At 57.5% G+C, this 51,820-nt stretch carries 47 protein-coding genes and 2 pseudogenes; 31 read left to right on the top strand and 18 right to left on the bottom strand.

What is annotated here, in order from left to right:
- Positions 1–302: pseudogene (locus BR48_RS0101450) on the bottom strand (arylsulfatase); the annotation flags it as partial.
- A 733-nt stretch (positions 303–1,035) separates the two neighbouring features.
- On the opposite strand from BR48_RS0101450, the gene BR48_RS0101440 reads away from it, so the two are divergent.
- From BR48_RS0101440 to BR48_RS0101430, 3 genes are all read left to right on the top strand, one after another.
- A complete protein-coding gene (locus BR48_RS0101440) occupies positions 1,036–2,691 on the top strand; it encodes an arylsulfatase (protein WP_027229694.1) in 1,656 nt (551 codons plus the stop codon).
- An 80-nt stretch (positions 2,692–2,771) separates the two neighbouring features.
- Positions 2,772–3,743, top strand: coding sequence for an HAD family hydrolase (locus BR48_RS0101435; protein ID WP_245273337.1), 972 nt, complete (start codon positions 2,772–2,774; stop codon positions 3,741–3,743).
- Between the two features lie 24 nt (positions 3,744–3,767).
- The gene (locus BR48_RS0101430) at positions 3,768–4,736 is read left to right on the top strand and encodes a formylglycine-generating enzyme family protein (protein ID WP_027229692.1); all 969 of its coding nucleotides are present in this window, start codon (positions 3,768–3,770) and stop codon (positions 4,734–4,736) included.
- A gap of 1 nt (position 4,737) precedes the next feature.
- Here BR48_RS0101430 and BR48_RS0101425 read toward each other — a convergent pair whose 3' ends face one another.
- Positions 4,738–6,525, bottom strand: coding sequence for a hypothetical protein (locus BR48_RS0101425; protein WP_051614436.1), 1,788 nt, complete (start codon positions 6,523–6,525; stop codon positions 4,738–4,740).
- Between the two features lie 317 nt (positions 6,526–6,842).
- On the opposite strand from BR48_RS0101425, the gene BR48_RS0101415 reads away from it, so the two are divergent.
- The 3 genes from BR48_RS0101415 to BR48_RS26060 all read left to right on the top strand — a co-directional run bounded on the left by BR48_RS0101415 (position 6,843) and on the right by BR48_RS26060 (position 7,738).
- Entirely contained in the window at positions 6,843–7,163 is a 321-nt protein-coding gene (locus BR48_RS0101415) for a hypothetical protein (protein ID WP_027229690.1), read from the top strand.
- 73 nt (positions 7,164–7,236) lie between these two features.
- Positions 7,237–7,548: a hypothetical protein gene (locus tag BR48_RS0101410; RefSeq protein WP_027229689.1), complete on the top strand. Its 312-nt coding sequence runs from the start codon at positions 7,237–7,239 to the stop codon at positions 7,546–7,548.
- Positions 7,549–7,573: 25 nt separating this feature from the next.
- Positions 7,574–7,738 (top strand): hypothetical protein, encoded by a 165-nt coding sequence (locus BR48_RS26060; RefSeq protein ID WP_155810783.1) that lies wholly within the window; start codon positions 7,574–7,576, stop codon positions 7,736–7,738.
- Positions 7,739–7,752: 14 nt separating this feature from the next.
- Here the strand turns inward: BR48_RS26060 and BR48_RS0101400 are convergent, their stop codons facing one another.
- On the bottom strand, positions 7,753–7,983 hold the full coding sequence (locus BR48_RS0101400) for a hypothetical protein (RefSeq protein ID WP_027229688.1): 231 nt from the start codon (positions 7,981–7,983) through the stop codon (positions 7,753–7,755).
- Positions 7,984–8,163: 180 nt separating this feature from the next.
- Between BR48_RS0101400 and BR48_RS0101395 the strand changes: the two genes are divergently transcribed.
- The 5 genes from BR48_RS0101395 to BR48_RS25345 all read left to right on the top strand — a co-directional run bounded on the left by BR48_RS0101395 (position 8,164) and on the right by BR48_RS25345 (position 13,376).
- Positions 8,164–9,357: an SH3 domain-containing protein gene (locus tag BR48_RS0101395; protein ID WP_027229687.1), complete on the top strand. Its 1,194-nt coding sequence runs from the start codon at positions 8,164–8,166 to the stop codon at positions 9,355–9,357.
- 335 nt (positions 9,358–9,692) lie between these two features.
- Entirely contained in the window at positions 9,693–10,127 is a 435-nt protein-coding gene (locus BR48_RS23475) for a thermonuclease family protein (protein WP_051614432.1), read from the top strand.
- 107 nt (positions 10,128–10,234) lie between these two features.
- Positions 10,235–11,293, top strand: a complete 1,059-nt coding sequence (gene ligD / locus BR48_RS0101380; protein WP_027229686.1) for a non-homologous end-joining DNA ligase — start codon at positions 10,235–10,237, stop codon at positions 11,291–11,293.
- Positions 11,294–11,801: 508 nt separating this feature from the next.
- A complete protein-coding gene (locus tag BR48_RS0101375; protein WP_155810782.1) occupies positions 11,802–12,776 on the top strand; it encodes a hypothetical protein in 975 nt (324 codons plus the stop codon).
- Between the two features lie 171 nt (positions 12,777–12,947).
- A complete protein-coding gene (locus tag BR48_RS25345) occupies positions 12,948–13,376 on the top strand; it encodes a hypothetical protein (RefSeq protein WP_155810781.1) in 429 nt (142 codons plus the stop codon).
- 32 nt (positions 13,377–13,408) lie between these two features.
- On the opposite strand, the gene BR48_RS0101365 is transcribed toward BR48_RS25345, so the two are convergent.
- Positions 13,409–13,879 carry a hypothetical protein gene (locus BR48_RS0101365; protein WP_027229683.1) on the bottom strand — a complete coding sequence of 157 codons (471 nt, stop codon included), beginning with the start codon at positions 13,877–13,879 and terminating at the stop codon, positions 13,409–13,411.
- Positions 13,880–14,796: 917 nt separating this feature from the next.
- Between BR48_RS0101365 and BR48_RS0101355 the strand changes: the two genes are divergently transcribed.
- Positions 14,797–15,267 carry a BA14K family protein gene (locus BR48_RS0101355; RefSeq protein ID WP_027229681.1) on the top strand — a complete coding sequence of 157 codons (471 nt, stop codon included), beginning with the start codon at positions 14,797–14,799 and terminating at the stop codon, positions 15,265–15,267.
- A 166-nt stretch (positions 15,268–15,433) separates the two neighbouring features.
- Here BR48_RS0101355 and BR48_RS25665 read toward each other — a convergent pair whose 3' ends face one another.
- Positions 15,434–15,853: a YkvA family protein gene (locus tag BR48_RS25665; RefSeq protein WP_081815719.1), complete on the bottom strand. Its 420-nt coding sequence runs from the start codon at positions 15,851–15,853 to the stop codon at positions 15,434–15,436.
- A 12-nt stretch (positions 15,854–15,865) separates the two neighbouring features.
- Positions 15,866–16,291, bottom strand: coding sequence for a helix-turn-helix domain-containing protein (locus BR48_RS25660; protein WP_081815718.1), 426 nt, complete (start codon positions 16,289–16,291; stop codon positions 15,866–15,868).
- 67 nt (positions 16,292–16,358) lie between these two features.
- Here BR48_RS25660 and BR48_RS0101335 point away from each other — a divergent pair, with 67 nt between their 5' ends.
- The gene (locus BR48_RS0101335; protein ID WP_027229680.1) at positions 16,359–18,590 is read left to right on the top strand and encodes a heavy metal translocating P-type ATPase; all 2,232 of its coding nucleotides are present in this window, start codon (positions 16,359–16,361) and stop codon (positions 18,588–18,590) included.
- 237 nt (positions 18,591–18,827) lie between these two features.
- Here BR48_RS0101335 and BR48_RS26055 read toward each other — a convergent pair whose 3' ends face one another.
- The 4 genes and pseudogenes from BR48_RS26055 to BR48_RS0101320 form a co-directional block, all read right to left on the bottom strand.
- Positions 18,828–18,986, bottom strand: coding sequence for a hypothetical protein (locus BR48_RS26055; RefSeq protein ID WP_155810780.1), 159 nt, complete (start codon positions 18,984–18,986; stop codon positions 18,828–18,830).
- A 19-nt stretch (positions 18,987–19,005) separates the two neighbouring features.
- A pseudogene (locus tag BR48_RS23455) lies at positions 19,006–19,479 on the bottom strand (transporter); the annotation flags it as partial.
- Positions 19,480–19,576: 97 nt separating this feature from the next.
- Positions 19,577–20,389: a hypothetical protein gene (locus BR48_RS0101325; protein ID WP_027229679.1), complete on the bottom strand. Its 813-nt coding sequence runs from the start codon at positions 20,387–20,389 to the stop codon at positions 19,577–19,579.
- Between the two features lie 84 nt (positions 20,390–20,473).
- Positions 20,474–21,430 (bottom strand): GlxA family transcriptional regulator, encoded by a 957-nt coding sequence (locus tag BR48_RS0101320; RefSeq protein ID WP_081815717.1) that lies wholly within the window; start codon positions 21,428–21,430, stop codon positions 20,474–20,476.
- Between the two features lie 74 nt (positions 21,431–21,504).
- Between BR48_RS0101320 and BR48_RS0101315 the strand changes: the two genes are divergently transcribed.
- Entirely contained in the window at positions 21,505–22,182 is a 678-nt protein-coding gene (locus BR48_RS0101315; RefSeq protein WP_027229677.1) for a DJ-1/PfpI family protein, read from the top strand.
- A gap of 3 nt (positions 22,183–22,185) precedes the next feature.
- On the opposite strand, the gene BR48_RS0101310 is transcribed toward BR48_RS0101315, so the two are convergent.
- The 3 genes from BR48_RS0101310 to secA form a co-directional block, all read right to left on the bottom strand.
- Positions 22,186–23,472 carry a GNAT family N-acetyltransferase gene (locus BR48_RS0101310; RefSeq protein WP_027229676.1) on the bottom strand — a complete coding sequence of 429 codons (1,287 nt, stop codon included), beginning with the start codon at positions 23,470–23,472 and terminating at the stop codon, positions 22,186–22,188.
- Positions 23,472–24,893: a lipopolysaccharide biosynthesis protein gene (locus BR48_RS23450; protein ID WP_036813046.1), complete on the bottom strand. Its 1,422-nt coding sequence runs from the start codon at positions 24,891–24,893 to the stop codon at positions 23,472–23,474. Before BR48_RS23450 ends, BR48_RS0101310 begins: the two co-directional genes overlap by 1 nt.
- Before the next feature lie 149 nt (positions 24,894–25,042).
- The gene (secA, locus tag BR48_RS0101300; protein ID WP_027229675.1) at positions 25,043–27,769 is read right to left on the bottom strand and encodes a preprotein translocase subunit SecA; all 2,727 of its coding nucleotides are present in this window, start codon (positions 27,767–27,769) and stop codon (positions 25,043–25,045) included.
- A gap of 338 nt (positions 27,770–28,107) precedes the next feature.
- On the opposite strand from secA, the gene BR48_RS23445 reads away from it, so the two are divergent.
- The 5 genes from BR48_RS23445 (at position 28,108) to BR48_RS0101275 (ending at position 31,895) form a co-directional block, all read left to right on the top strand.
- The gene (locus tag BR48_RS23445; RefSeq protein ID WP_228019360.1) at positions 28,108–28,959 is read left to right on the top strand and encodes a peptidylprolyl isomerase; all 852 of its coding nucleotides are present in this window, start codon (positions 28,108–28,110) and stop codon (positions 28,957–28,959) included.
- Positions 28,960–29,036: 77 nt separating this feature from the next.
- Positions 29,037–30,278: a bifunctional glutamate N-acetyltransferase/amino-acid acetyltransferase ArgJ gene (gene argJ / locus BR48_RS0101290; protein WP_027229674.1), complete on the top strand. Its 1,242-nt coding sequence runs from the start codon at positions 29,037–29,039 to the stop codon at positions 30,276–30,278.
- 27 nt (positions 30,279–30,305) lie between these two features.
- Positions 30,306–31,061: a GNAT family N-acetyltransferase gene (locus tag BR48_RS0101285; RefSeq protein WP_027229673.1), complete on the top strand. Its 756-nt coding sequence runs from the start codon at positions 30,306–30,308 to the stop codon at positions 31,059–31,061.
- On the top strand, positions 31,054–31,470 hold the full coding sequence (locus tag BR48_RS0101280; protein WP_027229672.1) for a (deoxy)nucleoside triphosphate pyrophosphohydrolase: 417 nt from the start codon (positions 31,054–31,056) through the stop codon (positions 31,468–31,470). Before BR48_RS0101285 ends, BR48_RS0101280 begins: the two co-directional genes overlap by 8 nt.
- Before the next feature lie 80 nt (positions 31,471–31,550).
- The gene (locus BR48_RS0101275) at positions 31,551–31,895 is read left to right on the top strand and encodes a hypothetical protein (protein ID WP_343051230.1); all 345 of its coding nucleotides are present in this window, start codon (positions 31,551–31,553) and stop codon (positions 31,893–31,895) included.
- Positions 31,896–31,898: 3 nt separating this feature from the next.
- Here the strand turns inward: BR48_RS0101275 and BR48_RS0101270 are convergent, their stop codons facing one another.
- A complete protein-coding gene (locus tag BR48_RS0101270; RefSeq protein ID WP_027229670.1) occupies positions 31,899–32,789 on the bottom strand; it encodes a methyltransferase domain-containing protein in 891 nt (296 codons plus the stop codon).
- Positions 32,790–32,851: 62 nt separating this feature from the next.
- Here BR48_RS0101270 and BR48_RS0101265 point away from each other — a divergent pair, with 62 nt between their 5' ends.
- The 5 genes from BR48_RS0101265 (at position 32,852) to BR48_RS0101245 (ending at position 36,240) form a co-directional block, all read left to right on the top strand.
- Positions 32,852–33,631, top strand: a complete 780-nt coding sequence (locus BR48_RS0101265) for a ComF family protein (protein ID WP_027229669.1) — start codon at positions 32,852–32,854, stop codon at positions 33,629–33,631.
- Positions 33,632–33,708: 77 nt separating this feature from the next.
- Entirely contained in the window at positions 33,709–33,978 is a 270-nt protein-coding gene (gene grxC, locus BR48_RS0101260; RefSeq protein ID WP_027229668.1) for a glutaredoxin 3, read from the top strand.
- A 10-nt stretch (positions 33,979–33,988) separates the two neighbouring features.
- Complete coding sequence (locus tag BR48_RS0101255; protein WP_027229667.1) at positions 33,989–34,855, top strand: carbon-nitrogen hydrolase family protein; 867 nt, start codon at positions 33,989–33,991, stop codon at positions 34,853–34,855.
- Positions 34,852–35,265 (top strand): DUF1178 family protein, encoded by a 414-nt coding sequence (locus BR48_RS0101250; protein ID WP_027229666.1) that lies wholly within the window; start codon positions 34,852–34,854, stop codon positions 35,263–35,265. Before BR48_RS0101255 ends, BR48_RS0101250 begins: the two co-directional genes overlap by 4 nt.
- A 60-nt stretch (positions 35,266–35,325) precedes the next feature.
- Complete coding sequence (locus BR48_RS0101245; protein WP_027229665.1) at positions 35,326–36,240, top strand: DMT family transporter; 915 nt, start codon at positions 35,326–35,328, stop codon at positions 36,238–36,240.
- On the opposite strand, the gene ubiG is transcribed toward BR48_RS0101245, so the two are convergent.
- The 3 genes from ubiG to BR48_RS0101230 form a co-directional block, all read right to left on the bottom strand.
- The gene (ubiG, locus tag BR48_RS0101240; protein ID WP_027229664.1) at positions 36,227–36,970 is read right to left on the bottom strand and encodes a bifunctional 2-polyprenyl-6-hydroxyphenol methylase/3-demethylubiquinol 3-O-methyltransferase UbiG; all 744 of its coding nucleotides are present in this window, start codon (positions 36,968–36,970) and stop codon (positions 36,227–36,229) included. The genes BR48_RS0101245 and ubiG overlap by 14 nt on opposite strands.
- Positions 36,971–37,038: 68 nt before the next feature.
- Entirely contained in the window at positions 37,039–37,452 is a 414-nt protein-coding gene (locus tag BR48_RS0101235) for a type II toxin-antitoxin system VapC family toxin (RefSeq protein WP_027229663.1), read from the bottom strand.
- Positions 37,453–37,490: 38 nt separating this feature from the next.
- The gene (locus BR48_RS0101230; protein ID WP_027229662.1) at positions 37,491–37,760 is read right to left on the bottom strand and encodes an AbrB/MazE/SpoVT family DNA-binding domain-containing protein; all 270 of its coding nucleotides are present in this window, start codon (positions 37,758–37,760) and stop codon (positions 37,491–37,493) included.
- A gap of 223 nt (positions 37,761–37,983) precedes the next feature.
- On the opposite strand from BR48_RS0101230, the gene BR48_RS0101225 reads away from it, so the two are divergent.
- From BR48_RS0101225 to BR48_RS0101190, 7 genes are all read left to right on the top strand, one after another.
- A complete protein-coding gene (locus BR48_RS0101225; protein ID WP_027229661.1) occupies positions 37,984–39,237 on the top strand; it encodes an aspartate kinase in 1,254 nt (417 codons plus the stop codon).
- A gap of 91 nt (positions 39,238–39,328) precedes the next feature.
- Positions 39,329–41,623 (top strand): phosphoenolpyruvate--protein phosphotransferase, encoded by a 2,295-nt coding sequence (gene ptsP / locus BR48_RS0101220; RefSeq protein ID WP_036813038.1) that lies wholly within the window; start codon positions 39,329–39,331, stop codon positions 41,621–41,623.
- A 9-nt stretch (positions 41,624–41,632) separates the two neighbouring features.
- Entirely contained in the window at positions 41,633–42,712 is a 1,080-nt protein-coding gene (gene prfA, locus BR48_RS0101215; RefSeq protein ID WP_027229659.1) for a peptide chain release factor 1, read from the top strand.
- Positions 42,709–43,572 carry a peptide chain release factor N(5)-glutamine methyltransferase gene (prmC, locus tag BR48_RS0101210; protein WP_027229658.1) on the top strand — a complete coding sequence of 288 codons (864 nt, stop codon included), beginning with the start codon at positions 42,709–42,711 and terminating at the stop codon, positions 43,570–43,572. Before prfA ends, prmC begins: the two co-directional genes overlap by 4 nt.
- Positions 43,573–43,867: 295 nt before the next feature.
- Positions 43,868–44,548 carry a DUF4167 domain-containing protein gene (locus tag BR48_RS23440; RefSeq protein WP_081815716.1) on the top strand — a complete coding sequence of 227 codons (681 nt, stop codon included), beginning with the start codon at positions 43,868–43,870 and terminating at the stop codon, positions 44,546–44,548.
- Positions 44,549–44,979: 431 nt separating this feature from the next.
- Complete coding sequence (gene clpB / locus BR48_RS0101195; protein ID WP_027229657.1) at positions 44,980–47,592, top strand: ATP-dependent chaperone ClpB; 2,613 nt, start codon at positions 44,980–44,982, stop codon at positions 47,590–47,592.
- 214 nt (positions 47,593–47,806) lie between these two features.
- Positions 47,807–49,180 carry a L,D-transpeptidase gene (locus BR48_RS0101190; protein WP_197030316.1) on the top strand — a complete coding sequence of 458 codons (1,374 nt, stop codon included), beginning with the start codon at positions 47,807–47,809 and terminating at the stop codon, positions 49,178–49,180.
- 8 nt (positions 49,181–49,188) lie between these two features.
- Here BR48_RS0101190 and BR48_RS0101185 read toward each other — a convergent pair whose 3' ends face one another.
- Positions 49,189–51,141, bottom strand: coding sequence for a M23 family metallopeptidase (locus BR48_RS0101185; protein ID WP_027229655.1), 1,953 nt, complete (start codon positions 51,139–51,141; stop codon positions 49,189–49,191).
- Positions 51,142–51,820: the final 679 nt, after the last annotated feature.

Here is a 51,820-nt window from a genome sequence, read left to right as displayed (position 1 = left end):
AAGATCGCGCCTTCTTTTGCGATGCGGTCGATATTCGGAGTACGATACCCCATCAACCCCATTGTGTAGGCGCTGATCTGTGGAATACCAATATCGTCGCCAAATATGACGAGAATGTTCGGCGGCTTACCTGACCCGCCGGATTGGGCTTCGGCGGCTGGCTGTTGAGTTTGTGCGTTACTTCGATCCACGGTGGAGGCCACAGCAAGGGCCGCGACGGCAAGGGAACTGCCGCCAAGCAAAAGTTCGCGGCGGCTGACGGAAGGTGCTCCGTCCGACTTTCCGGTCTCTGTATCCTTCATCGGGAATTCTCCTCAAGCGATGAAAATGCATTTGCAATTCAGGCGTGAAAATTCATGGGTGCGAAGTACGTTACGGTAAATCCGCACGTAAATTTGCGCTCCTCCGAGTTCCGGTCGATGCACGCTTTGCGAAAATGTTAGGCTTGTTAACGCGCGCGGAACACCTTCGCGCTGTTCGAACGATTGAAGATCGTTTGTTTGTCGCCACCATTTTGGGTCGGACCTGAGCATCGAACGTGGGAACGGCGATAAGCCTTCAAGGGGCTATACAAAAAGTTCGCGCTGCTTGCTGCAAGAATGGTTAAAGGACACTTGCCCCACGCGTCGCCTTGGCTATGGAGTGCGTTCCTTAATCTAACTGACACAGAAAATGGAAACATGTTCGTACCTGTACGAACCTCGCACCGAGACTCGATCGAGAGTTGAGTGGGATTCTGCTGCGTTTTCGGAAATGATCCGTCATGTCAGACTTGGCCTTGCTGATCACTACATTTCCTTGTCAAGAATTCCAACTTCGGCGCCTTTACGCCAGCTCAACGGAATTTCGCACGCTTTGTGAAGACTATGCAACCGCGCAATCTGCTCTTGAGCGCTGGAAGTCTGACGGAGGCAGGGCAGAAGAATATCGACTTTTGTGCGAGGAGATTAAGCAGGAAATTAGAGAACACTTGCAGGAGATCATAAACTGGCGACAGCGCGACGAGGATAGTTAATTCACCAAGGAGAAGTGCAAATGCGTAGATCCCCCACCATTGCAACATTGCTCGCTTGTGCGGCAATTTCAGTGACCAGTCCATCAGCATTCAGCCAAGAAACTCCCAAGCCTGCCCCGAAACCAAACATCCTCTTCATTGTCTCCGACGATACTGGGTATGGGGATACTGGTCCCTATCTGGGGGGTGAAGCCAGAGGCATGCCCACGCCTAACATTGATCAGCTTGCGAAGGACGGAATGATGTTCACGTCCTTTTATGCTCAACCGAGCTGCACTCCCGGACGGGCTGCGATTCAAACCGGTCGGATACCTAACCGATCAGGGATGACAACGGTAGCATTTCAGGGTCAGGGCGGCGGCCTTCCGGCTGCTGAATGGACACTTGGCTCAGTCCTAAAACAGGGAGGGTATGACACCTACTTCACTGGAAAGTGGCACCTCGGTGAGGCTGATTATGCGCTCCCGAATGCGCAGGGCTACGACGTTATGAAGTATGTCGGCCTGTATCACCTGAACGCTTACACTTACGCGGACGACACCTGGTTTCCGGACATGGATCCAGAGTTACGAAAGATGTTCAAAGACGTCACAAAGGGGTCTTTATCCGGGAAAGCGGGAGAAAAACCCCACGAAGACTTCAAAATTAACGGTCAGTATGTCGATACACCTGACAAGGGCGTCGTCGGTATTCCTTATTTTGATGGGTACGTTGAGAAAGCAGCAGAAGAATTTCTGGATGCGGCCTCCAAATCCGATCATCCCTTTTATATCAACGTCAATTTTATGAAGGTGCACCAGCCCAATCTTCCTCACCCAGATTTTCAGGGTAAATCGATCTCGAAATCAAAATACGCAGATTCGGTCGTTGAACTGGACGCACGGATTGGCAATATTCTCAAGAAGCTGGATGACCTCGGTCTGCGTGATAACACAATCGTCTTTTGGACAACGGACAACGGCGCCTGGCAGGACGTATATCCGGACGCCGGTTACACCCCCTTCCGCGGTACAAAGGGGACAGTCCGTGAGGGTGGTAACAGAGTTCCGGCGATTGTACGCTGGCCTGGCCAGGTAAAGCCCGACACCAAGAGCGCGGCAGTCGTTGGCGGGCTTGACTTGATGGCGACATTCGCCAGCGTCGCTGGCATTGAGCTACCTAAAAACGACCGCGAAGGAAAACCGATTATTTTCGACAGTTACGACATGACCCCGGTCTGGCTAGGCGAAGGCCCGTCGCAGCGTAAATCCTGGTTCTATTTCACGGAAAATGAACTGTCGCCGGGCGCTGCTCGCGTAGGTAACTACAAGGCTGTGTTCAACCTCCGGGGTGACAATGGCGTCACGACCGGTGGGCTTGCAGTTGATACCAACCTCGGTTGGAAAGGACCAGAACAGTACGTTGCAACTGTTCCGCAAATCTTTGATCTCCTACAGGATCCGCAGGAGCGATATGATATATTTATGAACAACTATACCGAGCATACTTGGTATCTGCCTGTTATTAATGAGGAGATAACCAGGCTGATGAAGACCTACGTCCAATACCCACCGCGCAAGCTTCAGAGCGAGGGCTACGCTGGGCCTATTACGCTGACGCAGTACCAACGTTTCGAGTCTGTACGTAGCGAGTTAGAGAAACAGGGCTTTAGCATCGGTGCGGCAAGCGGAAACTGAATAACGAATCGGTAGTTGCTGGTGCATACCTGCAACTACCACTCAAAACAGGGAGTAATTTCATGACCCCCTCCATACGCATGCTTGTTGGGCTCGCGTTCGCGACAGTTCTGTTTTTGGTTCCTTACTCCGCGTCGGCCGATGATCTTCCATCTTGGAAAAACGGTGCCTCGAAGCAACAAGTGACCAATTTTGTTAAAGCCGTCTCAACGGAAGGCAGCGGAGATTATATTCCTGCAACGGACCGGATCGCTGTGTTCGATAACGACGGGACGTTGTGGGGCGAACAGCCCATGTACGTTCAACTCGCTTTTGCCCTCGACCGTGTAAAGAGCCTCGCTCCAGCACATCCAGAGTGGAAGAACACAGAGCCTTTCAAATCGGTACTTTCAGGGGACTTGGCCGGCGTTGCAGCGTCGGGTGAAAAAGGTCTGGTTGAGCTCGTGGCAGCCACACATGCGGGAATGACTGGGGACGAATTTTCAAAAATTGCTGGTGACTGGATCGCGACTGCACGACATCCCAAGACAGGAAAATTATATACCGAGATGGTCTACCAACCGATGCTCGAGCTGGTGAATTACTTGAAAGCTAACGATTTCACAGTGTTCATCGTATCAGGGGGCGGCATAGAGTTCATGCGCCCCTGGACTGAGCGCGTCTATGGCATACCGTCGCAAAACGTAGTTGGTTCCTCTATAAAATCAAAACTCGAACACGTACAGGGTAAACCCGCCATTGTGCGCCTTCCCGAGATCGATTTCATTGACGACGGCCCAGGGAAGCCAGTCGGGATATATACCCACATCGGCCGCCGCCCAATTGCTGCATTCGGGAATTCAGATGGTGATTTTGAGATGCTGGAATGGACAACGTCGGGTGCCAAACGTAGTCTTGGCCTGATCGTTCACCATGACGATGCAGAGAGAGAATTCGCCTACGATCGGAACTCCCACTTCGGAAAGCTCGATCGCGCCCTTTCCGCAAGCAAAACGCAGGGCTGGACGGTAGTTAGCATGAAGAATGACTGGATTCAGGTTTACCCCCAGTAGCAGAAAGCAATATTAGAGAGTGCGATGCGACCGTCAAATATCCAAATAGAAGTATCGCCGACAGACAACATGGCTTGGATTCCTGGTGGAACCTTCACCATGGGCTCGGACCGGCATTATCCGGAAGAGGCGCCCGCTCATCCCGTCAAGGTCGATGGTTTCTGGATGGATAGAACACCCGTGACGAACCGGCAGTTCCTGGAGTTTGTCAATGCGACGGGGCATGTGACGTTCGCCGAGAAGCGGCTTGTCGCCAAAGATTACCCAGGTGCGCCTCCGCAGAATCTGCGAGCGGGATCGCTGGTTTTTACGCCGCCGAAAAAAATAAACGGACCGGACATCACCCAATGGTGGATTTTCAACTACGGCGCCTGTTGGAAACATCCCCTTGGCCGGAAAAGCAGCATAGGCAACATTCTTGATCATCCCGTTGTGCATGTCGCCTTCTCTGACGCGGAGGCCTTTGCCGCCTGGGCAGGTAAAGAGCTGCCGACCGAGGCCGAATGGGAATTTGCAGCTCGCGGCGGACTGGAACAAACGGAGTTTGCATGGGGTGATGAACTCACGCCAGATGGCACGTATCTCGCCAATATCTGGCAGGGGATTTTCCCCACACAGAATTTGAAAAGCGACGGTTACGATAGAACCTCGCCTGTCCGATCATATCCGCCAAATGGACTCGGACTTTACGATATGATCGGAAATACTTGGGAGTGGACGACGGATTTCTGGTCGGCGCGCCATGCCACGCCCGCAGCAAAGGCTTGCTGTATTCCCGTTAACCCACGAAGCACCAATGCCGAGAACAGCATCGATCCAGTGCAGGCCGATCTTGCTATTCCACGACGAGTACTAAAGGGCGGATCCCATCTGTGTGCACCGAACTATTGTCGGCGCTACCGTCCGGCTGCTCGGCATGCTCAGGAAATTGATACAACCACAAGCCACGTTGGTTTCCGTTGCATAGTTCGGAATGAGAGTGCCTTCCCATAAATCACTGGGGTTTGATCGGCTCCTGCCACCCGGCTTTGTGCAAACCGGACATTAACGACTGAACAATTGAATCTGTCGCCTGGGCACGCCGATATACTTCGGACGGGTTCCGTCCAAGTCTTGGTGAAATGTCGGCCATGTTTGCTAAAGCGCGCTTCGCTCCCTCCTTGTGGCCAAGTTCGCCTTCCGCAATCGCTACCAACGACCAACTCAAACCGGATCCATCCACCGTAGCGGTCTGTGCCGTAGAGAGCATCTCGCTATATCGGCCTTCGAGGTACTCGTGTATGGCGATGAGATGGTAGTACCAACCCGGGGGATTGACCGTCCGCTCGATGGCTTGCTTCAAAAGCGGGATGCCTTCGTCAAACCTCCCACGCACTGCCAGACGCCATCCAAGCTGTGCCATGGTATCGGGATCGTTTGGGTTGAGGGCTAGTGCGCGGCGCTGCTGGCGTTCGCTTTCGGCGAAGTTGCCCAGGTAGTGATAGATTGAAGAACGCGCCTTTAGCGCCGAGATGTTGTTGGCGTCAAGCGCAAGTGCCTTTGAAGTCGTTTCGAGGCCACGGAAATACGCCTCGTCAGCACGTGTTCCGGTCGCCCAGCCGAATCGCCCCGCATCCATCTCTAACCAACCCAGCATCGCCCATGCCTCGGCATATCCGGGGTCGCGCTGCACTGCCGCTTCAAGGCATGTCAGCGCTGGCATATATGCCTCAAGCGACAAGGAACGCCGATAGAGATAAGACTGAAGAACGCATCCATAGCTTGATACGCTCGCTGATGAATCTTCGGCCATCCTATGCAGTTCATCCGTACGGACGATGCCGTAAGTCTGACCAAGAGACGTGGCGACAGACGCAGCAATATCATCTCGTACTACCTGAAGGGACTCGGCCGAGTATGAGCGGTCATATTTTCCTGTCCAAACGATGCGACCTGTCTGTACTTCGATGAGCCGCGTCGAAATAACCACTCCACTGCGTTCTGTATTGGGACCAACGCTGCCGTCTACAATGTAGGTCAGTCCAAGGCGGCGACCCACTTCGACTGGATCGTCCAGCACTTTGTCGTTCCCCGACGGCAAGTACAGCCTGATATCAGGAAACCTCCCGAGACTGGTAAGTATCTCGTCGGCCATGCCGCCACCGAAGAGCTTTTGTTCGGTACCACCGCCGTCGGCTTTGAATGGCAAAACGGCCAATGCGGGTCCGTGGCCCTCCGCATCTCCTCTTCCTTGTCCTTGCCAGACGGCAACGGTGACAGTCGCTGCCAAGCCAAATAGCGCCAGCACAACGCCACCAACTAAGTATCGGCGCCGCAATAGCGCACGCAGAAAAAATGCCACCGAGATCGCATGTTTAGGCAAACTGTTCGTACTTAGCGGTTTCCGGCTTCCAGTTATTTGGTCTCTGTCCATCCATTCGATTATTGGCGCGTACTGGCCCTTTGGCACATTGATGCGAAGAGGATCGTTCCGGCCTGCAGCAACGTAATAGCTGTTGAGGTCGTGGCGTAGCCGGCGTGCTTCAAGCCGGACGACTGGATCTGCTTGTGGATCAAAACGTTCATCACGACCGAAAACCTCGGTCGCGATAGTATAGCCCTTTAAACTTTTTTCCCGTCCAGCAAGAAGCTCGCCGACTAAGTAATTCAGCAGCCGCCTACGGCGCGGCGTTGACTTAAATTCGGTACTGACAAGAATTCGTTGAAGCTCAGCCCTAATCTCCTTCTCCTCGGCAAGATGCGAGGAAGCACACGATTTACTAGGCTGCCCTTTCGATGCCATGAACTACTCCGCAGAACGACGTTGCCTATATTTCAGTCTGAATATCCTGAAATCAAGTAACCGTTCCGATGGCACGAAAGTTTCATTGCAGCGCCTTGCAGACGAAAAGTGCCAGAGGTCGCGCTAAACCTGTTCGAGGATGGTCAAGCAATCCTAACTCAGCCCTAAGCAGAGCTGCGTCTTGTGGCAGAATTGTTGTACATAATTGAAAAGGTTCTGGGAGGTTGGGGTGAAGATGAGGTCTACGCGGACATCGTCCTCCGGAGAAGACATCATTCTCTATTTCATCTACTCTCGATCCAGTTTGGAGAACTATCATGTTGGGTCATCTATCGATCGCGGCAATCAGCGCCTTGGTGCTTGCAAGCAGTGAGCCATCCACGCCTGGAGCGTCGGTGGGCGCGGGCAACCCCTATCCGGTCAGCAACTACAAGTGCGACGACGGCACGCATCTGGCAGTGCGTCTCCTCGGCGATCGCGCTTCGGTATCCGTCAACGGCGCAACAGAGGTCGAGCTGCCCCCCATGGGGTCAGAAGGAACGACTTTTTCGAATGGCCGACAGACGCTGAGTATTGTGCAGGGGAAGCTATCGTGGGGAATTGGCCGGGCCGTGCCGTCCGCATGCACCGGAGGTTGAGCGTCTCTTTTTGCCATTAGGAGATAGTCGACAACCTTAGCAGCAGCAGTGTCGTGCGCATCGGAAAGAAAATATGACGTACAAGGATAACGATAAAGAAGCTTTGCGCAAAGCGAAGAACGCAGAGAGGATGAGGCGGTGGCGCGCCGAGAACCCGCTCTCCCCCCATCAGAGAGCGAAGGAAGCCGAGCGATCAAGACAATGGCGGAAAGCAAACCCAGAGAAATACAAAGAGCAGCAAAACGCATGGTATGCTAAAAATCGCGAGCGGATATTGGCCCAAGTCCGTGCGAAAAAACGTCGTACCGTGATGGATGATGGGAGTGTTTCATATGGCGATCGAAAGACCACGCAAGCCGTCCGGCCACAAAGATCGCTCGAGTGATTGCCAGAGGGCGATTGAAGATAAGTTGCTTGAACTCTTCGGAGAGGCCGTCGCAGCCGGGTGGGGTGAAGATGAGGTGTTTGCGGCTATCGTCGCTGTTGCGGATACGACCCAGCTCGCGATGCATCGTGACCAGTTCCTGTCGATCGAGACAGAATTACGAAGGGTAATGACGAAGCGGAATACCTGAACCACCTCTCTGTCCTACCCGCCAACTTTCATCTTCAGCACTGCACCCTTATAGCCATCGGGAATACCAGCTTTGTGATGAGCCTTAGCGAGCTTCTCGAGCCACGCCGAAATCTCAGCGGGGATCGGTTCGAGCCCGTTGCCCCAAGCGTTCGTGAGAAAAATGTCGCATTCCAATGCGGCCGCAAGATCGATCTGAGACCAGCGCAAGAGGGAGAGGCATTCTTTAAATCGCTCGGGCGTCAAAAATCGCTCCTGATTGCCTGTCGAATACGTGCGCTCAGATACTATGCACGTGGCCTTCATAACCGTCACTAACCCGTCGGATCAGCCTTTCGTGGTATTTGAGCACAGGCTGAAGAGCTGAATTGACGCTCGAGAGCCGCCTCAATAAGTTGCTCTTCGGGTATTGGGGAATTTTGTAAAATGAAATGGGTACGAGTTGGCGGGCATCTGCAAACGATGCTGCTCGCATTGGGTGTGGTGGGCGCTGGAACCTCAGTCGCCACGGCGCTGACATTCACGTCGGGGCAACTCACGAACGGTATAAAATATATTGCAGTTCAGGGTGAGTTCGAATTCGATGAAAACCTTGCGCCGTTCGCCCAGCTGGTAAAGCAGACTGATCCCATATTTGTCTCGTTCAACTCGCCCGGAGGTAATCCGGTCAAGGCAATGGAGCTCGGCCGACTGATACGAATACTGAACCTGGCGACCTATCAGCCGCGAGGGAGCGTGGAGTGCGCATCGGCCTGCGCGCTGGCGTTTCTCGGGGGCGTCGTGCGCATGGCAGAGCCGGGTGCGATCGGCGTTCATAAATCCTCGTTCTCGGGGAGTGCCAACCTCAATCTTGATGCCGCTGTATCGCAAATCCAGCACGTTACCGCTGAAACAATTTCCTACATGACGGAGATGGGCGTCGACCCGGCATTGCTTGAGCTGTCGCTGAAATACGAGAAGGACGATATTCGCTATCTGTCCAAGAGCGAGATGACAGCTTATCGCGTTACGACACCGATGCCGTCGGAGGATCAGAACGTCGCCAGCGGTCAGAATATCGCGCCGCCCGCCCCGACACAGCTTCCAGCCCCGAGAACCACGGCCGCACTGCCCGACAGTTCAATTCCGGCCATAGACGCGCGGTTCGAAATTCCGCTGGCACGCACAGGAAAGGTACGCCACCCGGAAGGATCGGAGTTCCTTCGCGCATCAACTGACCAGGCAAGTCAGAAATTGGGAATGGTCAAGAACGGTGATCCGGTCAGCATTCTGAATGTCTACGACCGCTGGTATTACGTGAATGTTATGGGCCAGACCGGCTATCTCCACCACAATTGGGTGAAGGTCGACCAGTTTGTCAGCATGCCATTCAACAACCGATATATTCAGATCGCCAGTTTCGACAATTATCCCGAGACGCAGGCCTATATGGCGAAGTCTTCAATGCGCCTGACCGCTTATTATGCGACCAATCATTGGTTCGCAGTGACCCTGTCGGGGACATATCCGGCAAAGCGCGCCGCCGAAGCGCTGAAGGTGATGAAGTCCAATGGCAGTATCCCGGACGACGCATTCATGACGGTCGGGAACACTTACGTCGGAAAAGCGTGCTGTGAGTAGGGCCGTGGGGATCATTTGGCGAATGGCGTTCGCGGCTTCGTTCCTGATCTTGGCAAGCGCAGCGGGCTCAGCCAATACGCCGTGCAGTGGCAGTAAAGGCGGTATTTCACGCTGCCAAGGCGACACGTTTATTTGCAATGACGGATCGGTCAGCGGGAGCAAGAAATCTTGCCAAGCCGAGCGAGGGTTGGCGGATAACGATGACGGTCAAGACGACATGACCCCCACGCCCTCGGGCGAGTGCTCTTGTCGTGCCGGCTTGTTTTGCATCGGCCCTCGAGGCGGTCACTACTGCATTAGCGACACTGGCCGCAAGAGTTACCTTCCGAGGTAACATGCAACCACTGCGGATGAAAACAATAGCTTTAGCAACGACCGTGCTTCTAGGATGCCTCTACGGCGCCCCTGCCTCGGCGATGGACATATGTTCGGGCGGATTTCGGGCGGCCAGAAAAGTAACGTGTCTGGTCGACGGCGACACCGGCTGGGAAAACGGCAAGAAATGGCGGCTGCTTGATATTGATACGCCTGAAATTTCCAAGCCAGGATGCGCCGACGAATTGGCAAAAGGCAAGGAGGCTATGATCCGCCTTCAGGAACTGATGACGCATAACGAGTACGGCTTCGTTTACGATGGACGTGAAGATCGCAGCAAACGACTGTTGGTTCGGGTGATCCTTTCGGACGGCAGGGACGCAGGCGAAGTTCTCTTGGCCGAAAAGCTCGCTCAACCGTGGCCGAATAGCGGTAACGTGTGGTGTGAGCGGTAATTTGCCACCAGCCTAAGCTGAAGTGGCGCGTACTGGACAATAGGCCGTCGATAGTAAGAACATGCGCAATCGCATTATCTTAAACATTTTCTGGACCCAATGACGGAATGGCGAAACGTCGATCCACACGCAGGCTCGAAACAATCGGTCTTCTTTCGGACCTCAATGCGCCGTTGATCGTCCCGGCGCCGAAACCGCGCGACAAACGCCAGCCTCGCTTGCAATTCGACCCGATGCCCGAGCGCATCGAGCCTTGCCTGGCGCTGCTCAAATCAAAGCCGCCCAGCGGTCCGGATTGGATGTTCGAAGTCAAATGGGACGGGTATCGTTTGGCCGTTCACGTCGAGCGCAATCGCATGCGGATCATCACGCGTGGCGGGCATGATTGGACGAGCTATTTCCCCTCGATCGCAGCGGCCGCCAAGGAACTTGGCCCCGCCACCATGATCCTCGATGGGGAAGCGGTGGTGCTCGATGAAAAGGGCGTGCCCAATTTCGGTTTGCTCCAGCGGGCACTTGGCGGGCGCAAGGCAACGCGTGCCGCACACGAGGCCGTGCTATATGCGTTCGATCTGCTCTATTTCGACGGCCACGATCTGACGGGCCTTGAACTGTCGTCGCGTCGTCATCTGCTTGGCAACTTGCTCGACGGAGAAACCGGGGCCATCCGCCTATCTGAGGAAATCCACGACGACGGCGAAGCCTTGCTGCGCCATGCCTGCGCACATGGACTTGAAGGCATCATCGCCAAGAACAAGTATGCGCCATACCGCTCCGGCCGCACCGGCGATTGGCTCAAGATCAAGTGCGTTAACAGCGAGAGCTTTGCGGTAATCGGGTATGAGCCGAGCCAGAAGGTTCGCGGTTCGATCGCCAGCCTTTTTTTGGCGGCACGGAACGGCGATAAGCTTGTCTACGCCGGCAACGTGGGAACCGGGTTCTCGGCGAAGCTCGCACGTGATCTGCGTATTCAGCTCGATGCAATGCGGATCGACAAACCAGTGGTCCCGATCAAGGGCAAGAACCTGGTCTTTGTCGAGCCCACGCTGGTCGCCGAAGTGAATTTCAGCGCCTGGACGCACGACGGGCACTTGCGACATCCGTCGTTCAAGGGCGTCCGCCAGGTTGAGGATCATGCTGAAGTGATGGACCTCGGCAATTGCTAGCCGCCGACCTCCATTTTGAGAACGGAACCTTGTAAGCATCCGGTATTCCGGCCCTGTGATGTGCCTTCGCAAGCTGTTCAAGCGACACGGAAATATCACTCGGGATCGGCTCAAGCCGTTGCCCCAAGCTTTTGTGAGAAAAATGTCGCGTTCCAAAGCGGTCGCAAGGTCGATCTGAGACCAGCGCAAGACGGAGAGGCATTCTTTAAATCGCTCAGGCGTCATCAGCGTGTACGGTCAGGCGGTACATTGCCATATCCGCCGAAATCTTTGATCTTCCCGACGCCACATTCAAAGTCGCATTGCGATCATTAAATCGCCGATTGCGATAGCTCGGGACCTCTCCCAATTGCGACATTCATCGACACTGCCCAGGTCCCGCGGCTTTACGCTGGCGGGCTCTTATGCATTAAGCGAAATAAAGGTGGCACGATCCGAGCTTGTCAGAAGTCAACTAACTGTTAGAACGATGTTGGAAATGCACAGCAAGTGCGTCGGGGATTGGGGCATGCGAAACGACCAAAGAACCTTTCACATTTATGATCTTAAGATAGCCGCTCGTAAAGAAGGCGCTACCAAGCCAACGATGATCCAAGTCCACGATGTCTGGGAGCAGATGCGAGCGGCAGGACGCACCTATTCTATTCAGGCTGGTGAAGCCGTGATGTTGATCGGTGATATCAACATAAACCTCGCTCAGCAATATGCGGTTGTGCTCCTTCGATTGTCTGACAAACTAGCCCCCAACAGTGTGTATTCTGATCCCGTAGCCGGTGAATTCACAGTCCATGAAAAAGTAGGCGACGTCGGCTCGGATTATGCTTGCCACGTCCTAATTTCGTTGGCCCCAGAGGCGGACTTACCAAACATTTATACGTGTGCCGTTGAACGTGTAACAGGACTGGCGCCAGGTCTTGTTCAACGGGCTTTAAGCAAGTTCCTCCACATCGAATTCAATGAAAACGCAGATTTCTTCAAGTACCCATCACCTGGTGGTGGCCTCAACCAAAACGGAGAGCCTCGTATGGATCGATGCTGCCCCCATGTGGAATTACGGGGGCGGCCTTCTCAATCACTTGTAGACGATATCAACAACGGCCGTCTTTCGGGCATTTCTCTCATTCGGGCCGAAGCCGTGACCCCGGTTGCTGGCGCTCCATATCTGATAAGGGAGCAGTCTGAACTAAAATTGGCAATTAATCGCGATAACTTGCCAGCGCAGGTCTGGAATTCACTGCAGCAGACCCTAAATCAAAACTCAGGTGAATACGCGCGAGCAAAGGTATCTTATCGAGTAGCCAATTCCAAACGAGTAGTTACAGTTGAATTGAATGCAGCGACAGGAGAGCCGTTAAACAGCCTCTATATCGAAGCATTCGACATCGACAATATTTTTCCGCCTTTGGCGCAGTCGTCTGCCACCATCGTCCCGCGCTTAATCACTCCGGCTATTCCACTGTTTGTTCAAAAGAGAACGATCTAAAACATGCTAAAGGAGCTCGTATACGAACTCTCTCGTGGATTGGCGTACCGACGAATTCGCCATCCTGAGATGCGTAAGTACACTGTGCTTCTGCCACTCCTATTAGCTCTGGTGATGATTGGGGTATGCGTCGCACTTCCAATAGAGCCCGTTTGGCTTGGAAGGGACGGAGTGTTCGCTAGTTTGCTGGGGCTTATGTCGACCCTGCCAGGCTTCTATTTCGCGGGCCTTGCCGCTGTATCTACTTTCGGCGGTCCCGATATGGACGTTGAAATGCCACCTCCTAATCTGGAAATCGACATTCTGGTTCAAGGAAAATATTTGCCAACTAAGCTGACACGACGTCAGTTTCTCTCATACCTCTTTTCTTACCTCGTCGTAATCTCGTTTGTTTTATGTTTTGCGTTAGTCATCTTCAACGCAGGTATCGAAAGCATAACGCTCTTGAGATCGAGCCTACTTTCGACGCTTTTCGGAGCAATGATTTGGGCTGCGCTAAAGTTCGCTGTTTTGACAAGTATGTCGCTTTTGTTCGCGTCGCTCACCATAACTACGCTGCATGGCATCTACTTTTTAACCGACAAGATGCACCGACCGTAACCCAAGTTGCCCTCACACCGGATGGGCGAATACTACGGCGTTCGGGTGCGAAATCCGCCGACGATCCAAGCAATTCCCCACCCGAAAATTAAGAACACAATGGGAGGGACAAGTGCGGTAGCCATTCCGCTTTGCAAGTTCTTCCACCGATCCTGTTCCCTTCGGATTGCAAACTCTTCTTCCATATGACCGGCCAACGTTTGCAACCGGGCATCAACGGTTGCTTGGTCGTCGGAAGCCGGTCCGAAGAGTTCAATGCTCCAGCCGGTGCCGTTCAAATCCTTTCGCTCCATAACGCCTTGGTCTGCCCATTCCAGCACCTTGTAGTAGAGGTCATTCTTGTAATCGAGAAGTTGGACCCCATTAGCATTTGCGTAGTAGCGATGCGTTCCCAGATAGGGCTTGGGGTCAACAACGAAGTTGTAAAAGAATAATCCAGTACCAAGCAACCAAAGGACCGAAGACGCGATCCAGATGCGCAAAAACCCCAACCGCCAATTCATCGTGAACGCCCCCACAGACACCCGTAGGAAGCGATCGTAACGAGGTTCGATGTGGTTACAAGGGGAACATCTGACCGACTGAACCAGATGTGTATTACTGAGGATGTTCGTCAACCCATACGTCGCCTGTGCGGGTGTCTAACATGCAAATGAAGCGCCGCTGCGTACTAAATGTCATATCGTAAACGACGTTATCGTATCTAACGACGGTAATGTCCTTTATGTGAACGAGACCCACATTTCGCATGCCGTCGTCAAACCGTCTTGCAGCCTTTGAGCAGATTTCTACATGGCGGTCTGGTATATCGTCTGCATAAGCAGCAGTCACGGGCATAGTGGCTAGGAGTGCGAGCGTGCATATCATTTTACATGCCTTCAGGTAGGCACGTGATCGATCCGTACCCGGTTGCTTCGTTGTAGGTTCCAAGCGATGTAGCGACCGCTTTAAGGTCTTTCTTACGTGCTTCACAGTCAGCCTTTGATAGGTTGCGCGCCGAGATGTTCTCACTGTTTCCGATAGCGTGCACGAGCCGGTAAGTCTCAGGCGAGCTGGCTGCCACTGGTGACGTCGGTTCGTCTGATCTAGTTGCAACCCAATACGCCACCGCTATGGCAGCTAACATCAAGAGTTTCTTCATTCAGAGTCCCAAAACAGCTTCCCAACCCACCATTAGCACGCGACGCTTGTCCAGCGCTGACTTGTGAGCGGGGACGCGTATTTATTGGGTTGTGGTCGATGGATCGACCTGTCAGTCGAAGCGCGCCTGTCCTGCACCGCCACGCAATGCCCATACTGAATAGAAACCGACCCCCGAGGCTCCCATGCCCATTATGTCTCGCCGATGATCGCGAAAAAGCAGTGCTATGCCGTGGCTTTTGCGCTATAATAGATGCTGCGGGGACAGAGGGTGAAGCCAATGAAGAGGCTTGCAATCATTACCTTGTCGCTGGCAACGGCGTTGACGAATATTCCGCCTGCCATAGCATTTCCCACGATTGTCGCTCCGGATATCGAAGCATCGCAGGCGCAACTGGTTCAGTACAGGCGACACTATGGCGGCTACTACGGTGGTTATCACCACGGGTACCACCACAACGGTGGTGATGGTTGGGCTTGGGCGCTCGGTGGGCTCGCCGTCGGCACGATCATCGGGGGACTGCTGACGCAACCGGGCTATTATGGCCCGAGCTACTACAATAGCGGCTACTCCGGCCGGACATACTACCGTCCGCGCTACTACGCCCCGCGCTATTACCGCCAAACTTATTATGGAGGCAGTGCTCATACACGCTGGTGCTATGCCCGTTATCGGTCCTACGATGCCTATGACGACACATTCCAGCCGTACCATGGCCCGCGCCAGGCGTGCATTTCTCCCTACTATTGATGTTATGTGCAGCTCGATTTGCCGGGCTGTACCATCGCCACAACCTATATGGCCTTTCTTGTCAATCAGATCATCCCGTCCACAAGAAAATAGCGCGTTGGTATTTTTGTTGGTATTTCCTAAAATAAGAGAATTTTTCTATAACTAATACAAGGCAGTAGGCGAGTTATGAGGCTCCGGCAGGGGGCACCATAAGGCACCAAAAATCCTGCATCTCTTTAATCCTGCACTGAAAAATCGTCCTCCGGCTACTGTTTGGCGTACTGATTGAGAACCTGCTATGAAATGCAGATGATGGAGCTAGTCCCTCTCGACCAGTTGCGTCGTCATGAAACTCTTCCATCAGTGCTGGCGGGATGAGCGCGACAGCGATTAGTATGCCCGCCGGGACTATCAGTAGATCATTGAGGTATCCGAGTACTGGAATGAAGTCCGGGATCAGATCGATAGGAGAAAGAGCGTACGCGGCCACAGCTCCCGCTACGAACTTTGCGAGCAGAGGTGTTCGAGGGTCTCGTGCTGCAATCCAAAGAGCCACAATGTCCCGCTTGATCCTTCTTGCCCATAGATTTACGTCGGCAAGCATGAAGCGCCCTGTTCAGTGATGGCCATGAATGCATCGGTCATGATTGGCGAGGGTCTCAATCACACGGCATTCTTTGACGCGACCATGGCTGCATTGCTCAAGCATCGTCTCTAACTCGACTTTCAGAGCATTGAGGCTATTGATACGTTGATCGACGTCCTGAAGTCGGGCAATGACTATCTGGTCGGCTGTACCACAGGGCTGATTGGGATCGTCCTGCAGAACCAGCAATGTCTTGATGGCATCGATCTCGAAGCCAAGCTCGCGTGAATGGCGAATGAAAGCCAGTCGCTGTACCTCGTCCTTCCTGTAGTTCCTTCGGTTGCCCTCGGTGCGTTCAGGGGCCGGTAATAAGCCAATCTGCTCGTAGTAGCGTATCGTTGGCACCTTCACTCCACTGCGTCTCGCAGCCTCGCCTATGGAAATTTGTTCCGACATTTGCGCTTGCTCCTCTAGTCGCTAGAGGATGTAGGCTGGTCAGTGGAGAAGTCAATGGAGCTGACAGATGGATACGGCATCAACGCAGACGAGGTTTCGCGTAGAGGGAATGGATTGCGCTGGTTGCGCGTCAAAGATCGACACGGCTGCGCGTAGGCTCTCTGACATTGAAGATGTCTCGGTGTCGGTCAGTGCTGGGACTATGACAGTGATGCATGGAGCAAAGGCGGACCTGCAGGAGCTTCAAAAGAGCATTGCAAGGCTGGGCTACAAGATTGCCCCAATCGGCAGCAGCGATGTTCGTAGAGAGAAGGCATCGCTGGACGACAGTTCTCATGACCACGCGGACCACGATCACTCCAAGCATGATCACGCAAAAGAGCAAGCAGATGGCTTATCGGGGCTGCATGGGCATGACCATGGACCTTCGTCAGGGCCTTGGTGGCGAAGCAAAAAGGCCTACCTGACCATCGCAAGCGGACTGGCGCTGGTGGTCGCCTATGGGCTTGGCAAATTGTTTCCTGATATTTCGCAGTGGGCATTTGCCGTCGCAATGCTCGTGGGTCTCCTGCCAATTGCTCGTAGGGCACTGATGGCGGCGCTTGCAGGTACTCCATTCTCCATTGAGATGCTGATGACGGTTGCAGCCGTTGGAGCTGTGATCATTGGAGCCGGGGAAGAAGGAGCCGCAGTTGTGTTCCTGTTCCTCGTTGGGGAACTTCTGGAGGGCGTAGCGGCTGGTAGGGCTCGGGCGAGCATTCAGGGGTTGGCCAACCTTGTACCGAAGACAGCTCTGGTTGAACGCGAGGGACAGACCGTGTCCATTGCGGCCGACAAGTTGGCTATCGGTGATGTGGTGCTTGCTCGTCCAGGCGACCGGATACCCGCCGATGGTGACATCACTGAAGGCACCAGCGAGATTGATGAAGCACCCGTAACCGGCGAAAGCACGCCAAAGCGCAAGACCGCTGGCGATAGTGTCTTCGCAGGTACCATCAATACGGATGGTTTGCTGCGTATTCGTGTCACAGCAACCTCAGCTGACAATACGATAGCTCGCGTGGTGCGTCTGGTGGAGGAAGCCCAAGAGAGTAAGGCACCTACGGAACGTTTCATTGATCGGTTCTCGCGCTACTACACGCCAAGCGTTATGGTCGTTGCGACCCTCGTCGCTGTTGTCCCTCCCATGGTGATGGGAGGCTCTTGGGTCGATTGGGTCTACAAGGGCCTCGCAATCCTGCTGATCGGCTGTCCATGTGCCCTAGTCATCTCCACACCAGCTGCAATCGCGGCAGGGCTGTCGGCAGGCGCACGACGCGGTCTTCTGCTGAAGGGAGGGGCCGTCCTTGAGACAATCGGGAAGATCACTGCGGTTGCACTCGACAAGACTGGAACGCTGACCGAGGGCAAGCCGGTCGTCACGGACATCATCTCGTTCGGACATGCTGAACGGCAAATATTGTCCCTCGCGGCCGCCCTCGAAACAGGGTCAAGCCACCCGCTCGCCAACGCCATCCTCGCCAAAGCGACCGCAGAGAATGTACCCATTCCACCTGCAACAGCTGCGACAGCACTCTCCGGAAAAGGCGTCGAAGGCAACGTCGGTGGTCAGAGGGTCTTCTTGGGCTCTGCCCGTGCGGCAACGGACATGGTTCAACTTTCCATGGATCAGCGCCATGCGGTGGAAAGATTGAATGAAGCTGGCAAGACAGTATCCATCCTGATCGTCGCTGGCGAAGTAGCGGGATTTATTGCGATGCGGGATGAGCCCCGTCAGGACGCCGCGCAAGGGCTGGAAATGCTCCGAAATGACGACATCAAGACCGTCATGTTGACCGGCGACAACCGAAGGACCGCAGAGGCAATTGCCGATGAATTGGGCATTGAAGCCAAGGCCGAACTCATGCCTCAAGACAAGCAACGCATTGTGGGCGAAATGAAACGTGAGGGGCTTATCGTTGCCAAAGTTGGCGATGGCATCAACGACGCACCTGCGCTTGCGGCAGCCGATGTTGGAATTGCAATGGGCGGCGGTACCGACGTTGCACTGGAGACAGCAGATGCGGCCATATTGCACGGTCGCGTCATTGATGTGTGGAACATGATCGATCTATCGAGGCAGGTCATGGGCAACATCCATCAGAACATCACCGTCGCGCTGGGGCTGAAGGCAGTGTTCCTCGTCACCACGATTGTCGGCATCACCGGGCTGTGGCCCGCTATCCTTGCCGACACGGGTGCGACCGTCATTGTGACAGCGAATGCAATGAGGTTGTTGGGTTGGCGGGGGGCAAAATAAAATTGGAAGCGGGGTACTGATTTCACATAGTACGAAGTACTGTTCAAACGCGCAGACCTATTGGACGAGTTTCCTGCAAGGTGTTGATGTTGTTGATCGATTTGCAGCTCTTGATAGGGTTCGATTTTGCCCAAGATGGACCGGCAGGGGGCACCGATGCACCACCCGAACAATCTGGAAATTGCGTGCGTCACCGGTTCTGGCATGCCCGACCGGGAGCCCCAGCCATGCGGCAGGTCACACCCTGTCGTCTACTCTCGGCGTGCAGTTCGTGAAGACCCGGGCATTGATGTCCGTCGGCCTGTCGCAAAATCTGAGGGGGCTTACATTGCCGCTCGACGTGCAACCCGAAAGGCCGATAAGTGTGAGTGCAAGGAGCATCGTCAAACGGATCATGTCTCAGGTCTCCTGCAATTTATGTGGACTTACTTTGTAACAGGAACGTAACCACAAAGCGTGCACCCCAACCTTCAGGCCAATCTTTCGGGCTGGCGGCCCAATAGCGGACCCCGCTGCCGATGCTCACCGGCTGGTCGCCGATCTTCACCAGTTTGGAGACATCGAAGTTGATCGGGATGGACCACTCGCTGCTCTGCCAATCATAGTTCGACTCCGAGCCAAGTTCAAATGTCCATGCATCCTTGGTCGTATAGTCGATGAACGGCTGGACAAAGCTCGTGCTGATATCGGTTCGGTCCCTGTCACCGGCCAATGACCAGAGGTGGTTGGCAAGCAGGCCGTACGTCCAGGACTGAGACTGTTTCAGCACGACTGTTGGGCCGGCCCCCCATTTTTCACCGCCGAGAAGGTCGTTCGTTGCCGTGGGTAAAAGGAAAATCGGGCCCGCGCCCCGGATAATGCCGTCATCCGTTGGCCGCGGCGACGTCATCAAAACATCTCCAGCTCAAATAATATCTTTCAGATCAAATTGGCCTGCATGCAATGAGTGCAACCGTGATCGACGTGGTCTGTATTAGCCAGCCCGTCTATTTCCCTTTTGGAAACAGGAAAGTGACGACAAAGCGTGCCCCCCAGCCATCGGGGCCATTCTCCGGGCTTTCGGCCCAATAGCGCACGCCGGCCGTGAAGCTTACCGGCTGCTTGTCGAACTTGACCAGCTTGGCGACCGTCAGGTTGATCGGTACCGACCACTGATCTTCATCCCAATTGTAGGTCGACTCGGTGTTGATGCCGAATGTCCAGGCATCGGGGGTCGTATAGGACAGGAAGGGTTGCAGGAAAGTCGCGTTAACGTCACTGCGGTCGTCATCGCCGGCAAATGACCAGATGTGGTTGGCGAGCGCGCCGAAGGTCCAGGGGCCCTCCTGCTTGAGCACGACCCCCGTCGGACCCGCACCCCATTTCTCGCCGCCGAGGAGATCATCGGTCGCGGTTGGCAAGAGGAAGGCTGGTCCAACGCCCCAGATAACGCCGCCAAGACCCGGCTTCTTTGGTGAAAAGAAAAAGCTCTGCGTGGTGTCGCCAAGGCCGAATTGATGGCCCGAAGGCCCGGCAATGTCGTCCTGCCAGACAACAGGCAGGATGGTGCGCGAAATTACGTTCCAATCCTCGTTGAGGGTGAAAGGAATGACCGGCTGGATGTTGATCGTATACTTGCTGCCGTCTTCAGGCCCATAGCCGCCGTCGTAATTGGCCTGAAACGGCACGCTGATCATCGCGGCCACCGGATTGGAGAGTTTCTTGGCGAGATCGGCGGTCGATTCCTGCGCCTGTGCGCCCAACACAGTTGTTGTCAGAAGGAGCGCGAGGATCAGGCCCTGCGTAAATACTGGTTTCATATTACAACCCCCAAATGCAATACGTTAATAGAAATACAAATCAGAGGTTACATTAGGCAAGGCCAATGGATTTGCCAATAAGGTTCAAAAACGTTCGCGATAGGCTTGTGGCGTGATGCCGACATAGCGAAGGAAGCAGCGGCGCATCGTTTCGTCCGAGCCAAAGCCGCAATGCGCGGCCACACGCCCGACGGAGTTGCCCTGTTCCAGCATGCGACGCGCCGTTTCGAACCTGATTTGTTCGACCCCGCGCGCCGGCGTCAGTCCGGTCTCGCTCAGGTAGTGGCGACAAAAGCTGCGGGCACTCATGTTGGCTTGCTCCGCCAGCCGGATGAGCGAAAGGTCAGAGCGCAAATTGTCGAGGATCCAGGCGTGCAGGCGATCGAAGCGCGTGGCGCTCTCCTGCAGGGCAAGTGTCGCGCTGAATTGCGACTGACCGCCGGGGCGCTTGAAAAATACCACCAGTTGGCGGGCAACGGCGAGTGCTGCCTCACGTCCCAGATCAGCCTCGACGAGCGCGAGGGCAAGGTCTATTCCGGCCGTTACCCCAGCGGATGTCCAGATGGCTCCATCCCTGATGAAAATCGGATCGGGTTCGAGCCTGACATCAGGAAAGCGTTGCGAAAATTCGGCGCAACGCTGCCAATGGGTGACGGCTCTCCGGCCATTGAGAACGCCCGTCGTGGCGAGGAGAAAGGCGCCGCTACAAACCGAGACCGTGCGGCGCGCTTGCGCGGAACTCTGTCCGACCCATTCGACAAGCTCGGGGTCTTCGCAAGCGGCGTTGACGCCCCAGCCGCCGGGGATCACCAATGTGTCGAGGTGGCGGCAATGTTCGGGTAAGGGCTCGGCCGCCAGCACCAACCCTGAGCTTGTGCGTATTTGTGACGACATTCCGACGATGGTCAGCCTGTAGGGCGCCGGGGCGCTGCGGGCGGCGGCGAAGTCGTTTGCGCTCGAAAAAACCTGGAGCGGACCGGATATGTCCAGCACCTGAGCGTCGGCAAAAGCCAATATTTCGATATTGCGCGCGCTTGGCATGAAATGTGGGGCCTTTGGCAAACTTGCCAAAGTCTGATGTCGTAAACTGCCAGAAGTCAATAAGGAGTTCGCCTATGTCTTTTCGCTTTGGCTTTCTTGTTTTTCCAAATGTCCAGCAACTCGATCTTACCGGTCCATATGAAATGTTCGCCTCTGCCACGGGTGCGCAGATGCAGCTCGTCTGGAAGGATCTTGCCCCGGTTCGCTCGGCAACTGGCCTCATGCTGACGCCGACACATACGCTCGCCGATTGCCCTCAGCTCGATGTGATCTGCATACCGGGCGGGGCCGGCGTCAACGCGTTACTCCTGGATGAAGACGTGCTGCAATTTGTGCGCGAACAAGCTGCTGGCACGCGTTACGTGACCTCGGTCTGTACGGGGGCACTCGTCCTCGGCGCTGCAGGACTGCTAAAGGGGAAGCGGGCGACAACGCATTGGAATGCAGTCGATTATCTCGCCCGTTTCGGCGCGACCCATGTCGAGGCCCGCATCGTCAAGGATGGAAATCTCATCACCGCCGGCGGAGTAACCGCAGGGATCGATTTCGGGTTGGCGGTCGTCGCAGAACTCATGGGGCAGCAGGAGGCAGAACGCGTCCAGCTTTCGCTCGAATATGATCCGCATCCGCCATTTTCCTCAGGCACCCCCCGGCAGGCTTCGCCGCAGCTCCTGGCCTTGGCGAGGGAGCGCATCGCTCCGTCCATTGCCGCTCGCGAGGCGATTGTCGCCGAGTGGGAGAAGCGTAACTAAGAACTACTTCCGCCGGGTGAAATCCCGTATCCGCTCGCGCAGGGCGCGAGCGAGGTTCTGGGTGCGTCGGTAGAGGTGCAGTTGCGACGCCGCCTGGCGGGCGGCGCGGTCGGCTCCGGGCGTCAGTCCGATCACCAGCGTCCCGATCAATTCGCGCTCGCGAAAGAGGCGAGAGGCGACGGGGTGGTCGGGGATGGCGCAAGAGTCGGTCCGGTCGATGTTCGGATCGTCGAGGTGGTTCTTCAGCATCTCGATCATCAGGAGCACCCCTGGCGAATAGGCGCCGAGGCTTTCATCGTATGCGGTTTTCCAGGTCCAGGCTTCGCCGGCTTCGACAAAAACGACGAGAACGGCGATGGTCTTGCCGTCGAGTTCAAGCGCGTGGATGCGCGCCAGATCGCGTCCGGCAAGGTTGTTGACAGCTTCCCGGGCAAAGGCGGCGCGGAAACGATCGACGGCCATCGCCGAGCCGCGCTGGCCCTTCCAGCCGCTCGCTTCAAGGGCCAGAAACTCTTCGAGCTTGAGGCGAATGTCTTCTTCGCTGCGGCTGACAGTGTAGGTCAGCTTGCCCTTTTCGGCGAGGCGGCGCCACAGGCGCCGGTACTCCTTGGCGTGGCGGGTGCCGATGGCTTCGCGCAGATAATCGTCGCCGTCGAGCTTGCTTTCGATAAAGGGCCGCTCGACCTGGTTGACGGTTTCGATCGTAAGGTCGCGGTCCATGGCAACCGAGCGGATCAACTGCGCCACCGGCCGGTTGAGCAGCATGTCGGGCAAGACCAGGATCTGCGGCAGCTTCAAATGCTTGCGGCCGATCATGTCGAAGAAATCATTGAGCACGCCGATCGGGTCATCGCGGTCGATCAATGGCGTTCCCTGCGGGCCAAACGAAGTCGCCCAGCCACGGATGATCGAGGCCGAAAGGGCAAAGCCAGGCCTTTCGATCGTATAGGGCATGACGAAGCGCAGCCGGCTCTTCGCGTCGTTTTCGTCGCGCACGACCATCAGGCGCACCTGCCTGTCGTCAAGGCGAGGCATGGCCGGGGCAAGGAAGCGCGGATTGAAGAAGATATTCGGCTCGACGGTGCGGTAGGTCAGGTAGTCGAGTTCTTCGAGAAGTTCGAAGCCGGCGGACGCCGAATAGACCGAGAGCTTACGCGGCACGCCTCGATTGCCGAGCGATTCCTCGATCTGCTTTGCCGCATCCCCCGGATTGTCGAAGCCGGAAAGCTGCGCAATGATCTGTGCGGACGGGCCAGCGGCCAATTCTTCGAGAAGGGGTGTGGCTGCCATCAGATTTCTTCCTTGGCGGGCTTGGCTTCAGACCTGCCGGCAAAAACAAACATTGTTATGCCCAGGCGATAATAGACGGTCAGTGACAGGGTCGCCGCTTCAAACACCATTGAGAATGCGGTGGCGCAGGCGGCGCCCGCCAGGCCATAGATCGGGATCAAAAGTATGCTGAGACAGATGTTTACGACAAGCGTAACTGCGTAGACCGTCGCGCAGATGTTCTGTCTGCCGGCCATATTGAGAAGGCTCTCCGCCGGGCCGACCGATGCACGGGCTACGACGCCGATCACCATGATGAAAAGCAACGGATAACCATCGGTGAACTGCGCGCCGAAAAGGTAAAGAAGCGGCTTGCCGGCAACGAGCAGCAGCATCGCCATGACGAGGGACGGCCAGAAAGTCCAGCGCGCCGTATCGCGGGCGAATTGCCCGAGCTCCGCCTGGTTGTGGCTCTGCATCAGCTCGGAATAGCGTTGCGCCGCCCCGGCCTTTACCGAGAAATAGACGAAATGCACGAGCGCCAGAAGTTTCACCGTGGCGAAGTAGGTTGCGACTTTCTCGGGATCGAGGAAGCGGCCGACCATCAGGACATCGGCATTGGTCAGCAGGAAGAAGAAGCCTTCGACGAGGAAAATCGGCAGGGATACCGCAAACCAGTGGCCGAACTCTATGGTTCTTGGGCCAGGTTCCACCACCGCCTTGAACCGGTGCCGGACGACGAGGAACTGGAACAGGCTCGTCGCATAGGTGGCGATGATCGCCGAGATGATGGCGGTCATCGCGGTCGGGGCAAAACCCGTCACATGGCCGATGCTCATGACGATAAGGGTGAGGATGGGGCGGACGATATAGGTCGGCGTGAGGGCGACAAGCGCCCAGGAGCGCGAGCGCGCCGTGCCGTCGAGTGTGTCGCCAAGTGCAATCATCGGCAGGCAGATAAACCCCGCGATGAACGGCGCGACGTAGTAGGATTCGAGCCTGTCTCGGAAGATATAGACGCCGGCCGCGCCGATAACCGCAACCAGGGTGGTAAGGCCGACGGCAAACGTCTTGCTGGTGAATAGAATGCCGCGCAGATGGTTCAGCTGGCCGCGCTCTAGATATTCCGGGACAAAGCGGATGACGGTGGTCTGGAAGCCGAGGCAGGAAAGGTTTCCAAGGATGACCACCGTCACCCAGACGAGCACGAAGATGCCGTATTCGAACTGGCCCATCCAGCGCGCGAAGATCACCTGCGAAATCAGCGCGATCATGGCGCTGAAAATGCGAACGGAAAAAGCAATGAGCGAGACCCGCTGCGCAACGGCATGCTGGTTCGATCCGTCGAACAGCTGGTCGAGGCGTAAAAGCCATGGATTAAGCTGCTCCGACAGTCGTTTTGGCAATAGAAGGTCTGCAGTTCGTACCGCAGAAATTCGCAAAGGCCGCTCCACTTGTTCAACCCTGGGTATTAGTCCGTAAACGTTTAGAAACGGTTCGGAATGTCAACGCCCCGAAGGTGTGCGCTCACAGGAGAAAAAAGGCCGCGTGGTGAGCGCGGCCCTTTTCATAAGTCATTGATCGGGCGACTTCAGACGAAGGCGCCGTGGCAATGCTTGTACTTCTTGCCGGAACCGCAAGGGCAGGCCTCGTTGCGGCCGACCTTGCCCCAGGTCTTCGGATTTTTAGGATCGCGGTCGGCGGGGTCTACCACCCGAAGATCTTCCTGCACCGCGAGGACGCTGCCTTCGCCAAAATCATCTTCGCCGGTGAAGCCGTCGATGTGATGGCCTTCCATAACCGGGAGCGCCGGTTCAGGGGCGGCTGCGGCTTCGCGCACGAGTTCGACACGCATCAGTTGCGAGGTCACGTTCTGGCGCAAGTTGACGAGCATCGTCTGGAAGAGCTCGAAGCCTTCGGTCTTGTACTCGTTGAGGGGATCGCGCTGCGCATAGCCGCGGAAGCCGACGACCGAACGCAAATGGTCGAGATTGACCAGATGCTCGCGCCAAAGCGCATCGAGCGACTGGAGGATTACCGACTTCTCGACATAGGCCATGATCTCGGGGCCGAAACGCTCGGCGCGATCTGCTGCCGCCTTTTCGACCGCCTCTGTCAGGCGCTCGCGAATGTCGTCCGGCGTAATGCCGTCCTCGAGCGCCCATTCGGTGACGGGCAGGTCGAGATTGAGGATGTTACGGACGTCCTCATCGAGCTGCTTGATGTTCCACTGCTCGGCATAGGCGCCTTCCGGCGTATGACGGGCGAGAAGGTCGTCGATGACGTCCTCGCGCATTTCCCTGGTGGTCTGGCTGAGATCGGTGCCATCCATCAATTCGATGCGCTGTTCGAAGATCACCTTGCGCTGATCATTCATCACGTCGTCGTATTTTAGAAGGTTCTTGCGGATGTCGAAGTTGCGCGCCTCGACCTTCTTCTGCGCCTTTTCGAGCGCCTTGTTGATCCAGGGGTGGACGATGGCTTCGTCCTCCTTGAGGCCGAGCTTCTGCAGCATGCCGTCCATGCGCTCGGAACCGAAAATGCGCATGAGGTCGTCCTGCAGCGACAGGAAGAACTTCGAGCGGCCGGGGTCGCCCTGACGGCCGGATCGGCCACGCAGCTGGTTGTCGATGCGGCGGCTTTCATGGCGCTCGGTAGCAAGAACGTAGAGACCGCCGGCGGCAAGTGCCTTTTCCTTCAGCCGCGCAATATCGGCGCGGATTGCGGCTTCCTTGGCGCTGCGCTCGTCGCCTGCCGGCATATCGTCCAGTTCGGCCTTGATCCGCATGTCGAGATTGCCGCCGAGCTGGATATCAGTACCGCGACCGGCCATGTTCGTGGCGATGGTCAGCGCACCCGGGACGCCCGCCTGCGCGACGATGAATGCTTCCTGCTCATGGTAACGGGCGTTCAGGACCTGGAAGTCCTTGAAGCCTTCCTTGCGCAGGCGTTCGGCAAGCAGTTCGGACTTCTCGATCGACGTCGTTCCGACGAGGACCGGCTGGCCCTTGCCTGTCGCTTCGCGGATGTCACGGATGATAGCCTTGTATTTCTCCTCGACGGTCCGGTAGACCTCGTCGTCCTCATCCTTGCGCTGGACGGGAAGATTGGTCGGAATTTCGGTGACTTCGAGGCCGTAAATATTGGCAAACTCTTCGGCTTCCGTCGAAGCGGTACCGGTCATCCCTGCTAGCTTCTTGTACATGCGGAAGTAGTTCTGGAAGGTGATGGATGCCAGCGTCTGGTTTTCGGGCTGGATCGTCACATGTTCCTTGGCTTCGAGTGCCTGGTGCAGGCCTTCCGAGAAACGGCGGCCCGGCATCATGCGGCCGGTGAACTCGTCAATGATGACGATTTCGTCGCCGCGGACGATGTAGTCCTTGTCTTTCTGGAACAGCTTGTGGGCGCGCAACGCATTGTTGACGTGGTGCACCACCGCAACGTTCTCGATGTCGTAAAGGCCTTCGCCCTTGAGGTGGCCGGCATCGCGCAGCAGATTTTCGAGCTTCTCGGTGCCTTCTTCGGTGAAGATCGCGGTCTTCTGCTTTTCGTCGACTTCGTAGTCTTCCGGTTTCAACGGCAGGATGAACGTGTCGATCAGATTGTAGAAGTCGGAGCGGTCGTCGAGCGGACCGGAAATGATGAGCGGCGTGCGCGCCTCATCGACGAGGATCGAATCCACTTCGTCGACGATCGCGTAGTTGTGGGGCCGCTGCACCATCTGCGCGCGCTCATACTTCATGTTGTCGCGCAGATAATCGAAGCCGAGTTCATTATTCGTGGCGTAGGTGATATCGGAATTATAGGCCGCTGCGCGTTCCTCGTCGTCGAGACCATGAACGATGATGCCGTAGGTCAGGCCGAGGAAATTGTAGACCTGGCCCATCCAGTGCGCGTCACGCGTTGCAAGGTAATCGTTCACAGTCACGACGTGAACGCCCTTGCCTTCGAGGGCGTTCAGGTAGACGGGCAGCGTTGCAACCAGCGTCTTGCCTTCGCCGGTGCGCATTTCCGCAATGCCGCCATGGTGTAGCACCATGCCGCCAATCAACTGCACGTCGAAGGGGCGCATGCCGAGGACACGCTTGGCCGCCTCGCGTGCGACCGCGAATGCCGGTACCAGCAGGTCGTCGAGCTTGGTGCCCTCGGCGAGCTTCGCGCGGAATTCCGCGGTCTTCGCCTTCAGTTGCTCGTCGGTAAGTGATGACATTTCCGCTTCAAGCGCATTGATTTCCTCAACGCGAGGTTTGAAGCCTCTGACACGGCGCTCGTTCGAGGAGCCGAAAATCTTGCGGGCAAGGCCGCCGAAACTGACCATCCCTGGTCCTCTCTAATCCGTTTTGCCAGGAAACCCGGCATTTAATGGCGCCCGCCGCCCGCATGAAGCATGCCTGTTACAATACGGACACCAAGCCAAATCTATAAGCGTATGGTTGCCAAGCTATCTGGACGCAAAGCCGATGGACAGATAAGAGGGGTCCCGAATTATGTCAATGTTGAAGCAGCAAGCGATTGATCGCTTCGCCATAGCAAAATTCTGCCGCATTCCTAGCACGTACCGGTCCTTCCGAGGAGAAATTGACCATGACGCATATACGTAAAACCCTTTCATTGATGACTGCTGCTTTGCTTTTGACCGGTGTTTCCACTCTGGCCATGGCTCAGGACGCAGGAAAAACAGAAGCTCCGAAGCCCGATGCGACCCAGGCAGAGCCCGCGAAAGTCGATCCGAACAAGGTTCTTGCAACCGTCAACGGTGAGAAAGTTACCGTGAAGGACGTAGACCAGATTGCCGCCGATCTTGATCCGCAGTTTTCGCGCCTGCCGGAAGAGCAGCGGCGTTTGGCCGCTCTTGCCGCAATCATCGACATCAAGTCGCTGGCGGCAAAGGCGGAGTCCGAGAAGCTCGACCAGACACCGGAATTCCAGGCACGCCTTGAATTCCTCAAGGATCGCGCGCTTCACAACGACTATTTTAAGCAGCAGGTCGTCGACAAGATCACCGATGCCGACATCCGCGCTCGCTACGACAAGGAAATAGCTGCCATGCCGCCGCAGAATGAGGTGCGCGCGCGCCACATTCTGGTGAAGACCAAGGAAGAAGCCGAGGCCATCATCAAGGAACTCGATGGCGGCGCATCGTTCGAGGACGTTGCCAAGGCCAAGTCGACCGATGGTTCGGCGGCCCAGGGAGGCGATCTCGGCTATTTCGGACCGGGCCAGATGGTACCGGAATTCGAAAAGGCAGCCAACGAGCTCGAAATCGGCAAGTATACCAAGGTGCCGGTGCAGACCCAGTTCGGCTTCCACGTGATCAAGCTCGAAGACAAGCGCGTGCAGCAGCCGCCGGCATTCGACCAGGTCAAGGAGCAGGTAAAGTCGATCCTCATTCGCGAGCGTTACCTTGACCTCGTAAAGAAGGACCGCGGCGACTTGAAGATCGAATATGGCGATCCTGAAACCGAAAAGGCCATGAAGGCCGCCATGGAAGCGCAGCAGCAACAGTAATTGATAGGGACCCGGCGTTCATGCGACGGGTCCCTATGCTCTCCCACCTTGTCAAAAGCGCTTTTCGAGGTCGCCCAATGTCTACGTCTGTCTCGCCGCTGGCACCGAAACACTATCCTGCCATGCCGGATATCCATGGGGTCAGGATCGCCACTGCCGAGGCCGGAATAAAGTACAAGGGCCGTACCGACGTCCTCATGATCGTCTTTGACAAGCCGGCAGCGGTCGCCGGCGTTTTCACCAGGTCTAAATGTCCCTCCGCTGCGGTCGATTTCTGCCGCGACAGCCTCGAAAGCGGGAAAGCGCGTGCGGTTGTCGTCAATTCGGGCAATGCCAACGCCTTTACCGGCAAGAAAGGCCGCGAATCGACCAAACTGACCGCAGCAGCAGCAGCAAAGGCCGTGGGCTGCAAAACCGGGGAAGTGTTTCTCGCGTCTACGGGCGTCATCGGCGAGCCTCTGGACGCCGGCAAGTTCAGCCATCTCCTTGCTGATATGACGAAGAAGGCCGTGCCCGGCTTCTGGCAGGAAGCCGCAAGCGCAATCATGACGACCGACACATTCCCCAAGGTCGCGACGGAAACGGTCCTGCTTGGCGGCGTACCGGTCACCATCAACGGCATCGCCAAGGGCGCCGGGATGATCGCGCCTGACATGGCGACCATGTTGTCGTTCGTTGCGACCGATGCCCCGATCGAGTCGGATGTGCTGCAGAAGCTCCTGTCGAAATCCGTAGGCAAAAGCTTCAATTCCGTTACCGTCGACAGCGATACATCCACCTCCGATACGCTTCTGCTGTTTGCAACGGGCTCGGCAGCCGAACGCGGCGCCGAGCTTGTCACCAAGGTCAAAGACAAGCGGCTGAAAGATTTCAAGAAGGCGCTCGACCGGATCCTCAAAAACCTCGCCCTGCAGGTCGTTCGCGACGGCGAGGGTGCACGCAAGATGCTTGAGATCAACGTGACCGGCGCAAAGTCCGACGGTTCGGCCAAGCGCATTGCTCTGTCGATCGCCAATTCGCCTCTCGTCAAGACCGCTGCCGCAGGCGAGGACGCCAATTGGGGCCGTATTGTCATGGCCGTAGGCAAGGCAGGCGAACCGGCCGACCGCGACCGCCTTGCCATCTGGTTCGGCGACATTCGCGTTGCCCGCGACGGTGAACGCGATCCGGACTATTCTGAAGACGCAACCTCTGATTACATGAAGAATGAGGATGTCAAAATCCGAGTCGATATAGGCCTCGGCAAGGGCAAGGCAACTGTTTGGACCTGCGACCTGACGAAGGAATATGTCGCCATCAACGGCGATTATCGCAGCTAGGCGGGCTTGCTCATACAAGGATAGCGAATGCAACTGGCGAAGATCAGACAGATTGAGGCGGTTGGATTCAGGGCTTGGCCAGCGTCCTCGGTTCATTACGATGGAAGCTGGGCCATTCGCATTACCGCGAGTCATCCCTCGAAACGGCTGAATTCGGTCAATCCGCTCGATCCCGGGGATGTTGCCGATATGGAAAATCGCGTCGCGCGCGCAGCGCAGCGCTTTCGCGCCTATGGGAGGCCGCCAACGTTCCGGCTATCGCCGCTGGCGCCACAGGAGCTCGATACCTATCTTGAAAGCATAGGTTGGGCGCGCTTCGATGAATCGATGGTCATGGTTGCCGACCTCGCGCATGTCGATGTCGGCGACGCCATCGATCAAATACCGCTCAAGGACATCGGCAGGTTCATCGATGCTTCGATCAAGGTCCAGGGAGATGATCCTTCAGTGAAGCCTGGCCTTTTCGAAGTGATCAGCGGGATCAAACCTTCAAAGGGACTTTTTGTCGTCGAGGAGAACGCCGAGCCGGTTGCAACCGCGATCGGTGTTCAGGACGGCGCTCTCGTTGGCCTGTTCAACATCAGCACCGCAGCCGAGCGCCGGCGCGCCGGGCTGGGGCGCGCGATCGTGCGCTCGGCACTGAAGTGGGCCGAACAGCACGGGGCAAAAAAGGCATGGCTGCAGGTCGAGGTCGAAAATACCGCCGCGATCGGGCTCTACGAACAATTGGGTTTCAAGGAAGCCTATCGTTACGTCTACAGGCAGGCGCCCGATCATGAGTGAGCGCGTGTCGCACCCGATCCTTCTCGTTACGGCCTGCGCCCTTGTTGACGCCGACGGGCGCGTGCTCCTGACCCAGCGCCCTGAAGGCAAATCGCTCGCGGGGCTCTGGGAGTTTCCCGGCGGCAAGGTCGATCCGGGTGAAACGCCCGAAGAGAGTCTCATTCGCGAACTGCATGAAGAGCTCGGCATCACCGTCAAGCCGGCCTGTCTCGCGCCGCTAACCTTCGCGAGCCATACTTATGAGACTTTTCACCTCTTGATGCCGCTGTTCATCTGCCGCCGCTATGAGGGTATTCCCCGTCCGATGGAAGGGCAGGCGCTGAAATGGGTAAGGGCAAGAGACATGCGCGACTATCCAATGCCGCCTGCCGACATACCTCTGATCCCGTTTCTGATCGATCTCCTTTGAACACAACTGTAAATTGCCAAGTCTTCCAAGTGTTAATGAATCCTTCACCTGATTGAGCGACTTTTAGCCGAATTGGGGCAATGAAGTTCAGGTGGGGCATGGCGCGCAAGGAAGACTATCGCGAGGATGAACCGCGGCTGTCAGGTACGCTAATGAATGCGGGTACCGGGCTGCTGCGCATCACTTTGCTATTCGGTTCGGCTGCCATTGCACTGGCGCTGATCATAGCGCCGCTGGCCGATCGCGGCTCGCAGTCCGTCGTCGATTATTCCGCTGGCCGGTCTCTCGACGAGATGGCAACCGGCTCCATCCGGAAAGACGATCCATCGACTAAGACCTATACGATTCACCGTAGCGTATTGCAGCGATCGCCAAATGCGGTTTGCATTATAAAAAGCGACGGTTCGCAAAGCGGCGACTGCTGATCGCTATTTCTTCTCAAGGTTTTCGACGCTGGTGAGAAAATCCGCGAGCTTGGCCTTGGCCGAGCCTGGTTTCAGCGGCTTTTGCTGCGACTCATGCGCCGCCCACCCGGACATCCAGATAAACGAGACTGTCGCCCTTATGCGCCCGTCCGGGTCACTGAAGCGTTCCGCGTAGATTTCCGCAACGCGCGCGAAGAAGCGCCGCGACATCGGCTTGCGCGAGCGCCCGAGAAGGACGTTCTGCATGCCCATGGCCCGCAAATCGCGCATCAGGTGAAACGCGGTATCGTACCGGACCGTGTAGGTTTCGATATCGGTGACCGGCAAAGTGAAGCCGGCCCGCTGCAGCAGTGCACCGACATCGCGCACATCCGCAAACGGCGCGACGCGCGGGGATGCGCCGCCGTAAATTTCACTCTCGGCCGCGAGCAGGCATTCGCGCAGTTCGCCAAGCGTGTTCTCACCCGCCATGGCACCAAGGAAGAGGCCATCTGGTTTAAGGGCGCGCCTTATTTGCAGCAGCGTGCCGGGCGTATCGTTGGTCAGGTGCAGCGAAAGCAGGGATATGATCAGGTCTATGGACCCGGCCTTGAGCGGCAATGCCTCCTCGTCGGCGACAACCCCGGGAAACGACCGATCAAGAAAGCTTGCATCATGTTCAACGCGCAAGATGCTCTCGACCTTGCCCGAGCGCAGCAGAGCCTGCGCCCCGAGGCCATTATGGCCAGCGAGATCGACCGCCACATCGAAGCGGCGCTCGACAGCCGAAAGACGTTCTTCGAGATCGTCGGCTGCCCGCCCGAGCAGAAAATCGGCGGAGGTGCCGTGCTGGCGCAACGCCCGCAGGCGCCGTGTCAGCAACAATGCCCGATCGAAAACCTGATGCCGTTCCATTCCGAAATTCTCTGATAAATGTATAGTCAACGGGTAGATGCGTCGCCTTGGAACGAATTGCAATGAAAACCCGAGCGGAAACCTTCAAGCAGACGGCGCATGGGCTTGCGAAAGGGCTGACACGCCAGTTCGCCACGCTGTTGTTTCCGCCGTTGTGTTCGGGCTGCGAGCGGCTTGTCGCGGAACCCGGCAGTCTTTGCGGTGCATGCTGGGCCAAGGTTCGCTTTATCGAGAAGCCCTACTGTCCAGTTCTCGGGACGCCATTCAGCCACGATCTTGGCGCCGAAATCCTCTCCGCCGAAGCAATCGCCGATCCGCCGCCTTTCGAGCGCGCCCGTTCGGTAGCCGTGCATGAGGGCGTTGTAGCCGAGATGGTGCAGGGGCTGAAATATAATGACCGAACCGATCTTGGACCATGGATGGCTCGCTGGATGCTGCGCGCTGGCACCGAACTGCTTGACGGTTGCGATATTATCGTGCCGGTACCGCTCCACGCACGGCGCTTCTGGTTTCGCCGCTTCAACCAATCGGCTGAACTCGCCCGGCATGTTGCGCGTCTTGCCGGCAAGACCTTCGATCCTGATGCGCTCAAACGTGTGAAACGCACGCGCCAGCAGGTCGGTCTCGGCTCGAATGCGCGCAGGCTCAACATGAGCGGCGCTTTCAAGGTGCCGGAGGCACAAGAAATCAAGGTCCGGGGCCGCCGCGTGCTTCTCATCGACGACGTCTATACAACCGGGGCTACCGTGAAGGCTGCGTCGCGCGCATTGCTGCGCGGGGGTGCGTCAAGGGTCGATGTTCTCACTTTCAGCCGTGCGCTGGCAAAAGAATTGCCCATCTGACGGCGAGATGTCGCAAAGTTCAGGTCTTTCCGCGTTGATTTTTCATGCCTATATAGGGAGTAATGTGGAGTATTCGAATGGTTGATGTAACAATCTATACGCGCAATGGTTGCGGCTATTGCACGGCGGCAAAGAGCCTCCTTGCTGAGAAAGGCGTCGCCTTCGTCGAGCACAATGCAAGCCTCGAGCCGTCGGCGCGTCAGGATATGCTGGCGCGTGCCAATGGCCGCACGACATTCCCGCAAATTTTCATCGGCCAGACTCATGTCGGCGGATGCGATGATCTCTATGCGCTTGAAAACCAGGGCCGGCTCGACACGCTGTTGAAGACCGGCGAACTCGCTTGAGGATGATCCAATGACGTCATTTCGTGCAGCCGCCATCCAGATGCGCTCCGGCGTCGATCCAGAACGCAATGCCGCTGACCTTGCCGAATATGTGGCGGATGCGGCTGGCAAAGGCGCTGTCTACGTGCAGACGCCGGAAATGACCGGCGCGTTGCAGCGGGACCGCAAGACGCTGGCAAGCGTGCTCAAGGGCGAAGCAGACGATGTCATCGTGCGAACGGCTTCGGCGCTTGCCGCGAAACATGGCATCCATCTTCACATCGGGTCGACGGCGATCGCCCGTGATGACGGCAAGATTGCCAACCGCGCATTCGTATTCGGTCCAGACGGCAAGATGCTGACGCGCTACGACAAGATCCACATGTTCGACGTTGACCTCGACAATGGTGAGAGCTGGCGCGAATCCGCTGTGTATGCGCCCGGCGCTGATACCGTCGTAATCGATCTGCCGTTTGCTCGCCTCGGGCTTGCCATCTGCTACGACGTGCGTTTCCCGCAGCTTTTCCGCGCTCAGGCGCTTGCCGGTGCCTCGGTTATATCGGCTCCGGCCGCCTTCACCCGGCAGACCGGTGAGGCGCACTGGCATGTGCTGCAACGGGCCCGGGCGATTGAAAACGGCGCCTTCATGATCTCGGCTGCTCAGGGCGGCGTGCATGAAGACGGGCGCGAGACCTTCGGTCAATCGCTGATCGTCGCTCCCTGGGGTGAAGTTCTCGCAGAGGCTGCCCACGCCGATCCCGCGATCATTGTCGCCGATATCGATCCGGCACTCAGCGCCGCCGCGCGTGCGAAAGTACCGAACCTCAAGAATGCGCGTCCGTTCGGATTGATCGTCGAAAATGACGGCGAAAAGACAAGGCTCGACGTCGCATCATGATCCGGTTTTCGCTCCATTGCGAGCACGACCATGAATTCGAAGGGTGGTTCCGCAGCAATGACGACTTCGATTCCCAGGTGGGGAAGGGACTGCTAGCCTGCCCGACTTGCGGCTCGTACAACATCGGCAAAGCGCTGATGGCGCCATCGGTGACGACCGGGCGTCAGAAGGAGAAGATCGCCGTTGCCATGAGCAAGATGGTCAGCGAGCTCAAAGAAATGACCAGAAAGGTGCGCGAGAATGCCGATTATGTCGGCAGTGACTTTGCCGAAGAGGCGCGCAAGATCCATTTCGGCGAGGTGCAAAAGCGCGGCATTTATGGCGAAGCTTCCCAGGAGGAGGTCAAGTCGCTTCTCGATGACGGTGTCGACGTGATGCCGCTTCCGGTCTTTCCCGAAGAGCGCAATTGATCTTGCTGCGTTGATGCCAATGGCTAAGGTTCACCTCTCCGGACCGAGGTGATTCTCCCCATGCAATTATTGAACTCCGCTGCCGTTCTGCTGGTTCTCACCGGCGCCTTCCTTGGGCTGACGCTTCCTTTCGGCAAGCTCGCATTCGTGGCAGGTGTTGCGCCGTCGCTCTGGGCATTCGTCATTTCACTCGGCGCCGGGACGGTGCTGCTGACGGCCTTTCTCGTCATGGGCAAGCGGCCGCAACTCAATGCGCACATGCTGCGCTATTACGTTATCACCGCGCTCGTTTCCTACGCCGTTCCCAACCTGATGACGCTTTCGGCCATCCCGCATCTCGGATCCGGCTATACCGGCATCATGTACACGCTGTCGCCGGTCTTCACCTTGCTGTTTTCTGTCATGTTGAAGTTGCGCAGGCCAAGTCCACTCGGCCTCCTCGGCATTTTTGTCGGCTTTATCGGCGCCGTCATCGTCGGCTTCACCCGCGGTCAGGTCGGGCAGCCGGCCGAGCCGCTTTGGGTTGCCATCGGTTTGCTTATTCCGGTTCTGCTCGCGCTCGGCAACGTCTACCGCACGGTCGACTGGCCGGCAGGCGCCGATCCGACCGAGCTTGCAGCTGGCAGTCACCTTATGACGGCGCTGCTCCTAATCCCGATCATTTTATATTTGATGGGCGGCTTTCCGGTTGCGCCGCTTCGCGGCATTCCTTGGCTTGTTGTCGCGCAAGTGGTGGCTTCTGCCTGCATGTTCGCGCTGTACTTTCGGCTGCAGGCGGTGGGCGGCCCGGTCTATCTCAGCCAGATCGGCTATGTGGGCGCGGCAGTTGCGCTGCTTGCCGGGACGTTATTTCTCGGCGAAATCTACCAGCTTGCAACCTGGGGAGGCGCCCTCATCATCACAATCGGCGTGCTGATGACGACGAAGGCCCAGCGCATGGAAGCCAAGGCGCTGGTGGCAACTAAGGCCGCGTAGCCAGCACCATATAGTTGACGTCGGTATCGCGGGAGCGGTTCCAGCTATCGCTGAGCGGACTGTAAGATACGCCTATCTTCTCGACGACTTCCAATCCGGATTGCCGCAGCGCGGCTTCGAGTTCTTCCGGGCGGACGAGCTTTTCATATTGGTGGGTTCCGCGCGGCAACCACCGCAAGACATACTCGGCTCCAAATATTGCGAGCCCCAGCGCCTTCAATGTCCGGTTGATGGTGGCAACGAAGGTCAGTCCGCCGGGCTTTACCATCTGCGCGCAGGCCGACATGTAAAGTTCGACATCGGCGACATGCTCGACCACTTCCATATTGAGGACGACGTCGAACTGTTCGCCGGCCTCCGCCAGCGCTTCTGCCGTTGTCGCCCGATAATCGATGGCAAGGCCGCTCTGCGCGGCGTGTATTTTGGCAACCTCGATATTGGTCTCGCCGGCGTCGGCGCCGACAACCGTTGCGCCAAGCCGCGCCATGGGCTCGCACAGAAGTCCGCCGCCGCAGCCGATATCGAGAATGCGCAGGCCGGAAAACGGCATCGGCGTATGAGGGTCGATACCATAATGGCCGCAGACCTTTTCCTTGATGTAGGCAAGGCGGGTTGGATTGAACTTGTGCAGCGGGCGGAACTTGCCCTGCGGGTTCCACCACTCGGCTGCCATGCGAGAGAACCGCTCGACTTCTGCGGCATCGATTGTAGTGCGCTCGGTTGTCGCCATGGCCTCATCCTCTTTGACTGTTTTCGAGTGGCCTGTTCCGGGAGGCAATGTCAAGGCGCAATGCTTGCTCAGACTTCCAATTGAGCCCAGTTTGCGAGGGCCAAGCCGCCGCTGATCCTTTGATAGTGCCGCGTATTGTTGCTCACAAGAACGGCGCCAACAGAGATCGAGTGTGCAGCGATCATCATATCGAGTTCGCCAATCGGCTGGCCGGTCGACACAAGCTGATGACGAATGCCGGCATAATATTCAGCGGCAACCGCATCCCAGGCCAGGACGCGAACAATCTGGAAAAATCGCGAAATTTCACCATGAAGACGATGGTTTTCAGGTATCCGTTTCAGGCCGTAAAGCAGCTCCGCTTTCGTGATGGCAGAGACGCAGACATCGGAAGGCTGCAATTCTGAGAGCTTTTCATCGATTTTCGGCGAGTGACCCTTGATGATGTAGCTCGCAATATCTGTATCCAACATATGGAGCATGGAGCGCCTAGCTTTCGAAATATCACTAATCGGTTAAGTCAATCGTTTTCGTCAAAGAAGCTACGCTCCACGGGAAACGCATTCATTGGGCGCTCGCCCATAAAATCATCAGGGACTTCGACGGAGTTCCTCAACTCGAAGAAGTCGGCCCAGACACGAGCTCCTGGCCGCGTCGAAAGAATGACGTCTCCCGTGCGGTCATCACGGGAAACGTAGACTTCGTCGCCATCGAAGCGAAAATCAGCCGGCAACCGTACGGCCTGGCTCGCGCCGTTCTTAAAAAGCTTGGCAATGCGCACTTCGGTCATCTCTCTGCCTCTCAAAGTATATGCAATAGTATATACGCCCATCAGCCGGCATTTTCAACATGGGCGGCACACACCCGATTTCACCCCGGCAAATCTGTTCGCATTCTTGCAGTCGGCGGATAATTTCGTTATGGGAGGCCGCATTCATTTGGCAAAGAGCCAGTTCATTTCAAACGACTCTTTTCCGACCCAGTTTTCAGGCCTTTCCAGAACGGTAATTTCCATGGCACGCATCGTGATGAAATTCGGCGGCACTTCGGTGGCCGATATTGACCGCATCCGCAATGTGGCCAGGCATGTCAAACGCGAGGTCGACGCCGGGCACGAGGTTGCCGTCGTCGTCTCGGCAATGGCCGGAAAGACCAACGAGCTCGTGGGCTGGACGAGGCAGACGTCGCCGATGCATGACGCCCGCGAGTATGACGCCATCGTAGCCTCGGGCGAACAGGTAACGTCCGGGCTCCTTGCCATCGCTCTGCAATCAATGGGTATCCATGCCCGCTCCTGGCAAGGCTGGCAGATACCGATCAAGACCGACAATGCGCATGGTGCGGCCCGCATCGTCGACATCGACGGCTCCTTTCTGATCGAGCGCTTCCAGGAGGGCCAGGTCGCGGTGATCGCGGGATTCCAGGGCATCGGCCCGGACAACCGCATAGCGACACTCGGGCGCGGCGGTTCCGATACCAGCGCCGTCGCCATCGCCGCGGCAGTTAAGGCCGATCGCTGCGATATCTATACAGACGTCGACGGCGTCTATACGACCGATCCGCGCGTCGAACCCAAGGCGCGGCGGCTTTCGCGCATTTCCTTCGAAGAAATGCTCGAAATGGCCTCGCTCGGCGCCAAGGTGCTGCAGGTCCGTTCGGTCGAGCTTGCCATGGTGCACAAAGTGCGCACATTTGTCAGATCCAGCTTCGAGGATCCCGATGCACCGGGCATGGGCGATCTGATCAATCCGCCCGGAACACTTATTTGCGACGAGGAAGAAATCGTGGAACAGCAGGTTGTCACAGGAATTGCCTACGCCAAGGACGAGGCCCAGATTTCGTTGCGGCGTGTTGCTGACCGCCCCGGCATTTCCGCCGGCATCTTCGGCCCGCTCGCCGAAGCGCACATCAATGTCGACATGATCGTTCAGAACATTTCCGAGGACGGGTCGAAGACCGACATGACGTTCACGGTCCCGACCGGCGATCTCGACAAGGCCCTCGTTGTTCTCGAGAAGGTCAAGCAGGATGTCGGTTTCGACGTGATTCAGTCCGAAGCCGGCATGGTCAAGGTTTCCGTCATCGGCATCGGCATGCGCAGCCATGCGGGCGTCGCTGCCACGGCGTTCCGCGCCCTTGCAGACAAGGGAATCAACATCCGCGCCATCACGACTTCCGAGATCAAGATCTCGATCCTGATCGATGGACCATACGCGGAACTCGCCGTACGCACTTTGCATTCTGTGTACGGTCTCGATAAGCATTAACGAGCGAGATTCTGTTTGTCGGCGTTCGTGCCGACTGACATGATGGATCGACTGATTTGGTGAGGTCCCGGCGGCCTTGCCATAATTGACAATGGGAGAAAGGCATCCGGTGCCTACACGCGACCCGATAAGTGGCCCTCGTGTGATGCTGAAGCGCCTCCGCGAACTGATGGCGGAGGCTCTTGAGCCGCAGGAGAGGCTCGACCGCATTGTTCGCGAAATTGCGCAGAACATGGTCGCGGAAGTGTGCTCGTTCTACGTGCTGCGCTCCGATGGGGTTCTCGAACTATACGCAACCGAAGGTCTCAATCCTTCGGCCGTCCACCTGGCGCAGCTGCGCCTTGGTCAGGGTCTCGTCGGCACGATTGCCGCAAGCGCTCGCCCGCTCAACCTGACCGATGCGCAAGCCCATCCGGCCTTCGCGTATCTGCCGGAAACGGGCGAAGAAATTTATAACTCCTTCCTCGGCGTGCCCATCTTGAGGGCAGGGCGCACGCTCGGCGTTCTCGTCGTTCAGAACCGCACCAAGCGCGTCTACCGCGAGGATGAGGTCGAGGCGCTCGAGACCACGGCCATGGTGCTTGCCGAAATGGTTGCGGCCGGCGATATCCCCCGCATCGCACGGCCCGGTGTCGAACTCGACCTTGGCAAGCCGATGAGCTTCAGCGGCAGCGCGTTCAACGATGGGGTTGGTCTCGGGCACGTCGTGCTGCACGAGCCGCGCATCGTCGTAACCAACCTCTTCAACGAAGACATCAATGCCGAAATCGACAGGCTCGAGAGCTCGCTTGGGTCCTTGCGTATTTCCATCGACGACATGCTGTCGCGGCGTGACGTGGCGTTCGAAGGCGAGCACCGGGAGGTGCTTGAGGCCTATCGCATGTTTGCTCACGATACCGGCTGGGTGCGGCGCCTTGAGGAGGCGATCCGCAACGGCCTGACTGCGGAAGCCGCAGTCGAGAAGGTGCAGAGCGATACGCGCGCCCGCATGATGCATCTGACCGACCCCTATATGCGCGAGCGGCTGAGCGATTTCGACGACCTTGCCAATCGGCTGCTGCGCCAGCTGATGGGGCGCGATGTCAAGACCATGGCTGGAACGCTGGCGAAGGACGCGATCATAATCGCCCGCTCGATGGGCGCTGCCGAGCTTCTCGACTATCCGCGCGAACGCCTGCGGGGACTTGTGCTCGAAGACGGGGCGGCGACCAGCCACGTGGTCATCGTGGCGCGCGCCATGGGCATTCCGGTAGCGGGCCAGGTCAAGGGCGTCGTTTCCATGGCGGAAAACAACGATGCCGTGATCGTCGACGGCGATGACGGGCGCGTGCATCTGCGGCCGCAATCGGAACTCGAGGCTGCCTATTCGGAGAAGGTGCGGTTCCGCGCCAAGCGCCAGGCCCTCTATCGCGAATCGCGCGACAAGCCGTCGATTACCAAGGATGGCATCGCGATCAAGCTGTTGATGAATGCCGGCCTTTTGGTGGATCTTCCGCAGCTTGCCGAAGCCGGGGCGGCGGGCATTGGCCTCTTCAGGACCGAGCTCCAGTTCATGATTGCATCGACCTTCCCGCGCGCAGAACAGCAGGAGCGGCTCTATCGGTCCGTGCTCGAAGCCGCCGGCGACCGGCCGGTCACCTTCCGTACGCTCGATATTGGCGGCGACAAGGTGCTCCCCTACTTCCGCAGCAACGTAAATGAAGAAAACCCGGCGATGGGCTGGCGGGCCTTGCGCCTCACGCTCGATCGGCCGGGCCTCCTGCGCACGCAGGTACGCGCCCTGCTCAAGGCCGCCGGCGGCCGCGAATTGCGCCTGATGCTGCCGATGGTCACGGAAGTGCAGGAAGTGCGCAAGGCCAGCGAACTGATCAACCGCGAGGTCCAGCACCTGTCGCGCTTTGCCTATGATCTGCCGACACGCGTCAAGATCGGAGCCATGGTCGAAGTGCCGTCGCTGCTGTGGCAGCTCGACGAATTGATGGCCGAAGTCGATTTCGTATCAGTCGGCTCCAACGACCTCTTCCAGTTCGTCATGGCGGTCGACCGGGGCAATTCGATCATCAACAATCGCTTCGACAATCTCTCGGTGCCGTTCCTGAGGGTGCTGCGCCAGATCGCCGAGGCGGGCGAGCGCAACAATACGAGTGTGACGCTTTGCGGTGAAATGGCGGGCAAGCCCTTGTCATCCATGGCGTTGATCGGGCTCGGCTATCGTTCCATTTCAATGTCGCCGGCCGCGATCGGTCCTGTCAAAGCCATGCTCGGCTCACTGGACGTTGGCGAACTTAGCGCCCAGCTCAAGGACGCGATCGACAATCACGGCGAGACCGGCACGTTGCGCAATTTTCTTACGAAGTACGCAGAGCGAGCTGGCGTTCCACTCTAGAGGTTTTGAATAATGTCCATTCCGCAGGATCGTATGGATCAGCTGCTGAAGCGTTTCTCCATGATGGAAACGCAGATGTCGAGCAATCCCGATTCCGAAACCTATGTGAAGCTCGCATCGGAATATTCCGAGCTCGAGCCCGTGGTCGCCAAGATCCGTGAGCTTCTGGCCGCGCGCAGCGAGGCCGATGGGCTGCAGGCAATGCTCGATGATGCAGCGACCGATCGGGATATGCGCGAGCTTGCCGAGGCGGAACTGCCGGAGATCGACGAGCGGATCGGCGAACTCGAAAAGGACATCCAGGTCCTGCTCCTGCCGAAGGATGTCGCCGACGAGCGCAACGCGATCCTCGAAATCCGTGCCGGGACGGGCGGTTCGGAAGCAGCGCTTTTTGCTGGCGATCTCTTTCGCATGTATGAGCGTTACGCAGCCGCCAATGGCTGGCGCGTCGAGCTCATTTCGGCAAGCGACGGCGAAGCCGGCGGTTACAAGGAAGTCATTGCCATGGTCTCCGGCAAGGGGGTGTTTGCCAAGCTCAAGTTCGAATCCGGTGTACACCGCGTGCAGCGTGTCCCCGATACGGAAGCCAGCGGGCGCATTCATACTTCGGCAGCAACCGTGGCGGTTCTGCCCGAAGCCGAGGAAATCGATATCGATATCCGCCAGGAGGACATCCGCATCGATACGATGCGCGCCTCCGGTTCCGGCGGCCAGCACGTCAACACCACCGATTCGGCCGTCCGCATCACCCACATCCCGTCCGGCATCGTCGTCGTTCAGGCCGAAAAGTCCCAGCACCAGAACCGCGCGCGCGCCATGCAGGTGCTCAGGTCGCGGCTTTTTGACATGCAGCGCCAGAAGGCGGACAGCGAGCGCTCGGAGGCGCGGCGCAGCCAGGTCGGTTCCGGCGATCGGTCGGAGCGCATCCGCACCTACAATTTCCCGCAGGGGCGTGTGACGGATCACCGCATCAACCTGACGCTCTATAAACTCGACCGCATCATGGAAGGCGATCTCGGCGAACTGATCGGCGCCTTGATCTCAGATCACCAGACGGCCTTGCTCGCCCAGATGAACGATGGGCTATGACGACGGCGCGCCTCGCCGATGCACACAAGCACGCGCGCGACCGTCTTGCGCGTGCAGGAATTGACACAGCCACGCTGGATGCTCGCCTTCTGGTTGAATGGGTCACCGGAACCGATCAACTGGAAACGATCCGGAACCCCGGCAGGCAGGTGGATTATGAAACGAATGCGCGGCTGGAAGTGGTCCTCAACCGGCGAATGAACGGCGAATCCGTACATCGGATCATCGGCAAACGGGCCTTTTTCGATATCGAACTGGCGCTGTCGCGCGAAACGCTGGAGCCGCGCCCCGATACCGAAGCGATTGTTGAACTCGTGCTGCCGTTCCTGCGCCGCCGCATTCAGGAATTAGGTGTTGCCGACCTTCTCGACCTCGGCACCGGCACCGGAGCCATTGCCTTGGCGTTGCTCAATCACTTGCAGCAATTGCGGGCCGTCGGTGTCGACATATCGACAGGCGCCCTTGATACGGCGCGCGAGAATGCCCACCTTAACAGGGTATCGGAGCGCTTTGCCTGCCTGCATTCGGATTGGTATTCCACCGTGACGGGCGTCTACGATCTGATTGTCTCCAACCCACCCTATATACGGACGGCCGACATCGAAGGCCTGCAACGTGAAGTTGTATTGCACGATCCGGTCCGGGCGCTCGATGGCGGGGAGGATGGTCTTGGACCATACCGAATCATCGCCGCCGGGGCCCGCCAGTATCTTCGGGAAGGTGGAGCGGTTGCCGTGGAGATCGGTTTTGATCAACGCGCCGACGTTGCAGCGATTTTCGCTGCTTCAGATTTGGTGCTGGAGGCCACAAAGACGGATATTGGCGGCCATGAACGGGCACTTTTGTTCACAGCCGCGTAAAAATCTTGAAAAAAGGCTTGGAATTTGCCGCGAAGACGGATAGTTTCCGGATACCGCTCTAAACCGAACAAAACTGGTTCTGCCTATCAAGAAGTTGGTAGGGAATTTCTGGGTGTTTGATCTTTCTTCGGGAAAACTTTGGAGAAGACGGTTTTTGCGGCAGCACAAAAGTTTTATGAAACTTTGGATGCGATTGAAGCGCGGGGCGCGCTTCAGGTCGGCACTTGAGAAGCGAAGCTTTTTGACTCAAATGGTGAGCAAAACAGCGCCCCTGATTTTCTGAAAAGAGATAAGTATGAGGCCAGTACAGCAGAATAGGCGCATGCGCGGACGCGGTAACAACAACCGAAAAGGTCCGAACCCACTATCCCGCAATTACGAAAGCAACGGACCCGACGTCAAAATTCGGGGAAATGCTCAGCACATCGCCGAAAAATATACGACTCTGGCACGTGATGCACAGAGCAGCGGCGACAGGGTAATGGCTGAAAACTACCTTCAGCACGCCGAGCACTACAATCGAATCATTCTAGCGGCACAGGCCCAGGCGCCCGTCCAGTTCCAGCGCGACGATCGCGATGACCAGGACGACGACATGGGCTATGACGACGACAACGGCAACGAGGTCGAACGCATCGTGCACCAGCCGATCAATGGCAGCGGACCGCAGCCGGTCATTCAAGGCACGCCCGCAGAGGTCGCCTATGATGATGATACGGCAAGCCAGCGCCAGCCGCAGCCTCAGCCCGAGGCACGGCCGGTGGAGGCCGAGGCATCTGTCGACGCGGAAAACGCCGAGGCCAAGTCCGCCCGCCGCGCACCGCGCGGTCGTCGCCCGGCCCGGCCGCGTGAACCGCGTGTGGCAGAAGGCAACAGTGACGCACCGAGCACAGCTGACGCCACGAACGATCTTTCGCCGGCAGGAATTGTCGCCGAAGTGAAGAAGCGCCGGGCCGCGGTCGAATCGGACGTCTGATTTCGGTTTTCTTGATATAAGCCGCCTGCGTTCATTCGCGGGCGGCTTATTCATTTTGTGAATGCGAGATCGCATAGACTCGCTCGCAACACGTGCCGACCGGTCGGCCCTAATCTCCGGCTTCGCCGAGGATCCGCGCCCGCTATTGCGCCGCAAGCCTGACTATTCGGCAAACTCCATCCATTTGCCGCAGATCAGAGCCCGTCGCCCAAATCCATCATCGCTTCTTCTGCGCGCGCCGGCATGCGCCATGATTCATATCGATAATTTGCTTTGCTTCTGGCATGATAAATCCTTCCGCCTCGACCTTGCGAGCCTAGGAACTGGTTCCCATATTTGCCTCGAGCGAATGGGTCCGCCTCTCGCAGGGGGCCCGTCACCAGACCACCGCACGATGCCGCTTAAGGGTCGTCCGGGAAAAGGAGACAGTAATGAATATTGAGAAGTACACCGAACGGGTTCGGGGTTTCATCCAGTCTGCGCAGACATTTGCCCTCTCGTCCAATCATCAGCAGTTTGCTCCCGAGCACTTGCTTAAGGTTCTCGTCGACGATGAGGAAGGACTTGCTGCGTCGCTGATCGAACGCGCCGGCGGCAATGTCGAAGAGGTTCGCCTCGGCCTTCAGGCAGCGCTTGACGCGATGCCAAAGGTAACGGGCGGCAATGGTCAGCTTTACCTTTCGCAGCCATTGGCCAAGGTTTTTGCCACGGCCGAGGAAGTGGCCAAGAAAGCCGGCGACAGTTTTGTTACCGTCGAGCGCCTCTTGACCGCCATGGCCATCGAGAAATCGGCAAAGACATCCGAAATCCTGAGCCGTGCCGGCGTGACGCCTGCTGGGCTCAATGCCGTCATCAATGATATCCGCAAGGGTCGCACCGCAGATTCGGCCTCCGCCGAAAATGCCTATGACGCCTTGAAGAAATATGCGCGCGACCTTACCGCCGACGCGCGGGCGGGCAAGCTCGACCCGGTGATCGGTCGTGACGATGAAATCCGCCGAACGATCCAGGTCCTGTCACGGCGCACGAAGAACAATCCGGTGCTCATCGGCGAGCCCGGCGTCGGCAAGACCGCCATCGCCGAGGGGCTGGCACTGCGCATCGTCAATGGCGATGTGCCGGAATCCCTGAAGGACAAAAAGCTGATGGCGCTCGACATGGGCGCGCTCATTGCCGGCGCGAAGTATCGCGGCGAGTTCGAGGAGCGCCTCAAGGCCGTCCTTTCGGAAGTGACTTCGGCAAATGGCGAGATCATTCTCTTCATAGACGAGATGCACACGCTCGTTGGCGCGGGAAAGAGCGAAGGCGCGATGGACGCCTCCAACCTTTTGAAGCCGGCGCTGGCGCGCGGCGAACTGCACTGCGTCGGTGCAACCACGCTTGACGAGTACCGCAAGCATGTCGAGAAGGATCCGGCGCTTGCCCGTCGTTTTCAGCCCGTCTTCGTCGACGAGCCGACGGTCGAGGACACAATCTCGATCCTGCGCGGCCTCAAGGAGAAGTACGAGCAGCATCACAAGGTACGCATTTCGGACTCGGCCCTCGTTGCGGCCGCGACGCTGTCGAACCGCTACATCACCGACCGCTTCCTGCCGGACAAGGCCATCGACCTTGTCGATGAGAGTGCGGCGCGGCTGCGCATGCAGGTCGATTCGAAGCCGGAGGAACTCGATGAGGTCGATCGGCGCATCATGCAGCTGAAGATCGAACGCGAGGCACTGAAGGTAGAGAAGGACGATGCTTCGCGTGACAGGCTTGAACGCCTGGAACACGAGCTCGCCGAGCTTGAGGAAGAGTCGACCGCGCTGACCAATACCTGGCAGTCGGAAAAGCAGAAGCTCGGCCATGCGGCGGATCTGAAGCGGCAGCTTGAAGATGCGCGCAATGCGCTCGCCGCTGCCCAGCGCAATGGCGAATACCAGAGAGCCGGCGAACTTGCCTATGGCACAATCCCGGCGCTCGAGAAGGAACTTGCCACCGCCGAACAGCAGGACAACGCCACGTCGATGGTAGAGGAGACCGTTACCTCCGATCACATCGCCCAGGTCGTTTCGCGCTGGACCGGCATTCCGGTCGATCGGATGCTCGAAGGCGAGCGTGACAAACTGCTGCGCATGGAAGACGAGCTTGCCAAGCGCGTCGTCGGCCAGGGTGAGGCAGTCCAGGCCGTGTCGAAAGCAATCCGCCGGGCGCGTGCCGGTCTGCAGGATCCGAACCGGCCGATTGGCTCGTTCATCTTCCTCGGACCAACAGGCGTCGGCAAGACCGAGCTGACCAAGGCGCTTGCGGCATTCCTGTTCTCGGACGAGACGGCGATGGTTCGCCTCGACATGTCCGAATATATGGAGAAGCATTCGGTCTCGCGTTTGATCGGCGCTCCTCCCGGCTATGTCGGTTACGAGGAAGGCGGCGCACTGACGGAAGCGGTGCGGCGGCGGCCCTATCAGGTGATCCTTTTCGACGAAATCGAGAAGGCGCATCCGGATGTGTTCAACGTGTTGCTGCAGGTGCTCGACGATGGGCGCCTCACCGATGGGCAGGGACGAACGGTTGATTTCCGCAATACGCTGATCATCATGACGTCGAACCTCGGGGCCGAATATCTGACTGCGCTGGGCGAAGACCAGGACGTCGACGTGGCGCGTGACGAGGTCATGAGCGTCGTCAAGTCGGCGTTCCGGCCGGAGTTCCTCAATCGTGTCGATGAAATCATCCTGTTCCATCGTCTGAAGCGCAAGGATATGGGCAAGATCGTCGCGATCCAGATGGAGCATTTGCAGAAGCTGCTTACCGATCGCAAGATCACGATCAAGCTTGACAGCGAAGCAACCGACTGGCTTGCCGAGAAGGGTTACGATCCGGCCTATGGCGCGCGACCGCTGAAGCGTGTCATCCAGAAAGAGGTGCAGGATCCGCTGGCAGAGAAAATCCTGCTCGGCGATATTCTGGACGGCTCTACGGTGAAGATCACAGCGGGCTCGGATCGGCTGAATTTCAAGTCGGTCAAATCCGCGCCGGAGCGCGACAAGAGCGAAGCTGCATGATTGCGATTTCGCAACACTGAAAGAAAGAAGATGGCCGCCACAGCGCGGCCATTTTCACGTCTCGTTCATCTCATAAATGCAACGATAAAAGCGCGAAGGCATTAACCATAATGACAGGAAGTTCGGTCATTTATGATTAATGTCGCGTTATCGGCAATAACCGGAATCTTATGGCATGGCCTCTTATCATCATTCATTACTCGGATTGTTGCTCATGGCTTCAGCGGGCGTCACCGCCCCGGCGACGTCGAGCGCGGCCGGAATGATTGCGCCTGCCGCCAATGCCGACACGCCATACACTTTGGCGCAATGGTTCGAAGGCGAGCGTCGCCCGCGCCGGGAGGCCTATCGTTCCTACTATGATGAATATGGCCGCAGGGTTACGGTTGATCGCCGCGGCCGTGTCGTTTCGGTAGAAGAGCCGCGCAACGATCAGGGTGCGGATTACTTCCCTGACGCGCCCCAGGATCCCTACGACACCGGCGCCATCCCGAATGATCCGTATGCAGGACCGGGCAATGATCGCTATGAACAGCAATCGGCGCTCCCGTCCGAGCGCGACTATGGCAGCGTCGACCGGCAGCCGCTGCCGCCCACAGGCGGCGAGGCCGATCTCAATCCGGCGGATCCGAATTTCAATCCACCGGACTCGCAAAACGACGCGTTCTACGATACGCCGCAGCAGGAGCAGATACCCGCTCATCCAAATCCCGCGCCGACAGTAGAATTACCGAAGGGGCAGGGCGCGAAGGCAAAGATCGCCGCAATCCAGGTCCTGCTCGATCGGATCGGCGTGTCACCCGGCGTGATCGATGGCCACAAGGGCGGCAATGTCGACAAGGCTGTCGCGGCATTCGAGGAAATGACCGGCCAGCAATTCGATCCGCTCAACGATGACGGGATCAACGCCTCACTCGAACAAACCGGCGGACCCGCTTTCGTGTCCTATACGATCACCTCCGAGGACGCGGCCTATCCGTTCGTCGCCTCCATTCCGGAAGATTACGGCCACAAGGCGCAACTCGAGCGCATGGCGTTCACTTCGGTCACAGAGATGTTGGCCGAACGCTTCCATATGGATGAGACTTATCTCAAGGAGATCAATCCGGGCATCAATTTCAACACGCCTGGCGTTTCCATCCAGGTGGCCAATCCCGGCCAGAATGCCGGCGGCGCGGTAACGCGGATCATCGCCGACAAGGGCCGCAAGCAGGTGCGCGGCTATAATGCCGAGGGCCGGCTCATCGTCGCCTATCCCGCGACGATCGGGTCGACCGATACGCCATCGCCTTCGGGCACGGTCCAGGTCGAGCGTATCGCGCTCAATCCGAACTACACTTATAATCCGAAGCTCAACTTCAAGCAGGGTGAGAACGACAAGGTCCTGACGATTCCGCCCGGCCCGAACGGCCCGGTGGGCACGGTGTGGATTGCGCTGTCGAAGCCGACCTATGGCATTCACGGCACGCCTGAACCGTCGAAGATCGGCAAGACCAACAGCCATGGCTGCGTGCGCCTGACCAATTGGGACGCAACGGAGCTTTCCAAGATGGTTCAGAAGGGCGTGACGGTAGAGTTCCAGGAATAGAGCGGTACTTATCCGCTCGCCGCAACCTTGGTGGCGTCGGAATTTTCGTCCTGAAGCAACTGGTCGATCCGTTCGCGCTCGCGCTGGAAGGCAACGAGATCATTGCCCTGCAGTTCGCCGCCGCTCGGCAGGCGAATACGCATCGGATCGACTTTCGAGCCGTTGACGATCACCTCGTAGTGGAGATGCGGCCCGGTCGATAGGCCGGTTGATCCAAGATAACCGATGACCTGTCCCTGGCGCACACGCGCGCCCGCAACCACGCCGCTGGCCACGGCATTCTGGTGCGAATAGCTGCTCTCGTAACCATTGGAATGACGGATGAGGGTCTGGATGCCGTAGCCATTGGTCCAGCCGGCGCGCTCGACGACGCCATTGCCGGCCGCGACGATGGGCGTGCCGCGGGGCGCCGACCAGTCGACGCCGGTATGCATGCGCGAATAGCCGAGGATCGGGTGGCGGCGCATGCCGAACGGCGAGCGGAAAGTACCGTTGGGCACTGGCTTGCGCAGGAGGAACTGCTTGGAACTCTTGCCGTTCTCGTCGTAATAGTCAGTCGTGCCGTCCTCGCCGTGGAACCGATAGAACTTCTTGAGGTCGCCGCCGAAGTTCGCGGCGACATAGAGAATCTCCGATTCGTCCCCGGCCTTGTCGGAGCCCGCCGGCAGCGAAAACAGCGCTTCAAGCTCGTCCGTGGGGCTCAGCTGCGACTGAAAGTCGACATCGGAAGCCAGCATGCGGATCAATTGCTTGATCATCGGATCGGTCATGCCATAGGCGATTCCGGCCCTGTAAATACCGTCATAGACGGTCGGCAGGTCTTCGGCGCGCCGCGATCCGGCGGGACTGTCATCGAACGCCACCTGCAGGCCGGGCGTCATTTCCGGCTCGTCGGCGGGGACATATTGTTCCTTGTCGTTGAGCGCGATCGTCAGAATATGCGTGCTGCCATTGTAGACACTGGCGCGCACGATGCGGTCGAGATCGTCGCGCGATTCAATGCCGAGGCGTAGAACACTGCCGCTCTTGAGGCGCGGGGAGTTCAAGAGCTTGCTGATCGCCCCGGACATGCCGGTCGCATCGTCGCTCTCATAACCGGCGTCCGCGAGGGCGGCGGTAATTTCCTTATCGCTGCGGAACGGGATCAGCGCTTCCGAATATCCGGTGCTCGCTGCATCCTCGGGCAGTCGTGGCGCAACACTCACATTCTCCTGGATGATCTTGACCGCGAGGGGGCTGCGCAAATTGTAGGGGTCGTCATCCGTACCGAAACGCAGCGGATCGACATAATGCAGCGAAGCAACCTGAATGGCGCCATCGGTCAAAAGCGAACCGGTGTTGCGGACGACTTCTTCAACTTCGTCGACGCTGAGATCGTCCGCAGGATCATATTGTGCCGTGGTCAGCGGGAAATCGACGGTGCGCAGGCTGACTTCGCTCTCGACCTTGGCGCCGTAAATCTGACCGGTCTTCGGCGTGGGGTCCGTATCCTCATTCGCTTCGGCAAAGACGTCGAGCGGATTGAAGTTTGGATAACGGCGATTGGTATTGTGCACGTCTGCGAGTTCAATATGCACGAACTCGAACGGCATGGAGCGAACGACATCGCGCTCGCCATCCTTGAACATGGTCGAAACGTCAAGGCGGCGCCGATCCCGGTTCTTCTGTATGGGGGTGGTTGCGACGACGCGCGAACCCTTGGTCACGCCGCTGGCGTCGGCCGGGGCGGGCATGGCATTGCGACCGATCAATTCCGGCGGTGTTGCGAGTTGTTCGCGGCCGTCGAGCGCCGCAAACAGGGCAACGCCCATCAGCATGCTCGAGGTAATGCCGGTGAGGAACGTGCCGGCGAGCCAGCGCGCCGAGATTTCGCGACGGTCAGGCGGCCCGCGGCGTCCGTCCGTGATAAGCGGCGGCTCATTGCCCGGATCGATCGATGAGTGCCCCTCGTACTCGCTCATACTTTAAAGTGTGATCCCGTCGCCGTTGTGAATGCAGGTTCCCGGCGCGTTTGCCGGCCAGGTTTGCCCTGGCATGAAATCAACGAGGCCGCAGTTTTGCCCCCGGGACTTCACTATGTCAACGCAGGCCGCCGAAACGGATGTGCGCATCGCTCATTCGATCGCGGGGTGTTTTAAAAAAGCCCCCGCACATCGGCGCGAGCGCTAGGTCGCGATTGGGGCATGTTTGTGGCCAAGGCCATCACATTTGGATTTGCCGGGCCGGGATTTCGCAGCCATTGCAAGGCTTGGGCAGGGCGGCAAATTCGAACCGTCATATTTTTCATAAATTCTTCAAAATCGGTGTTGACAGTTTTGTTGGGTGGGGTCTATATACCGGCACAACGAGGGCGGGGCGCCGCTGGCGGTTGCTGAATGCGCCCTAAGGTTTGCAGGATGGTTGGTTGCGAGACTGACGTGTTGATGCAAGCGGTCCTTGGCAAGGTTTAAGGGATTGTTGCGGAAGTGACATTCCTTCGGGTTTGGCCGGAGGGTTGAATTCGTGCCGGTTGAAGCCGGTTTATTGACGGTGGTTTATGCCATGGTCGGTTCTTTGACAATTTCATATGGAAGAAAGAGAAACGTGGGCGGCAGGGTCCTGCGGAACTTCGAAAGAAGTTCAACAGATACTTTGGCGGAC

The sequence above is a fragment of the Phyllobacterium sp. UNC302MFCol5.2 genome, assembly GCF_000686005.1.
Taxonomy (GTDB): Bacteria; Pseudomonadota; Alphaproteobacteria; order Rhizobiales; family Rhizobiaceae; genus Phyllobacterium; species Phyllobacterium pellucidum.
This window is presented reverse-complemented; position numbering and strand designations above follow the sequence as displayed.

Coding starts and splice junctions, on each gene's coding strand:
- BR48_RS0101440 (WP_027229694.1), top strand. CDS start 1,036: ATGCGTAGATCCCCCACCATTGCAACATTGCTCGCTTGTGCGGCAATT.
- BR48_RS0101435 (WP_245273337.1), top strand. CDS start 2,772: ATGCTTGTTGGGCTCGCGTTCGCGACAGTTCTGTTTTTGGTTCCTTAC.
- BR48_RS0101430 (WP_027229692.1), top strand. CDS start 3,768: ATGCGACCGTCAAATATCCAAATAGAAGTATCGCCGACAGACAACATG.
- BR48_RS0101425 (WP_051614436.1), bottom strand. CDS start 6,525: ATGGCATCGAAAGGGCAGCCTAGTAAATCGTGTGCTTCCTCGCATCTT.
- BR48_RS0101415 (WP_027229690.1), top strand. CDS start 6,843: ATGTTGGGTCATCTATCGATCGCGGCAATCAGCGCCTTGGTGCTTGCA.
- BR48_RS0101410 (WP_027229689.1), top strand. CDS start 7,237: ATGACGTACAAGGATAACGATAAAGAAGCTTTGCGCAAAGCGAAGAAC.
- BR48_RS0101395 (WP_027229687.1), top strand. CDS start 8,164: ATGAAATGGGTACGAGTTGGCGGGCATCTGCAAACGATGCTGCTCGCA.
- BR48_RS23475 (WP_051614432.1), top strand. CDS start 9,693: ATGCAACCACTGCGGATGAAAACAATAGCTTTAGCAACGACCGTGCTT.
- ligD (WP_027229686.1), top strand. CDS start 10,235: ATGGCGAAACGTCGATCCACACGCAGGCTCGAAACAATCGGTCTTCTT.
- BR48_RS0101375 (WP_155810782.1), top strand. CDS start 11,802: ATGCGAAACGACCAAAGAACCTTTCACATTTATGATCTTAAGATAGCC.
- BR48_RS0101365 (WP_027229683.1), bottom strand. CDS start 13,879: ATGAATTGGCGGTTGGGGTTTTTGCGCATCTGGATCGCGTCTTCGGTC.
- BR48_RS0101355 (WP_027229681.1), top strand. CDS start 14,797: ATGAAGAGGCTTGCAATCATTACCTTGTCGCTGGCAACGGCGTTGACG.
- BR48_RS25665 (WP_081815719.1), bottom strand. CDS start 15,853: ATGCTTGCCGACGTAAATCTATGGGCAAGAAGGATCAAGCGGGACATT.
- BR48_RS25660 (WP_081815718.1), bottom strand. CDS start 16,291: ATGTCGGAACAAATTTCCATAGGCGAGGCTGCGAGACGCAGTGGAGTG.
- BR48_RS0101335 (WP_027229680.1), top strand. CDS start 16,359: ATGGATACGGCATCAACGCAGACGAGGTTTCGCGTAGAGGGAATGGAT.
- BR48_RS26055 (WP_155810780.1), bottom strand. CDS start 18,986: ATGATCCGTTTGACGATGCTCCTTGCACTCACACTTATCGGCCTTTCG.
- BR48_RS0101325 (WP_027229679.1), bottom strand. CDS start 20,389: ATGAAACCAGTATTTACGCAGGGCCTGATCCTCGCGCTCCTTCTGACA.
- BR48_RS0101320 (WP_081815717.1), bottom strand. CDS start 21,430: ATGCCAAGCGCGCGCAATATCGAAATATTGGCTTTTGCCGACGCTCAG.
- BR48_RS0101315 (WP_027229677.1), top strand. CDS start 21,505: ATGTCTTTTCGCTTTGGCTTTCTTGTTTTTCCAAATGTCCAGCAACTC.
- BR48_RS0101310 (WP_027229676.1), bottom strand. CDS start 23,472: ATGGCAGCCACACCCCTTCTCGAAGAATTGGCCGCTGGCCCGTCCGCA.
- secA (WP_027229675.1), bottom strand. CDS start 27,769: ATGGTCAGTTTCGGCGGCCTTGCCCGCAAGATTTTCGGCTCCTCGAAC.
- BR48_RS23445 (WP_228019360.1), top strand. CDS start 28,108: ATGGCTCAGGACGCAGGAAAAACAGAAGCTCCGAAGCCCGATGCGACC.
- argJ (WP_027229674.1), top strand. CDS start 29,037: ATGTCTACGTCTGTCTCGCCGCTGGCACCGAAACACTATCCTGCCATG.
- BR48_RS0101285 (WP_027229673.1), top strand. CDS start 30,306: ATGCAACTGGCGAAGATCAGACAGATTGAGGCGGTTGGATTCAGGGCT.
- BR48_RS0101280 (WP_027229672.1), top strand. CDS start 31,054: ATGAGTGAGCGCGTGTCGCACCCGATCCTTCTCGTTACGGCCTGCGCC.
- BR48_RS0101275 (WP_343051230.1), top strand. CDS start 31,551: ATGAAGTTCAGGTGGGGCATGGCGCGCAAGGAAGACTATCGCGAGGAT.
- BR48_RS0101270 (WP_027229670.1), bottom strand. CDS start 32,789: ATGGAACGGCATCAGGTTTTCGATCGGGCATTGTTGCTGACACGGCGC.
- BR48_RS0101265 (WP_027229669.1), top strand. CDS start 32,852: ATGAAAACCCGAGCGGAAACCTTCAAGCAGACGGCGCATGGGCTTGCG.
- grxC (WP_027229668.1), top strand. CDS start 33,709: ATGGTTGATGTAACAATCTATACGCGCAATGGTTGCGGCTATTGCACG.
- BR48_RS0101255 (WP_027229667.1), top strand. CDS start 33,989: ATGACGTCATTTCGTGCAGCCGCCATCCAGATGCGCTCCGGCGTCGAT.
- BR48_RS0101250 (WP_027229666.1), top strand. CDS start 34,852: ATGATCCGGTTTTCGCTCCATTGCGAGCACGACCATGAATTCGAAGGG.
- BR48_RS0101245 (WP_027229665.1), top strand. CDS start 35,326: ATGCAATTATTGAACTCCGCTGCCGTTCTGCTGGTTCTCACCGGCGCC.
- ubiG (WP_027229664.1), bottom strand. CDS start 36,970: ATGGCGACAACCGAGCGCACTACAATCGATGCCGCAGAAGTCGAGCGG.
- BR48_RS0101235 (WP_027229663.1), bottom strand. CDS start 37,452: ATGCTCCATATGTTGGATACAGATATTGCGAGCTACATCATCAAGGGT.
- BR48_RS0101230 (WP_027229662.1), bottom strand. CDS start 37,760: ATGACCGAAGTGCGCATTGCCAAGCTTTTTAAGAACGGCGCGAGCCAG.
- BR48_RS0101225 (WP_027229661.1), top strand. CDS start 37,984: ATGGCACGCATCGTGATGAAATTCGGCGGCACTTCGGTGGCCGATATT.
- ptsP (WP_036813038.1), top strand. CDS start 39,329: ATGGGAGAAAGGCATCCGGTGCCTACACGCGACCCGATAAGTGGCCCT.
- prmC (WP_027229658.1), top strand. CDS start 42,709: ATGACGACGGCGCGCCTCGCCGATGCACACAAGCACGCGCGCGACCGT.
- BR48_RS23440 (WP_081815716.1), top strand. CDS start 43,868: ATGAGGCCAGTACAGCAGAATAGGCGCATGCGCGGACGCGGTAACAAC.
- clpB (WP_027229657.1), top strand. CDS start 44,980: ATGAATATTGAGAAGTACACCGAACGGGTTCGGGGTTTCATCCAGTCT.
- BR48_RS0101190 (WP_197030316.1), top strand. CDS start 47,807: ATGGCTTCAGCGGGCGTCACCGCCCCGGCGACGTCGAGCGCGGCCGGA.
- BR48_RS0101185 (WP_027229655.1), bottom strand. CDS start 51,141: ATGAGCGAGTACGAGGGGCACTCATCGATCGATCCGGGCAATGAGCCG.